Below are 57,671 nucleotides of genomic sequence, written 5' to 3' on the forward strand. Positions count from 1 at the left end.
GGGGATAATTGTGAAATTAAAGAACATTAACATTGAAGAACGAATGAAACATTATAATGTCCCAGGTTTAAGTATCACATTGCTTGAGGGCTGTAAAATTAGTGGAACAGAAAATTATGGCTTATTAGAAGTGGAAAGCTATAGAAAAGTAAATGAAGATTCTAGTTTTAGTGCGTGTTCGATTAGTAAGTTCTTAACAGGGATGCTTGCTATGAAGTTAGTAGAGGAAGGACTTTTTAATTTAGATATTGATGTAAATGAAAGTCTTGTATCGTGGAAAGTGCCAGTAAATGATTTTACTAAAAATAAAAAAGTTACATTGAGAAACTTACTAAGTCATCAATCTGGAATTAAAGACCCTGAAGGTAGTTTTTTTGAACTGAATTCCAATATAGGGATTCCTTCGATGGTTGAAATATTTGAGGGGAAAACTCCTTACTGTAAAGTTCCTATTGACGTGAAGTGCGAACCAGAGAGTGAATTCCACTACTCAGATGCAGGTTTTTGTATCATCCAGCAACTGATAGAAGATGTTATGGAAAAACCGTTTCATCAAGTTATGAATGAGCAAATATTTGAACCATTAGGAATGGCAAATAGCCAATTCCATACAACAATGTTAGAAGTGGATAGACAAAATTTTTCTTGTGGTCATAACAAAAACGGTGAATTAGTAGAGGGGAAATATCCTATATATCCTTATCCTGCAGCATCTGGTCTATGGACAACTTCTTTGGATTTAGCTGCATTAGTTCTAGAGCTAATGAATGCTGTAAAAGGTGAAAGCAAGGTTGGCATTTCGGAAAGTTTAGCAAAGGGGATGATAACCCCACAAAGAGGTAAAAGTTGGACTGGATTAGGAGTGTTTCTTGAGGGCTCTGAAAAAGAATTAGAAATTACCTCTCTCGGTTGGGGTGTGGGATTTCAATGTATGATGGTGGCGTTTCCGTATTTAGGGAAAGGTGCGGTCATAATGACGAATGCAGAATTGGGTGTTCATCAATTGGAAGGTATTATAGGAGAAATATATAAATCTCTTTTGTCTTAAAAAGCGGTAATGGGGGAGAAATATGCAGATAGCCTTAGCAAATCCAACTAATATATCTGAAGTTGTGTCGTTCTTCAACGAAAATTTAGACCGCAATAACAGCGCGGTTTATTCTGAAGAGTTTTTATGTCCTCTTGGAATTAATGCAGCCATAAGAAGAAAGCAAATGATAGTGGCAATAGTAGAAGGTCAAGTAGTAGGGGCATTTCGGTTTTACCGAAAAAAAACACAAAAAAATATATCTTTATACCAATTTGCGATTAGTGAAATTTATCGCGGTCAGGGGTTATTAAAAAAGATGTTAAAAACGATAAATGATTTACCTATCATTTCACTATGTCCGACTGATTCCTATTTAAATGATTATTATTATAAATCAGGATGGTATTTACAAGAACAAAATGAGGAATTTAATATGTGGATTTTTAATGTCTGATGATGGTTTTTCTTTTATCTGATAAGTAGTTTAGTCATTATCATCTTCAACTAACGAGTGCTTTAGTTAAGATCATAGGGTTGCTTAGTCAACTCTTTTTTCTTATTGAACTCATGAAGCAGGTTTTTGAAGATGGCCTACCTAAATTTTGCAATAATATACTATATGAAATGTAATTGTCGGATGTATCATTTATGAGACTACATTGAATGGAGTGGACCCCTGAAGACAATGCGGAAACTTTTATTTCAAAGTTAAGGAGTTTAAGTAAAAATTTTTCGATATTACAATCAAAAAATCTAGCGGTATCCATAGCAAAAATAGGTAATGAATTACCTAATCCAGTTCAAATGTTCCGGCCAATGAATACATACGGACAAGGGCTATGTTTACTAGTGATTGTATAGAAAACTTAAAAAAATAGAGATGAACAGATTGAGTTAGCTAAAGATGTTATTATTAATGCAGATTCCTTATCTTTCGCTTCAGAATGTCTTCGATGGTTCAGAAGGGACACAGAGGAACATCCAAATCCTAAAGGGTTCTCTGACGAGGAATACACAAAATTGGCTGTGATTTTAGCGGAGAGAATATCAATGGAATTAAGTAATATAGACAATATTGAAACAGATAAAATAGAAAATTTATCTTTCTTATTGTTTATTTGGAGCGAATATGGAAACTCTAACGAAGCATCAACTACAATCACAAGAAAGATAGAAAACGATCAATACTTTGTTTTCAGTTTACTTGATACTTTTACACCAACAGCATTTGGAGAATTTGGGGTGAAGAAATCAGGGTTTCGTAGAAACAATTATGACGCAATAAAAAATCTAGTAGACCCTTTAGTAATCGTAGACGCTATTGAAAAAGTTTTCTATCCTGAGTATTTGGAAGTACCAAGAGATGAAGAATTAGCCCGGCAGTTTCTGTGGATCCACAATAATTTACTAAATGAAGAAGCAAATGAACATGAACAGGAAAAAGAATTGTAATATTAAGAGAAAATTATTTAACTAACCGCCAAATGGTTATTTTTTTATATCTTATAACTTGCGCATTTATATTCAAAAAGGTTTACATGACTATACAGGCTTTCAGAGTGTATGGAAAGGTATTATTTCAAGTAGTTATCCAAAAGTTCGTTTGTAGTATAAAAAATACTCACGTTTTTATTTATTTTTGTAGTGTGAAATTTACAAAGGAAAAATTTTTAATAACTATATAAAAGCAATATACGTTATAAATATATTGCTTTTATATTTACAAATTGTTTACAAAAATAAAGTTGCATATCATACATAAGTATAATATTATATAAGCAAATAATTATATATTAATTAAGGAGGGGAAATAAAAATGGTGTTATCAACGATTGAACTGGAAAAAGCTGCAACTATATTAAAACTGTTAGGCGATAAAACAAGACTAACAATGCTTAAGATGCTGGACACTCATGATTATTGTGTATGTGAATTTGTTGAAATATTTAAGGTTAGTCAGCCTGCAATTAGTCAACATGTACGGAAGTTAAAAGATGCTGGATTGATTCGGGAAACTAGAAGGGGTCAATGGATTATTTATTCATTAAACAAAGAAAGTGAAGTTTTTCCTTTTGTCCAAAGTTTGATTCATCATCTTCCAAACCAAGATTTTAAACTACAAGAATTAGAAACACAGGGATTACGTATCTCGTGTGATTAATGGAGGTTAGCACTTTGTCGCCAATTATTTTAGCATCAATCATTTTCATAGTAACGCTTGTTTTCGTTATTTGGCAGCCTAAAGGTTTGAACATAGGTTGGTCTGCTTGTGGAGGAGCAATTATTGCGTTATTGGTAGGTGTTGTAGATTTTAATGATGTGTTAGAAGTAGTAGACATTACTTGGAACGCAACATTATCCTTTATTGCGATAATCCTCATTTCTCTAATTTTAGACGAGATTGGATTATTTGAATGGGCTGCCTTACATATGGCGAGGGCTGCTAGAAGCAATGGTATTAAAATGTTCATTTATATAAGTGTGTTAGGAGCCATCGTTGCTGCCTTTTTTGCTAATGATGGGGCTGCTTTAATTTTGACACCAATTGTCTTAGCGATGGTTCGTAATTTGAATTTCAAAGAAAAAATGATTTTTCCATTCATTATGGCGAGTGGATTTATAGCGGATACAACATCGCTACCATTCGTGGTTAGTAACCTAGTTAACATTGTGTCAGCGGATTTCTTTAATATCGGATTCGTTGAATATGCTTCAAGAATGATTATTCCTAATATATTTTCACTGATAGCAACTATTAGCGTTTTACTATTTTACTTTAGAAAAAGTATTCCAAGGACATATGATTTATCTAAACTACGAGAACCAAAAGAAGCAATTAAAGATATAAAAATGTTCCACCTTTCATGGTATGTCCTAGCTATATTGGTTGTTGGTTACTTTAGTAGTGAATTCATCAACATTCCTGTTTCCATAATAGCTGGAATTGTAGCGATATTCTTCATAATAATGGCAAGAAGAAGTAGTGCTGTGGATACAAGAACAGTTATTAAAGGAGCTCCGTGGAATATTGTATTTTTCTCTATTGGTATGTATGTTGTCGTTTATGGGCTAGGGAATGCAGGCCTTACGAATGTATTAGCTGGCGTAATCGAAGTAGCTGCAAATCAAGGATTGTTCATGGCTACGATGTCAATGGGATTCATTGCTGCCTTTCTATCCTCCCTTATGAATAACATGCCAACCGTTATGATAGATGCTCTAGCAATTGCAGAAACAAATACTTCCGGAACTATCCGTGAAGCACTTATTTATGCCAATATCATTGGATCTGATTTAGGTCCGAAAATTACACCGATTGGATCACTAGCAACATTAGTTTGGCTTCATGTTTTATCTCAAAAAGGCGTAAAAATCTCATGGGGCACTTATTTTAAAACTGGAATCGTCTTAACAATTCCAATCCTATTCCTTACACTTCTAGGTTTATATATTTCATTATTATTTTTCTAAAGGAGAATAAAATTATGGATAAAACATCAATCTACTTTTTATGTACAGGTAATTCATGCAGATCCCAAATGGCAGAAGGATTTGCAAAAAAATATTTAGGAAATAATTATGAGATTTTTAGTGCAGGAATTGAAGCGAGAGGAATTCATCCATTAGCTATAAAAGTCATGAATGAAAAAGGAATAGATATATCTGGCCAAACATCAGATGTAGTGAATGTAAAATTATTAAATAAAGCTGATGTTGTTATTACGTTATGTAAAGATACGATGGAAAGATGTCCTATTTCTTTACCAAGATCATCTCATTTTCATTGGCCATTTGATGATCCGGCAAAGACTCAAGGAACTGAAGATCATATTCTTAGAAATTTTAAACGAGTAAGAGACGAAATTGAATCAACAATTCAAGAATTTATTTCTGGAAATTCAGGTGTAGTTTTTAATTTCAAAGACAGTGAATATGACTATCTTATACCCAAAGAAGACTTCGGAGAGCAAATCAAGTATCTTCGTGAGTCTAAGGGCTTAAATGTAACGGGATTAGCTATTCGCTCTGTTTTATCAGAAGATTACATTATTAAAACGGAGAAGAATCTTACAAATCCTTCAAGATTTTTCATGCATCACTTAGCGAATGCTTTTCAAATGGATTTCGATGATTTGATCAACCATCTTTATACCGATAATAGCAGTAAAGTAATATAGATTTTGTATATTTTTAAAAGCATAAAACAAAGGAGACTACTTAGAAATGACTAAAAAAACAATATACTTTTTATGTACAGGAAATTCATGCAGAAGCCAAATGGCAGAAGGTTGGGGAAAAAAATACTTAGGAAATGAGTGGGAAGTTCTAAGTGCAGGAATTGAAGCACATGGCTTGAATCCTAATGCTGTTAAAGCGATGAATGAGGCTGGAATCGACATTTCTGACCAAACTTCAGATATCATTGATATGGAAACATTAAATAATGCGGAGTTTGTAGTTACACTTTGTGGGGATGCGGCGGATAAATGTCCAATGACACCACCTCATGTGAAACGGGATCATTGGGGCTTTGACGACCCTGCTAAAGCTCAAGGAACTGATGAAGAAAAATGGGCTACCTTCCAACGAGTTCGTGATGAAATTGGAGAAAGAATCAAGCAATTTTCTGAAACCGGCGAATAATTTAACATTACCAAGAGAAATTTCTCTTGGTTCTCTTTTCACCAGAATATAAGTATATGCTTATTTGATATTATAACGGGGGTTTTAGTATGAAAAAAGTAGAAATTTTCGATCCTGCAATGTGTTGTTCAACAGGTGTCTGTGGACCAAGTGTTGACCCAGAACTAACAAGAGTGGCTTCAGCTCTGTATTCTCTTGAGAAAAAAGGACTTAATATTACACGATATCAATTAACATATAATCCGGATAAGTTTGTGGAAAATGGTGCGGTAAATAATGTTTTACATGAAAAAGGAATAGATGCTTTGCCAGTAGTTTTAATTGATGGTGAGATTGTAAAACTCGGATGTTATCCCACAAATGATGAACTAGCAGAATGGTTTAATGTAGATTTAGAAGAACTGAAAGAAAAGCCAAAAGTTCGACTTTCTATTGATTTAAATTCACTTTAAAACGGAAAGAAGAGATAAACATGTTTCAAGCTTTTCAGCCAAAGTATGTAATAAACACCCCATTTTTGTTTTTGACAGGCAAAGGTGGGGTAGGAAAAACGTCCACAGCATGTGCCACAGCTGTTTCATTAGCGGATAAAGGGAAAAAGGTTTTGCTAATCAGTACAGATCCTGCATCCAACTTACAGGACGTATTTGGTATCGAATTAACTAATATGCCAAAAGTAGTTCCAAATGTTGAGAATTTATATGCATGTAACTTAGACCCTGAGGCTTCTGCAAAAGAATATCGTGAAAAAGTTGTGGGACCGTATCGAGGTAAACTACCTGAATCTGTAGTAGTCACAATGGAAGAACAATTATCAGGTGCGTGTACTGTAGAAATAGCCGCATTTGATGAATTTACAAGCTTGCTTACCAACACTGAAGTGGTAAGTCAGTATGATCATATAATTTTTGATACAGCACCAACTGGCCATACTTTACGACTTTTACAACTTCCAACAGCATGGAATGGGTTTCTAGAGGAAAGTACACATGGTGCGTCATGTTTAGGTCCATTATCAGGCTTAGCTGATAAGAAAGATCTTTATTCCAAAGCAGTAGAGGTGCTAGCTGACCCTACTAAAACTACATTGATTTTGGTTACAAGACCAGACGTCTCTTCTCTTTTAGAAGCTGATCGTGCCTCTATAGAACTAAAAGATATCGGGGTTAAAAATCAAATTGTTATTGTAAATGGACTACTAAGCGACTACTTAAAAGAGGATGAAATTTCGTCCGCATTTTACTATCGACAAAAAGGTTCTTTAAAACAGATGCCTAAAAATTTAAAGCAGTCTATTATTTATTCACTACCATTTGTCTCATATTCTCTTACAGGAGTAGAAAACCTTCGTAATCTGTTCAAAATGTACACATCACCAACAGGTATATCTAACAATCAGACTGATATAAATAACCATCTTAAATTGAAGGATATTGTAGAGGAATTTTCCTCCACAGGCACTAAGCTGATCTTCACTATGGGGAAAGGTGGGGTAGGAAAAACAACAGTCGCATCTGCCATTGCGGTTGGTTTAGTTGAAAAAGGACATCGGGTACATTTAACAACGACAGATCCGGCGGCACATCTTAATTATCAATTTCAAAGTAATTTTATGAATCAAAATTTAAGCATAAGTAGTATTGATCCAAAACAAGAAGTAGAAAAATATAAGGCTGATGTTTTATCTAAAGCAAGTAAAGATTTGGATGAAGATGGCATTGCATATCTACAGGAAGACCTTAACTCTCCTTGTACAGAGGAGATTGCGGTATTTCGAGCTTTTGCTGATGTGGTAGCAAAAACGCATGATGAAATCGTAGTCATCGATACAGCACCGACAGGGCATACTTTATTGTTATTAGATGCAGCACAGTCTTATAGCAAAGAAATACAGAAATCTACTGGCGAAGTACCAAAAAGCGTAGAAAACCTACTTCCACTACTTCGAGATCCAAAAGTAACAGAAGTTGTTATCGTAACACTTGCTGAAGCAACTCCAGTTTTAGAAGCTTCTCGCCTACAAGAAGATCTTAGACGAGCAGAAATTAGCCCAAAATGGTGGGTTATAAATCAAAGTTTATATGCGACCAATACGACTGATCCTGTTTTAAGAGGGAAAGCAGTGGGTGAAGTGGAATGGATTCATGAAGTAAAAGACAATAAGGCAATAAACTGTGCAATAATTCCATGGTCACATGAAGAAAAAGTGGGATATGACAAATTAAAAGATTTTATTAACTAATTTGGATGGTGAATGTAATGACAAATAAAAATTACCATGAATTGATTAAAGATCGCATTTATATCGGCGGTGCAGATGATGTAGTTGATGTTATTGAAAATGAAAAAGTAGATAAAGTATTTGATCTAAGAGCTGAATCGTCTAATGTAAGCTTTAATGATAAAAGAGTACACAGTCCAATAGTTGATGATGCAGATCAGCAAGACACTTCTATAAAGAACTCAATTGAAGAGGTAGTAAAAGCGTATAATGAAGGGGAAAATGTTTACTTCCACTGCCAAGGTGGAAGTAACCGTACAGGCACTGTCGCGATTGGAACATTACTTTCTTTAGGCGAAGCAGACACTATTGAAGAAGCGAAAGAAATCGCAAAAACAGTACGGCCGAAAATTAGAGTAAAACCAGGAATGAAAGAAGCTTTGAGAAGAATATTTCCAAATGCATAAAAAATTTTAGGAGGAAAATAAATGAATATTACAGACGGAGCGAAAAAATTATTAGAAAAAGTACTTAATGAAAAAGGTGCTGAGGCAATTCGTCTTTTTACTAATGCTGGTTGCTGCGGGCCACAATTTGCATTGTCTTTAGATGCACCGCTAGAATCAGATACAATCCAGACTATCAACGGTATTAAACTAGCGATCGATTCGCAAGTTAATAATACAGAAGGTCTAACTCTTGATATAGAAGAGAATGACGGCCGTGCAGGACTGGTTCTTATAGGTGGAAGTAGTTGCTGTTAAGAAATAATTATGTTTTTAAATAATGCGGAACTCCAAGTACTGAGTTGTTGGTATTGAATAATTAATAGACATAGAAATGACTATATAAGCTGCAAGATAGAAACCATTTAAATCAGCTAAATTAAAATGGTTTCTTTTCTTTATTCTCGGTTTTTTAATATAAGTGATTGTTTTAAGAGTCTTTTATTACCGAAATACAAATAATTTACTAGCGTTATTTTAATAAATTGTAATTAATTTACTTTCTCTTTTGTAAGAAGTTGACCAAAGAAGTGCTAATAATAAAAATAAAATAGCCCCACCCCAGTAAATGTAGGAAAAACCAAATTCTAATCCTATGAACAGGAAACTAATAAATGGACCAATGGATGCCCCAAGATCTTGTGCTATTGAATATGTAGTAAGAAATGAAACTACATTAGAGTTCTTTGAAATGTCTAAGGCAATTGCATCAACAATTGTCGTAAGAGAGGTAGCTGCAATCATGACAAGAAAAGTAAATAAAATCAATACAAGGATTGGAACTGCATTAGAAATCATTCCAAAAGTCAAACTTGCAAAAATTAGAGACATAATTAATACGGGCACTCTTCCTTTAATCCCATCAGACCAAGTCCCAAAACGCACTCCTAAAAATGGCCCCCATATCCATTGGACTGATAAAATAATGCCAGTTAGAAAAGTTGCACTGATTACAGTTCCGAACAAGGTAACATTTTCCCCATGGTTATGTTCAATTACAGAACTTAATGTTGACATAAATATCCCTTGAAATAATAAAGTGATACAGAAACCAGTAAAAACAATCCTTCCTCTGCCCTGTTTTAGACTGTTTAAAATTAAATTATCTTTAAATACAACCTTATCCTTATTATCCTGCTCATGATCTTTTAAAGATGTTGTTTTAACATACAATAAAATTATAGGTAGAGCTAACAGAGTAAGGCACCCAAAAATAATCGAAACAGTACTTAAACCCAAAATTGGTACAAGCAGCCCTCCTGCTAGCATGCCTACTAAACTCCCTAATCGATATAGTCCATTGTATAGACCAATAGATTTCCCTCTATTACTTTCTTCAGTATTAAAGGCCACAATCGATAAGCCTCCAATTCTGAAAAAGGACCAGGCAATCCCCCATACCCCACGGAGAATAATCCAAGCGATAAATCCATTTAATAATCCATAGCCCAATGTCGTAATACTACCCAATATGATTGCAATTACTAAACCTGTTTTTAGAGATATCTTATTATATATCCACCCAACAATCGGATTGAAAGGTAAACGGATAAAGCGGTTAATAGAAAGAAGTACTCCAACTTGCCATATCGAGTCAAGACCTACTTCTTTCCAATATAATGGCAAGACAATGTATAACATTGAATCCCCAAACAGACTAATTGCAGTAATTAAGGCAACTATGACGATCTCAGAAGATTTGCTAACCCCTTTGCTTGATTCGGACAATACTTATCACTCCTAACTCAGCATCTAATTATTTTTTTATTACTTACTCGTAAGGGTATTATAATTTATTGCAAATTACAACTAAATTTTCATTTAAAATAAATGATTGCATTTTACAAATAAATGAAGTATAAATATGATAAGAGAAAAATGATTCCAGATGTGTTTTTTTAATCAAGCTTTCATTCAAAGTCGTTGTAAGAAAACAATATTAGTTGCAATCAAAATGCATCTTCATACAATATAAAATTATTTACACTAATAACTAGTGCTCACATAATTTTTCTTTATTTTCTCTTACGCTATACTTGTATTTTACAAATAAATAGGAGCGTGTTTATGTGGAAGATATTTTAGATTCAATAGTCATTGGAGGAGGGCAAGCAGGTCTTGCTTCTGGTTATCACTTACAGAAAAAAGGGTTACGATATCTAATTTTAGAAGCAGACACTCAGGTAGGTGGTTCGTGGCCACGATATTACGACAGCCTTAAACTGTTCTCACCGGCAGGATATTCCTCAATGCCAGGTATGAAATTCCCAGGAGAACAAAATCGTTATCCGAGGAGAGATGAGGTCGTTCGCTATTTAAAGGAGTACAAGAAGAAATTTAATTTGAAAGTTGAAACTAACCAGCGTGTTGAATCTGTAGACAAAGATAGAGAAGGATTTACGATTCGTACGATGGCAGGGGATACATTTTATTCACGAACTATCATTAATGCAACTGGCTCGTTTAACAATCCATTCATACCAAATATAGCTGGGCAGGATGCGTTTAAAGGTCTAACTCTTCATTCCTCCGAATACAGAAATTCAGAGCCATTTATAAATCAAAGAGTGGTCGTTGTGGGGCGTGGTAATTCTGCTATTCAAATTGCAGTTGAGCTAGCAGAGGTGAGTCAAGTGTCCTTAGCTGTATTACGACCTGTACAGTTTGTTAAACAACGTGTATGGGGCAAGGATTTGCATTTTTGGATAAAACTAATCGGTTTTGATACCTTTCCATTTTGGAGGTTTAGAAAAACTGCACCAAGTTCAAGCGCTGTGAACGATACAGGCCAATACAAAAAGCAATTAGCTAAAGGAAAACCAGATCAACAACAAATGTTTACTTCTTTTTATGAAGATGGCGTTATATGGCCAAACGGAATAAAAGAACCGGTTGATACAGTAATATACGCGACAGGTTTCAGACCACAGTTTCCATATCTTCAAGCCATTGGAGCACTGGATGTGGAAGGAAAGCCTTCACATGTAGCGGGAATAAGCGAAGTTCCCGGTCTCTATTATGTGGGGATGGAAGGGCAACGTTCCTTTGCTTCTGCGACCTTAAGAGGGGTGGGGCAAGACGCGCAGTATGTTGTGAAAAAGTTATTGCATTATCTTGAACATTTAATTTAAATTGCAAATTGTTCAATTCGGGAGTTATTAAACTATAAAAAGAATCCATTTAAGTTAGCCCATAATGGATTCTTTTCTTTTCATTCAGTAGTGATTTTTAAACTTTTGGTGTGCGAAAATAACTTAACAATCTTCTTCTAATCCGACTAAATTGCTTCTTCGCTCTAATAATACATTATCTCTCCATATACCATTCAATTTCCCTATTTTTTCTCGTATCCCTACTTCTCTAAAACCATTTTTCTTATGCAAATAAACGCTGCAATTGTTTTCCCTAAAAATGGAAACCTGTAAAGTCCAGTAACCTTGCTCTTCAGATACTGTAATCAAATTTTTCAAGAGGAAATTACCAACACCCATGCCTTGTGCATTAGGATGAACGTAGACACTAACTTCGCCTACTCCTGCATAAGCCAAACGATCTGAAATCGTTGTAATTTTGCACCAACCTAAAACTTTATTTTCGTTTTGTGCAATTAGAGTACATTCAGGATGAGCTTTTAAGACCCATTGTTCATAAATGGCAGGTGCTTTGGTTTCAAATGTTGCAAAACCCGTGGAAATCCCAGCTTCATAAATATATTTAATTTCCGCCCAATCTTCCTTTTTAGCATTTCTAATCATAATAGCCATGTCTGATTCCCCCAATATAAAAAATAAAAAGTATTTAATAAAATTTTAAAGTTTTTTGTTGCACATTGCAAGTAAATGTTGTATATATTATATAAGAGGTGAAAACATGGAAAACAAACGTGAACTATTTCAATTGCTTACTCGTAGATTTGGACTTCTTAATAAAAATTGTTGTTCAATTGGAGCCGTGGATATATCAACCGTTCAAAGTCACATTCTTTATGAAATAGATAAACAAACATCACCATCCATGCAACAAATTGCAGAAACGATCGCAATGGATATAACAACTTTTAGTCGACAAATCCAGACACTCATTAAAATGGAATTAGTAAAGAAAACACCTTCTTCAACAGACAAAAGGGTATTTATTTTATCCCTTACAGTACAAGGAAAGTTTGTGGCTACAACCATTGACGAATCGATGAATGCTTATTTAGAGGAAGTATTCTCCCATATGAACGAATTTGAAAGAGAAACAGTAATTCGTTCTATTAAATTACTAAATCAAGCTATGTCCAAATCAAGCGTTTGCTGTACACCTCTACTTTAAGCAAGAGTAAGTCTTGCTTAAAAAAAATATACATTACTTGCAAAATGCAATTAAAATACATTTTAATATTTGGTAAGACTACTAAAAATTTATGGAGGTAAGAGAATGAATAACATTGAACTGAAACAAGTAAACACTGGGGGATGCTGCGCACCCGCTGCAAAAACAAATGTAGATGTAACAACATCTTCAAACAAGGAATTACCAATAGCTATTATAGGTGCCGGTCCTGTAGGTTTAGCTGCTGCTGCCCATCTAGCTAATATAGGAGAACGGTTTATTCTACTGGAGTCAGGTGATAGTGTTGGTAGTAATATTCTAAACTGGGGACATGTAAGGTTATTTTCACCATGGCAATACAACATCGATAAGATAGCTAAAAAAACTCTAGAAAAACACGATTGGAATACACCTGATTTAGATCAACTTCCATTTGGAAGTGAATTAGTTAACGAGTATTTGAAGCCATTAGCAAATCTACCTGAAATACACCCTTTTTTATCACTGAATACAAGAGTTGTTTCGATTAGTAAAAAAGGGTTAGATAAAATGAAGACTGCTAATCGTGAAAATTCGTCCTTTGTTATATACATTGAACAGAATGGGATGTCAAAAAGAATAGAAGCAAGGGCCATAATAGATGCTACTGGAACTTGGTCACAACCAAATCCAATAAATGCAGATAGTATTTGGACAAAAGAAGAAAGAGAATTAAACCAACACATTTATTATGGAATTCCTGATATTAAGGGAAAGCATAAAGAAAGATACAAAAACAAACGAGTTGCTGTTGTAGGTGGCGGTCATTCAGCCATTAACACAATTTTAGAACTATCACAGTTAGATGATGAAGTAGAAATTACTTGGATCATGAGAAAGAAAAACGTAGAAGATGCGTACGGTGGAGAAGATAAAGACGCTTTGGAAGCAAGAGGTGAATTAGGTAGCCGTATACATCAATTAGTTGATGCTAGTCATGTAAAAGTCTATACTCCTTTCCTTATTCACCAATTAACTAAGACAAATGATGGAATCGGAATTACTGGGGAATCAGAAGGTAGTGAAGTAACAATTTCTCCGGTTGATGAAATCATTGCAAACACAGGCAGCCGTCCAGACTTTTCATTTATAAGAGAAATCAGACTTAGTATAGATACTGCTACAGAGAGCGTTGAAGAACTTGCTCCTTTAATTGATCCTAACCTTCACAGTTGCGGAACAGTACGACCTCATGGTGAAGAGATATTAAGACAGCCAGAAAAAGACTTCTATATAGTTGGAATGAAAAGTTATGGTCGAGCTCCAACATTCTTAATGGCTACCGGTTATGAGCAAGTGAGATCTATTGTGGCTCATCTTTCGGGTGACTTTGAATCAGCTAAAAAGGTTGAACTTGATCTACCGGAAACTGGTGTATGTAGTATTAATTTAACATCACAATATTCTACTCAATCATGTTGCGGAATGGAAGCGTCTAAATGTTAGGGGTGGAGGTATTTGACTGTAAATAATGGGTCTAATTTGTCTAAAGAATATTTTATTTCCTATCTAAAACTGGTTATGGAAGCTAGATCTTATTCTTTAGAACAAGCAAAAACCTATATGTTCAACAACTTTTTTAAAAATAGTAAAGAAGTGTACGGAAAAGAAAGTTACTGTAATTTTTTATTAGCTATTTAAAAATTAAAGGAAGGAAGAGTTTTACAGTTAGTTCAAAGTTAAAAAGATAGCTATTATATCATTAGAGGAGAAACAACACCTTTCATATTTTAGATGGGAGGTGTTGTTTTCATTTAAATCTTGTAAATAAAATAAAAGCGTTTACATTTTTGTATTTGTACACTAAAATACTTGTATACAAGTATGTAGGAAGTGAAAATATGAGCAAGAACATGCATTTTAGTTTTCCTGTAAAATGGATTGCGAGCGCTTCCATTGGAGTAAAGCTAGCATATGAACTCCGTTTTCGGATTATTTCAGGGGAGATTCCTATAGGTACTGTATTATCAGAAAATAAACTCGCTGCAGAATTTGAAGTAAGCAGGTCGCCTATACGGGAAGCATTGAAAATATTGTCGTTTGAAAATATGATCCGTTCGGAAAGAATGGGAGCAGTAGTAGTTGGTTTAAATGAAAAAGATATTAAAGAAATATATGATGTACGTTTAATGATTGAAACATTTGTATATGAAAGAATAGTGAAATTAGATACGAGTGACCTAGTTAGAGAACTTAGCAAAATACTTGAGATGATGAAAGTAGCCATTAAATTTAAGGATGCGGATGAGTTTTCTTTTCAAGATGTTCTTTTCCATGAAACGATTATTCGTTTCATAGACCATTCCTATATAGCACTTATATGGGGCAACACTAAACCGGTAATGGAAACGTTAATACTTCTTTCGATGCGAATGCGTATGTCAGAGAAGTATGAAGATTTTTCAAGAGTCATAGAAAATCATGAAATATATATTGAAGCGATAAAAACGAAAGATAGAGCGATTATGATTCAGGCATTACATCAAAATTTTAATGATGTTCAAGGGAAAGTGGAAGATCTTTGGATGTCACAACAAATGCTCACGATAGAAAGGGAGCAAGAATAATGACAAACTATATGTTAGGTGTCGACATAGGGACAACTAGTACAAAAGCAGTGTTGTTTTCTGAAAAAGGGAAAATCATTCAACAAGAGAATATCGGCTACCCGCTCCATACCCCGGATAGTTCTACTGCTGAGCAAAATCCAGAACAAATATTACAAGCGGTTTTAAAGTCAATTGCCAGCATTATGAAAAAATCTCAAATTGCAAAGGAAGATTTACTATTTATCTCCTTTAGTAGTGCAATGCATAGTTTAATCGCAATGGATGAGCATGACCAACCGCTTACTCAGTGCATTACATGGGCAGATAATCGAAGTGAGGCATGGTCAAGCAAGATAAAAAAAGAAATGAATGGACTAGAAGTATATAGACGTACTGGCACTCCTATTCATCCAATGTCTCCTCTTAGTAAGATTACTTGGATTGTTCATGACTTACCGGAAATAGCAGCAAAAACAAAAAAATATATAGGTATAAAGGAATACGTTTTTAAAAGATTATTTGACCGCTATGTGGTGGATCACTCTTTAGCATCAGCTATGGGAATGATGAATCTCAAAGAATTGGATTGGGATGAAGGAGCTTTAGAAATAGCTGGGATTATGCGTGAGCAGTTATCGGATTTAGTACCTACGACAGAAGTTTTCCAAAACTGTGAACCTACCCTGGCCAGAAAACTTGGTATTGATGCAGAAACGAAGTTTATCATTGGTGCAAGTGATGGTGTCCTTTCTAATATTGGTGTAAATGCAATAGGAAAAGGGGAAGTGGCAGTAACAATCGGTACTAGCGGAGCTATTCGAACCGTTATTGATCGTCCGCAAACGGATCAAAAAGGAAGAATTTTTTGCTATGCTTTGACAGAGAATCTTTGGGTAATTGGAGGTCCTGTCAATAACGGGGGGATGGTACTTCGTTGGATTCGTGATGAATTTGCTTCTTCGGAAGTGGAGACAGCGAAACGACTTGGAATTGACTCGTATGAAGTACTAACAAAGATTGCAGAGCGAGTTAGCCCGGGGTCAGATGGTCTTTTGTTCCATCCATATTTGGCAGGAGAACGTGCACCGTTATGGAATCCTGACGTACGTGGTTCGTTCTTTGGATTGACTATGTCACATAAGAAAGAACATATGATTCGTGCAGCACTTGAAGGTGTCATTTACAATCTGTATACCGTGTTCTTAGCGTTACTAGAAGTTATGGAAGAGCCGGTAACACGTATCCAAGCTACAGGTGGTTTCGCTAGATCCGATGTATGGCGTCAAATGATGGCAGATATCTTTGATATGGAAGTAGTCGTGCCCGAAAGTTATGAAAGTTCCTGTTTAGGTTCCTGTATTTTAGGATTATATGCAATTGGTAAAATAGAATCGTTCGATGTGGTTTCAGAAATGATAGGTAGTACTCATAAACACACTCCAAAAGAATCAGATGTTCAAGAGTATCAAGAACTATTACCAATATTCATTAATTTATCGAGAGTATTAGAAAAAGAATATACAAGTATTGCAACATATCAACGTAATTTGATAAAAAATAACATATAAATAATTGGGGGAAACGTCATGCCATTAGCAATCGTAGCAATAGGAATAGTCGCATTATTGATTTTAATTATGGGTTTAAAATTAAACACATTCGTTTCATTAATCATTGTTGCTTTTGGAGTTGCATTAGGCTTAGGAATGCCACTAGATAATATTGTTGCTTCTATAGAAGGTGGGCTAGGTGGGACACTTGGTCATTTAGCGTTAATTTTTGGTTTAGGTGCAATGTTAGGTAGTTTGATAGCAGATTCAGGTGGAGCGCAACGTATTGCGATGACCTTAATCGATAAGTTCGGCGAGAAAAATATTCAATGGGCTGTTGTAGTCGCATCATTTATAATTGGTGTCGCATTATTCTTTGAAGTTGGATTAGTTCTGTTGATACCAATTATTTTCTCAATTTCTAGACAGTTACGTGTTTCTGTTTTATATTTAGGAATTCCAATGGCAGCTGCATTATCTGTAACCCACGGATTCCTGCCACCACATCCAGGTCCAACGGTAATTGCTGGTGAATACGGTGCAAACATAGGAGAAGTACTGCTTTATGGTTTCATCATTGCTATTCCTACTGTTATTCTAGCTGGTCCTCTATTTACGAAAATTGCTAAAAAACTAGTACCAGATTCATTTAATCGTACTGGAGATATTGCTTCTTTAGGTGAGCAAAAAACATTCAAGTTGGAAGATACCCCTGGGTTCGGTATAAGTGTATTTACAGCGATGTTCCCAGTTATTCTAATGGCAATTGCAACGGTAGTTACGATGATCCAAAAAACAACTGGAGCAGATGATAATGCAATGTTTTCCATCATTCGTTTTGTTGGTAACGCTTCTACAGCAATGGTATTATCTTTACTACTTGCCGTGTACACAATGGGTATCGCAAGAAAAATTCCAATGAAAGCAGTAATGGAATCTTGTTCCAAAGCAATCGCTAGTATCGGTATGATGTTATTGATCATCGGGGGCGGAGGTGCTTTCAAACAAGTATTGATCGATGGTGGAGTAGGCGATTATGTAGCAGAAATCTTCACAGACACTACTATTTCTCCGATTATTTTAGCTTGGATGATCGCTGCAATATTACGAATAGCTTTAGGTTCTGCAACAGTTGCAGCATTGACAACTGCAGGATTGGTTATTCCTTTGTTAGGTACTACGGATGTTAACTTGGCATTAGTTGTTTTGGCAACAGGAGCAGGTAGCGTAATCGCTTCACACGTAAATGATGCTGGTTTCTGGATGTTCAAAGAATTCTTTGGTTTAACGTTAAAAGAAACTTTTGCAACTTGGACATTATTAGAAACAATCATCTCCGTAGCTGGATTAGTGTTCATATTATTATTAAGTTTATTTGTTTAACGAGAAGCGCAAGCTCCAATGTCTGCCCCGAAAGGCAAATGTTCTTACACCAAAGAAGACGCTCTTTTTCTTCATAGGTGTAAGGTTATTTGACCCCGAGGGGTAAGGCGCTGGATACTAAACATTATTTAGTGTAAAAAGATTTTTTCTTATTTGTATAAAAAAGGAGTCGTTACTAGATGAGTAATACGATTGGAGTAATAGGTCTTGGTGTGATGGGAAAAAGCATCGCGTTGAACATGGCCAGCAAAGGTGAAATGGTGTCTGTCTATAACTATACGAGAGATTTGACGGATCAACTTATGCAGGAAACAAATGAACAAAAGATTTACCCGTTCTATGATGTTCAAAGTTTTGTCCAATCACTGGAGTCCCCAAGAAAGCTATTCATGATGGTGACGGCAGGCGATATAGTAGATACAGTAATCAATACCCTTGTCCCATACTTAGAAGAAGGGGATATTGTAATGGATGGCGGCAATTCACATTTTGAAGATACCGCTCGTCGTTTTAATGATTTAAAAGCAAAAGGTATTGGATATTTAGGAATTGGTGTTTCTGGTGGAGAGGAAGGTGCATTAAAAGGTCCTTCTATCATGCCAGGTGGAGAAAAAGAAATGTATGAACAAGTCGCGCCTATTTTGACGAAAATAGCTGCACAGGTGGATGGAACTCCTTGTTGTGCTTATATGGGACCTGACGGGGCCGGCCATTTTGTGAAAATGGTGCATAATGGGATTGAATACGCTGATATGCAGCTCATTGCCGAAGCGTATACATTTTTAAGAGAACGTCTTCACATTCCTATAAATGAAATTGCTGATATTTTTGAAAATTGGAATCAAGGTGAACTGAAAAGTTATCTGATTGAAATCACGGCTGATATTTTGAGAAAAGTGGACGACAAAACTGGATTTCCACTAGTTGATGTTATTTTAGATAAAACAGGTCAAAAAGGCACTGGCAAATGGACGAGTGTTCAAGGAATCGATAATGGAATCCCTGTTTCAATCATCGCTGAATCTCTTTTTGCTCGATATATTTCTCATTTGAAAGCGGAAAGAGTTCATGCTTCATCCATCTTAGCCGGTCCTGATACAAGCAATTCGGAATTAGATCGTGAAGAATGGATAGAGTATGTCAGACAAGCATTGTATATGGGGAAAATTTGTGCATATGCCCAAGGATTTACGCAGTATAAAATGACTTCTGATTTAAACAACTGGAATTTACCACTTAAGGATATAGCATTGATTTTCCGTGGTGGTTGCATCATTCGTGCAGAATTCTTAAATACAATTAGTGAAGTATATGAAGAAAATCCTTCCACAGCAAATCTATTGCTAGCACCTTATTTTGTAGATAAAACGAAGGCGTACCAAAATGGTATGCGAAAAGTGATCGCTGAAAGTACATTGTCTGGTCTTGCATTTCCATCATTAAGTGCAGCACTTGCATACTATGATGGATATCGCACTGGAAATTCAAGTGCCAATTTACTTCAAGCACAACGCGATTACTTTGGCGCTCATACGTATGAGCGAACAGATGCAGAAGGCAGTTTCCATACAATTTGGAAATAACTTTGATATGAATGTTAGCAGTTGGAATTTTTTATCCAACTGCTTTTTTCTTTATATTTTTTTCTATAAAGGCAAATTTATAATAGAAGAGAAGGTGCTTGTTCAACTAACGGGAGCATTAATAAAAACGGATAGCAAGATACATGAGCTTGGAGATACATTTCCAAGCTCCTTTTTTTGTGCATTTTTATTTTACATAAATAACAGAGAATAATCTTGGCACTTATTAATGCAATTCTTAGCTCTAACTTATCTGCAGCTTCCCAATTTCTATAAACACTTGATAAGATAAGCACCTACTTTTTCTAGTTCAAATCGCTTTTTAAAATATTTTAGGGAATACAGTTACTAATCGAAGTAACAATAACTGGCGTGCAAATTAGCCATATGTACTATGCTTTATTACAAGAAGTGCAATTATTCAGATAAAGGTGGTGTTTGAGTGAAGAACTTTGAAATTACTCACATCATAGAACAACCAAAAAAGCTAAAAGTGAACAATGGGCCAAACGGAGAATCTCTGATTTCCATGGATTATCAAGATCTAAAAAGCTTGTTGGCTAGAGAGAAAGCAATAAATGAGTAAAGAAATTAATAAAAGGGGTATTCAAAGGTTACATACCTTTGAAACTCATTTAGAGAGGAGCAGTTCATATGATAAACGTTGCAATTATCGATAATCAAAAGATGGTTAGTTCTAGCATTAAGGAAGGTTTGCAATCGGACGATATAAAAATAGTATCGGAAGGTACTTGCACAGAGGAAATGCTTGAAATATACGATAAGCAAATAGCGGATGTTATCATATCTGAGGTTGATAAGAATACTAATGCTACGATCCAATCAGTCAAACGACTTCTAAAGAAGAGACCGTTATTTGTGACACAAATGTTTGGACTGTATTGCAAAAAGTGAAAGTATAAACATTTGTGTCACTTTAGTCCAAACAATAATGTCACTCGTCAATAAATGATGAGAGACATAAAAATACTGATACACAAAAACCTGATTTATCAGGTTTTTTTATGTAGTTATTAGTATAATTGTGTCACTATATATTGACACAATTATACTGAAATTATCGTGAAATGACATAATAATACTAAAAAACTGTTTTTTGAGGACAATAACCCTTTACGTAAGAGCAAAATCAACTGAGTTAAATAAAATTAACTCAAAAAAATAATTATGTGAGCAAATGTCTAAGCTTTGTGGAAAGTAAGTGATCTATTTTTTAAGCTTTGGTAGGGTTGTTATAAGAAGGATTAACGCAAAAACGATTGAAAATCGACCAAAAAAGAAGAAATTAGTGAAGAAAAGGTAATATTCAATCGAGTAGCAACGTCTTTTAAGACGTTGCTACTTTTACATTTAAAAGTACTTCTGATAATACTCTTTCCTTAGCCTCCCGCTTAATTGAGCGTATATCCTGGTGGTTTCACTTTTCTCATGCCCCATAAGACTTTGTATGACTTCAATAGGAGCTCCATTATTCAACAAATGAGTTGCGTAGCTGAGTCTAAGTTGGTGTGGATGGATCGCTTTATTGATTTCAGCCCGTTTGGAGATCCGCTTGATGATGTACCTGTACCGCATTTGGGCGACACTCATTTTATGTGGCTGTCTTGCAGTCACAAAGATGGCAGGATGATGGTCATTCCGGCTTTCTAAATAGCGTTTAAGCCATATGTCGCAACGTGTATTAAAATAAACTTCCCTTTCCTTATCACCTTTTCCTCTAACGATCGCGGATTGATTGGACCAATTGATATGGTTCTTTTCTAACGCAACAATCTCTCCAATCCGACAACCGGTAGAAAACATAAATTCGAAAATCGCTTTTTCCATTGGGGAATGACAGGATTCACGAAGGTGTTCAAACTCCCGTTCGGTTAGATACTTGGGTATACGCTTTCCCACTGTGGGTTCTTTAATTTTGGAAGTTGGATTCTTACTCAGGTATCCTTCTTCATGAGACCAACGAAAAAATGATTTCATAAAGCGGATACGATGTGCAAGACTGACTGGTTTTAAATGCTTGCCGGATATTGCAAGATATTCCTTCAGTTGATTTATATCGAGCAATTCCATCTCTACATCCTTAAAATAATCAATTAGTAGCAAAGACTGTAACTGATAGGCCTTTAACGTTTGTAGCGAAAAGCCCTCTATTCGTTTATCGGCTTCAAACGAAGACCATGCTTTAGACAGTAACAATTCCATTCCCCCTAAAATAGTACTCTTAAAGGGATTATTGCCAACTTAATAGAATTATAGACATAAGAAGTGTTTTTTTACTAACGGGGCTGGTTAGTTTAATAAGTAGTTGTTTCCGGTATGGCATTATTAGCTCCAAGAGGAAATATAATGATAGATTATATTTATATTATCTAAGTGAAGTGGAGGTTGAAAGATATACATCGTATGATTATGAGTTTAATACTTTTTACTTTTTTTCTTACGTCATGTCAATCAAATAATAATGATGAGATTGTCGAAAAACAAGGTTTTAATCATGTTGAAAATGTAGAACGCCTTAATAAATTTGTGGAGAATGTAAAAACTGGAAAAGATGATGAAATTGATTTTATAGCTTTTGGAGAAGAAGGAGAAAGAATTGTTACGACATTGGAATATAAAGATAACAATATTGATTTTACTCGTAAACTGGATAGAAAACTTCTGTGGAGTAAATTTATTGAAGAGTTTAGTTGCCCAAGTATTTCAATCGAAACAAAGGATATAGTTAGTAAATATATTCTAGTTCAATGTACCGATGAAGTAGGAGAATATGTGTTAGCAGAGCATAACAATGAATGGGAACAGTAATTTCCATATTATTTAATAACCTATAAAACATTGTTATAAGATGATTAACGCTTCTTTTTGTTGAACTTATTGAACTAACGAAACAGTTTAGTTAAATAACAGAAACCTTTTTCATACACAGTCGTAGTATATATGAGGGGGGGATAGTTTGAAATACTTATTACTTGGAATTATTCTATCTCTAGTAGGTGTCTTAGTATCTATTGTCATATGGAATATTGAAATGGTTACTACGATTACAGGTGGAATTGGTTTATTTTTTATTGTGATATCCTTCGTTTTTTCGGGTGTTTTAGTAAGTGGAGATAGAATGAGGGCTAACCTAGCAACTGAATCAGTCGAGGATAGAAATCAAAGGAATAATGTTAGTTTTCGTTCAGCTTTGATTGCAATTCCAAGTTTTGCGGTAGCAATTTTGTTTTACTTTTTATTGAACTAACGGGTGCTTTAGTTAAACAAGGCCATCATATTTCGGTGGTCTATTTCTACGTCCAAAACATCCAGTAGACTTTGGTAAACCATTGTGAAATATTACACTTAAACTAACGCAGCAGGTTAGTTGAACAAAAACACACATTTTCCTTACAAAAAAGCTAAGAGAATAATACCCTTAGCTTTATGTCTATTCAACTACTATTCAACTACTATTTAATTATTTCTTTTGCCTACCTCAAGATAGATAGCTCCATCTGCTTGACTGAAAGAGGCTTTTACAGCTCTTCCGTTAGCAGTAAATTGTTCTGGAATGTCATTGTTATTAAAGTATCCTAGAATTCTATCTCCATCGCCACCAAAGTAAAATTTAAAAAGTTCTTTTGCTACAATAGGAATGCGATAAGTTTCTGGAATAGAATTATCTACCCAACCACGAAACTTAATTCCAACTTCATAAGAACCGCTACCTCCCTGGCTAATCACTTGAATCGCACCTGGTACACCACGAACATTGTATGAGCGACCACCATCTGAGAATCCAAGCTCATTTTGAAGAACCGTGTAATTGTTTGCTTGATTAGAACTCCAAGTTGATTTCGATACAGGTGCAACCCATCCATCAGGATATTTTTCGCTATCCTTTGAAGAGGAAGAGAGAGAGTTATCCTCTAATAATTTGAGCTTGGCTTTAGATGGAGTTTCATATTTTACAACAGTTGATTTCTTTGCGAATAAACCTCCGCCAAGTCCATAATAGCCACCATCTTGACCCTTATAGCTATAGACTCTAAATTCCTCACCTTTTCTCAGAGATCTAGTGCTTTGTTTGAATATGCCATCATTGTTATTTTGATAGATTTGAGTTGTATTCAACACTGTCACCTTACCAATTTGTCCTTTAACAAACTCGGTTTTCCCCCACATTACTTTAGTTGATGCTTCCGTTATTGTAACAGTTGATAAAAATAATACCGGGATTATTAATGCAGATAACAAACCTTTCTTCATATGTATTCATTACCTCCAATATGTTACTTAATCAATATATCGGTATATTAAATTTAATATTTACTCATAACACTAATCCCTACAAACATTGTTTCTTATTGAACTAACGGGTGCTTTACTTCAAGAAGGGGTAAAGTTTTTTTCTTATTGAACTAAAGCGGTAGGTTAGTTGAAGAAAGAAAATGTTAAAAAGATTTAATTAACAATGTAATATTTGTAATATCTAAAGAGAATTATGGAAATTGCTCATCCAATATAAACGTCATACCTTTCTTTAATAGCTATTTTTTAAGAAAGTAGTAGGATATCCATTAAATAATATTTGTAATACAAAATTGGTGCTTTTATAGAGCGCTGAGAGGTATAAAAAGAGATGAATTGTGGGTTGGTTTCCATTTAAAATTAATATGTTTTTAATACTCTCGAAACAAGGGTTTATGTAAAATTTATAGAATTAAATAGAGGATATTTTAATTGAAAGAAGGGATAACTTTTGAAGGAAACTATTTATGACTATGAAGATTTATTGAAAATGTTAGATTCTTTATTGAGAGAGCCAACTCAGTTTTGGGATACATTTTATTCAGACCGTGAAAGGGGTGTTCCCTTTTTTGCTAATTTTCCTGATGAAAATTTAGTAAGTTATTTTGAAAAAAGCCTGTTTATTCCAGGGAAAGTCCTTGAACTTGGTTGTGGTCCGGGTAGGAACGCAATTTATTTTGCTGAAAAAGGTTGCACTGTTGATGCAGTAGATTTATCTCAAGAGTCACTTAAATGGGCAGAAGAACGAGCAAATGAAAAAAGTGTAAGTGTAAACTTCATCAATGAAAATATCTTTGAGTTAGACATTGCAGAAGGGACATATGACATTGTTTATGATTCAGGTTGCTTGCACCATATTGCTCCTCATAGAAGAATGAGTTACATAGATTTAGTGAAAAAGGCTTTAAAACCAAATGGTTTCTTTGCAATTACTTGTTTTGTTCAAGGTGGGGAGTTTGGCGGGGCTGATATTTCGGATTGGGAAGTTTATAGGTTGCGGAGCCTAAAAGGTGGATTAGGTTATACTGACGAAAAGTTAAGATCCATCTTTAAGGATTTCAAGGAAATTGAAATAAGAAAAATGAAGGAAATAAAACAGCCGAATGAGGTTTTTGGTGTACCTGACTTGTTGACTGCTCTATTTCAAAAATATTAATTTTTCTTATTCAACTAACGGGTGCTTTAGTTAAACATGACCATCACTTTGATGGTCTATTTTTACGTCCAAAACATCAAGTAGATTTCGGCGATCCATTTGAATAATAATCTTAATAAGGGGGGGATTTAGTGTTTAAGAGAAAAATATTGGCATTTATTTGCACAGCTATAATATCTGCACCTATTATTGGGTTGTTTTTTATGCTTATAGAAGGGAGTACAATATGGGAGTTACCTGCGTTAATTGCCTTTACTAGTATATATGCAATTCCTGTTATTCTTTTATTTGGGATTCCTATATCAATTCTCTCGGATAAGATGAACAATCGTTTTGATGGCAATAAACGAGTATTCTTTTCATTAATTGTTCATTTATTTGTTGGCACCAGCTTTGTAGTCTTATTGATTTTGATTCTTGATTCAAGGTTTATTTTTACAAATTTCAATGCGTTTGACTCATATTTCTTAGTTGCATCAACACTTATCTCATTAATTGGCTGGGGTATGGACGAGATTTTAAGAATATATTTCAGGAAAAAACAAGAGACTTAATTATGATAAGAGTAATTCGGAGGTTCTTCAACTAACGGGTGCTTTAGTTGAATAAGGACCACTAAAAGAGATTAACTAAGAAGCCATTTTGCTTAATTTTTTTCAAAATTGCTTCATGTTGTTTGTCGTAAAATATGGTTATACAAATTGTTTTTTGATAAAACTTTATTACAATGCTACTACAAGTATATAAATGGCGGATTAAATAGTATTCTATTCCATCCCTATTCCATCCGCCTTATTAGATTATTTAAAAAAATCGGTGTATTTACACCAACGTTTGAAGATTGTTTTTTCGTAATAATAAACTGATGCTAAATACGATAATAGCTGAGAAAAGAAAAATATATGGTATATGTAATGTTTCTGCCCAAATCCCCCCAATAAATAACCCAATTGGGAGCGCCAATTTCATAAACATTGAAGAAGTACCTGCGACACGGCCGAGTAAATGATTTGGTGTAGATTCTTGACGAACCGCTAAATAAATAATATTAGTGATTACCGTTGTACATGAACGTAAAGCTAATAGAATCCCAAGTTGCCACCAGGTAGATGCAAAGAAAAATAATACTAGAACGAATGCATCTATGGCATGAAGCCCGATATAAATAGCACCTCTAGTCCAACGTTTTCTTAATGGTTTAATAAGTCGAGCCCCCACTAGCCCTCCTAGTGCCCCGATCGAATACATAAGACCAAGTTGCTCCTTCGTTTCACCTAAAATATCTACGACATAAAACACTAGTACCCCGATTATTAAACTAGTTGCTAAGTTCACAAATAAAATAGAAATCGTCGGTGTAAGAAGTAGCTTATTACCAAATAATTCGTGAAGACCCTCTTTCATATCCTCAAGAATGGACTGATTTTTCTGTCGTTCAGGAGTCGATGTCTGATCGATAAATAAACTAAAAATCCAAATAAAGACTAGCGATATTGTGTATACAATCATTAAATGATCATATGCAATTACAAGGAGTAGCGCACCTGCCAAGGAGGGACCAATAATCGAGACAAACGTATTTACAAATGAAAACTTCGCTTGAATATCAGTCATCAAAGCTTTATCGAAAAGCTGAGGTACAATAGCATGACTAGCATTCCCAACAGTATAACTAACGGTAGAAATAAGGAAACCTAACAGATACAAATGCCATAGTTCCACAGCATTAAAGTAAATGACGAATGTTAAAAGGATGGATAGAATCATCTTTAATAATCCCCCATATTTGATCATGATATTACGATTCACTCGATCAACAATAGCCCCAGCAAGCATGCCTAAATTCGGTAAAAAATCAACAATACGTATTGTACTCATCGCTAAAGCAGATTGGGATATATCGTAAATTAGCAAAGGCAAAATGAATGTGTAAATGGTACTGCCAAATGTGGATAAAATCGTAATAGAATAAAGAATAATAAAGTTTTTATTGCTATATAAATTCATATAATCCCTCCTATACTAATGGTAAAATATAAAAAGGAGAACAAAAAGTGAAAAATAAAAATAATTAATTCACCTTTTAGGAGGATATTAATGATTCGGTATTTATTGTTCTTTATATAAGAGTACAAACCATTTGTTAGTTACGAAACCACGATTGAGGAGCTAGCAAACCATTTGGCAATGCTCAACACGATATGCGAAAACCATAGTCAAAAAGTGTTATGAATCAGAGTGGATTGATTGGGAGACTTATCAAGGACGCGGTAAAAAGCCACTACTCAAAATTAAATTACCGAAACTTCAGGCCATTTATATAGCATTTGATGAACTGTGGCAAGGAGCACATTATGACAGAGCTTACAAGATACTACATGAATATAAGCTATTAGCGGATCCAGAGGTGAATACATGGCTGTCAGAACGATTCGGCTTTACACAATCCGACGATGAACTGGATGTTTTTCGTTATCCCTACCCAAAAGTGGAACTTAATTTAGATCCAATTAAAGTCTTATCAAGACATGACAGTCATTTCGCGCGACAGATATGTGAAACATTATTTTAATTTTGTCCTGAGACACAGCAGGTACGACCAAATTTAGTATTTGCCTATCATACTGAAGATTACCGTATATGGAGATTTACACTTCGTAAAGATATCGAGTTCCATAATAGGTCAAAGTTGACGAGTCGCGATGTAGTTGCATCTTTAAAGAGAACGGTGAGCACCGAATATGATTTGTTCACGATTGAAAAAATTGTTGAGCTGAATACGTATTGCATCGAACTTACACTCAAAAAACCGAATGCTTTATTTCCGCGTTTCTTGTGCAATATTAAAATGGCGATTGTATCTCATGCATGGATTAATAGTGGAGGAATAGGAGTTCCGGTTGGATGTGGACCATTTCAGTTAACTGTCTTTAATGACGAATATATGCGTTTAACTATCTTTCCAAATTATTTTAAAGAACGCCCATGGATTGATGTTGTAGAAATTATCCATACACCAGAAATAGTTAAGTTTGGTATATCGGCGATTCCATTTGACGATACTATTTCCCAAATAAAGAAAACTTTTTATGAAGAAGGAGCGGACTTTATTTTATTAAATGCGACGTCACAGAGCGTTCTTCAGGATGAGCTTCTTAGAAGAACAGTTTATTCACTTATTACTCCGAAAGAATACTGTTTAGAGGAATTTGGTGAAACGGTGGCACATAGCTTTTTATTAAATGCAGAGGAAATTTTTGTACCGATTACTAAACCAGTTCTAGGAAGAAATTTTCCGAAATTAAAAATCGGTGTACAGCAAATTCGTGCGAATGTAAACCATTTACGTGAAGCAAACAGACTTATGGTTTTGAAGCGTTTATTGCGGGAGCCTTTGTGACTGCTTTGCCAGGATTGCTACTGCTAGTTATTATTCCACCAATTGTTTTTGCACTAAAAAGAATGAAAGTACTAAAGTATCCAAGTTATGTTAGTAGATACTAATTTGTTTGGAATATTAATAGAACTGAGATGAGTTATCTAAATTTCCTTTAAGAAGAAATTACGCTACTACAGGAAAAAAGAGTATTAACCCAAGGAGGATTAATGCTCTTTTTTAATGCTCTTTTATTCCGGAATATAAGGTAACTCCAAGTCATTTGGCAAATTAATGACATGTGTTTCTGTATAAGATTTAATACCATCTAAACCGTATTCGCGACCTACACCAGATTGTTTCACTCCACCAAATGGGAAGCGAACGTCTAATCCTTGAATAGCGGCAGTGTTGATCATCGTTGTACCAGCTTCGATACGACGTGCAACTTTAATGGCATGTTCTTCTTCGCCCCATACGGAACTTGTTAAACCGTAGATGCTTTCGTTGTGTAATTTGATCACTTCTTCTTCATCGTCGAATGGAAGAATTGGGACAGTTGGACCAAATTGTTCTTCTACTACGACACGGTCATGAACATCTGCATTTAACACAAGTGTTGGTTGTAAGAAGTAGCCGTTATCCATTAATTCAGGGTTTAGAATGGTCCCTAATGGAACGATTTTTGCCCCTTTGTTTTTTGCATCTTCCACTAAGCTTTTCACATAGGTTACTTGATTTTTGTTATTAACTGGACCAACTGTAACTTCTGGATTGAATGGATCGCCTACTTTGATCCATTTGTTTGCTGCTTCTGTATATTTTTCAACAAATGCATCATAAATGGAACGGTGTACGTAGATACGTTTGGCAATCATACAAATTTGTCCAGCTGTTAGGAAGTTGGAAATAACCATTCTGCGTAATGCACGTTCATCGTTCACATCAAAATCCTCTAATACGATTGCTGCATCGTTACCACCAAGCTCGAGTGTCATATTTTTAATCGTTTCAGATGCTGCTTTCATGATATATTTTGCAGTGTTTGTCCCACCAGTAAAGGCGATTTTCGCCACTTTCGGGTTGGATGTTAGCTCAACGCCTACTTCTGCATCTCCGTTCAATAAGTTCAACACACCTGCAGGGAACTCGTCCGCAATGATCTCCGCTACTCGACTAACTGCTAAAGGTGCAAATGGACTTGGTTTAAGCACCATTGTATTTCCTGTTAACAAAGCAGGCGCAATTTTAATAGTAGATAATGAAATCGGATAGTTCCAAGGTGTAATTGCGGATACGACACCGATCGGGTCATGTGAAATAATAGTTCGGCCTGTTTCATGTTTTTGGTCTTCAGGTGCTGTTACTTTTTTCACGTTTTCCACAGCAAATTCCATCCACATCAGTGAAACAGCAATTTCCCCATGAGCATCATACAATGCTTTCCCATGTTCGCGTGAAAGTAACTCGGCAATTTCAGGTGTTGCGTCTTTAATCTTCTGAATGGCACGTTGCATTCTTTCGATACGATCGTCCACATCACTCCAGGCCCATGTTTTAAAAGCTTCATGAGCTGCATCGATTGCTTGGATTGTTTCCTCTCTCGTATTGTTTGGCGCGTAACCAACGATTTGTTCTGGATGCGTTGGATTTTCACGCGTAATTTTTTTCTCTGTATATATTTTTTCGCCATTGATAATAGCGCTGACATTGATTGGTTCTTTATGCATGTAAAATCCCTCCGGATTAAATAATATTCCCTTACAGCAAGTATATTATTCCTTGTTTAATTAGAATTCAAGATAAATGCTCACTCAATATTTTGCTAGAATTCTTTCTGCCAATCGAACAGATTCATAGGAAAATAGAAAGGTTAGGGATATAATCTAAGGTAACAGACAGGTGAAAGGTGATATCGATGAAATGTGGAGCTAAATGCTTTGTCGTAGAGGCAGAAATCAATGATAAATTGCAAACCATACCAGTAACAGCTAGAACAGCTATTCAAGCAAGAAAAGTTGTCCGCTTAGAATTTGGGGAGCAATTGAAGATTATTTCCGTGCGCACTAGTTAAAAGAAAAGTATCCTCAAATAATGACAACTGAACAAGTACGATTTTGTCGTAGTTAATGACGACATGATAGCGTTTACATTTTGTTGAATATAAAATGTAAACGCTTTAATATTTTAATTAACAAGAAAAGTTTTTAAAACATCCAAAAAGGGGAGGTTCAAAAATGAGTACAGAACAACAAGAGCGTTCAGGGTTCAAAGTAAAAGTACAGCGTTTTGGTAGTTTTTTAAGTGGCATGATTATGCCGAATATTGGTGCGTTTATCGCATGGGGACTAATTACTGCTTTATTTATTGAAACTGGCTGGTTGCCGAATGCAGATTTTGCTGAGTTAGTTGGTCCAATGATCAATTATCTACTACCTATATTAATCGGTTTTACTGGTGGTAGACTTGTTCACGGGCTTCGAGGAGGGGTAGTCGGAGCTACTGTAACGATGGGGGTAATCGTTGGAGCAGATATTCCGATGTTCCTTGGAGCGATGATTGTAGGTCCTTTAGGTGGATGGGCGATCAAACAATTTGATAAGCTAATTGAAGGAAAAGTTAAAGCAGGATTTGAAATGCTTGTCAACAACTTTTCTGCTGGTATTATCGGTGGTTTGCTAACACTCGTTGCTTATAAGCTAATCGGTCCAGCTGTTAACGCATTAACTGATTTCCTTGCAGCTGGTGTGCAATTCATTTTCGATGCTGGTCTATTACCACTTGCGAGTATTTTCATAGAACCTGCGAAAGTTTTATTCTTAAATAATGCAATTAACCACGGAATTCTAGGGCCACTTGGAATTGAGCAGGCTTCTGAAGCAGGTAAGTCGATTCTGTTCTTATTAGAGGCAAACCCTGGACCTGGTCTTGGAATACTACTTGCATTTATGTTCTTTGGAAAAGGGACAGCAAAACAAACCGCACCTGGGGCAGCAATCATTCACTTCTTAGGTGGGATTCATGAAATTTATTTCCCTTATATTTTGATGAAGCCACAGTTACTTTTAGCGGCGATCGCTGGTGGAGCATCAGGTATCTTCACATTACAAATCTTCAATGCTGGTCTTGTTGCGGCACCATCTCCAGGAAGTATTTTCTCTATCCTGGCATTAACGCCAAAAGGAAACCATGTTGGCGTATTATTAGGAGTAATTGTTGCTACTGCAGTTTCTTTCTTAATTGCTGCGCTTATCCTAAGAACATCTAAAGATGTAGAGGAAGGCGATTTACAAAAAGCAACGGAAAAAACTTCTACCCTAAAAGGAAAAGAGAGCAGAGCAGCAGAGCTTATTCAGCCTACTACATCTAAAGCAATTTCTCTTGCCGATACAAAGCATATTATTTTTGCTTGTGATGCAGGTATGGGTTCGAGTGCTATGGGAGCATCCATCTTAAAAAATAAAATTAAAAAAGAAGGGCTAGACGTGTCTGTCACGAATACGGCAGTTAGCAATCTTCCAGCAGATGCAGAAGTAGTCATCACGCATAAAGATTTGACAAGTCGTGCGAAAGATCAAGCGCCAAATGCACATCATATTTCTGTTGAGAACTTCTTAAATAGCCCAAAATATGATGAACTAATCGAACAACTAAAAAAATAAGCACAACATCCGAAACTCGGCCTATTTTATAGGCTGGGTTTTGCCAATAATTTGGATTGTAAGAAATGGGGTGAGGACTACGTTTATTTCGAGCAGAGAAAAAATGATTATGGAAGCATTGATCGGGGAACAAGAAGAAATAACGATTAAAGCATTATCGAAAAAGATTGATGTTAGCTCACGAACAATCCAACGTGATTTAAACAATATTCAAAGCGTTTTAGATTCCTATGAGCTTGAATTGGTTAGGAAATCGGGTGTTGGCGTTCAAATTATTGGGGAACAACGAAGAAAGCAAGAATTAGCTCTGCAGCTTAAAAAGTTCACGCAGCGGGAATATACGTTGGAGGAAAGGTTAACCTTAATCTTATGTATGTTGTATGAAGCAACGGAACCAGTCAAGCTCTATTCTCTCTCGAAAGATTTGGGCGTTTCTATTTCAACGGTTAGTGCTGATCTGATGAAGCTAGAGGAGCAGTTACGTCCAGCTCAGCTTTCTATTTTGAAAAAAAGAGGGTACGGTGTAGAGCTATCAGGAACAGAAAACGCAAAACGTCGAGCAATTAGTTACGCTTTATCCAAAACCTTAAAGGAAGAAGGATTATTTTCTTTAATAAAAGAACAGATTCATCAAAACTCAAGTAGGTATGAGGACCCCATTTCGGAAAGACTCCTACAGCTGGTCGATCGTGAAAAATTAGGGAAGATTGAAGAAGTGGTGAAAGAACTATACCCAGACTTTGCGTTGTCTATGACAGATAGTGCATATGTAGGGTTGATTGTTCATCTTGCCTTAGCTATTGAACGGATATTGCAGGGCGAAAATATTACCATTGATAGTGCTTATTTAAAACAAATAGCACTGGAACCTGAATACCCAATCGCTAAAAATATTATTAATAGACTGATGGATTGTTTTCAAGTGGACATTCCAGAAGCAGAAGTCGGGTATATAATGATGCATCTTCAAGGCTCTAAATTGCGTCAACAAGACGGAGGGCTAGATGCTGCTACTAATATTGAACTGTATAGGCAAGCAAAGAAGTTAATAGAGGAGATGGAAGAGCAAACGGGCTTCCACTTATCTAGTAATAAATCCCTTTTGGAAGGATTAGTCACCCATTTAAAACCTGCTATCCATCGTATAGAGCAAAATATGGGGATTGTAAACCCTTTACTAGAAGAAATTCAATCAAATTATAGTGATTTGTTTGCTCAAGTGGAGATAGCGGTGAAAAAAGTTTTTCCGAACCTACCAGTTCCAAAAGATGAAATTGGCTATTTGGTCATGCATTTTGGGGCCGTTTTAATCGAAGTATTAAGAAAAGGTGATTTAAAGGCTTACGTCATATGTTCAAGTGGAATAGGAACTTCTAAGCTCTTGGCGTCTAGACTATTGCGAGAAATCCCGGAGATTTCCGTGGTATCCAATATTTCCGTATTTGAGTTAAATGAGCTGGCACCGACAATCACCGATCGAGATTTGATCATCTCTACCATTTACTTGCAGGATTTTTATAGGGAATATATTATGGTAAATCCATTTTTAACGTCAGAAGAGATTAACCAAGTCCAACTGTATGCAAGAAGGAAAATGCTTATACAAAAAACTCCCCCGATTGTAAAGGAAAGTCCGGTAACGGTAGATGCTTTGACGGAGAAAATAGAAAAACTTCATGAGTACTCAGATGTCATTCTGTCTATTTTAACCAATTTCCAGCTTTCAGAATTAAGGCAGCAGGAGACAGTGGAGCACTATTTACAAGAAGCTTGTGCATTGCTTGAGGATAGGGAAGTCATTCTAGCAAAAGAGATGGTTGCAAACGCTTTGTTAGAAAGGGAAAAGAGTGGGGGCGTTGGTATTCCCGGTACTAAACTCGCTCTATACCATACGCGCAGCGAATATGTTCATAAACCATCGTTCACCGTTCACAAAATGGAATCCGCAATTTGGATAAAAGGAATGGATGGTAATGATGTAAAGGTGGACACAATACTAATGTTGCTTTCTCCTGAGACCTTTGGAAAAGCGGGCTTAGAAGTATTAAGTTTCATCAGTACGTTAATCATTCAAGATGAACAAAGTACACTATTATTTGAAACAGGTAATCAATCTCAGGTCCATTCATTTTTAGCAACAGAATTCGAACAATTCATCAGAGAAAATATAAAATAATGGAGGCGTTTTACAATGGCATTATCAATTTTAACAGAAGAAAATATTTTACTGAATCAACAATTAGCAACAAAGGAAGAAGCCATTCGTTTAGCAGGTCAAATTTTAGTAGATAGAGGATATGTAGAAGAGAACTATATCGAAAAAATGTTAGAAAGAGAAGAACTGACATCTACATTCATGGGGAACTTTGTGGCTATTCCACATGGCACTGATGATGCCAAGAAAGAAATCAAGGAAACGGGTATCACGATTATTCAAGTGCCGGATGGCGTAGATTTTGGAGATGGTAACATCGTGAAGCTGATATTCGGTATTGCCGGTAAAGGGGACGATCATTTAGAGGTTTTATCTAATATCGCTATTACTGTTTCCGAAGTAGAAAATGTAGAGAAGATTGTGAACGCTACTACAGCGAAGGACATCCTTTCATTTTTTGAAGGAGTGAACTAATATGAAGGCCGTTCATTTTGGAGCAGGAAATATAGGAAGAGGCTTTATCGGTTTGTTGCTTCATCAGTCGGGTTATAAAACTTGTTTTGTCGACGTCAATGAAGAGATCGTTGATATGTTAAATGACAAACAGCAGTATACAATAAAGCTTGCAGATCCTTCGGGAGAAGAGCTGCTCGTTGAAAATGTGCATGCAATCAATAGTATAAAGAATCCAGAACTTGTCGTGGAAGAGATAGCAAATGCGGATATTGTGACTGCAGCGGTAGGAGCAAATATTCTTCCACTGATAGCTGGCTTAATCGCTAAAGGCTTAAAAAAGCGTTTAACACAAGCGAACAAAGAATTAACGATCATTGCGTGTGAGAATATGATTGGTGGCAGTTCATTTTTAAAAGAAAAGGTCTATGCAGAGCTGACGGATGAAGAAAAAGGTCTATTTGACACATACTTTAGCTTTCCAAATGCAGCAGTAGATCGAATTGTCCCAAATCAAACAAATGCCGATAAGCTAGCGGTAACAGTAGAGCCCTTCTTTGAGTGGGTAGTAGATGAGTCCGAGATAAAAGGTACAACTCCGCAGGTTCAAGGAGTAACATTCGTACAGGACCTGGAACCATTTATCGAACGTAAATTGTTCACGGTCAATACAGGTCATGCTGTTGTCGCTTACTTTGGCTACTTAGCTGGTATACGCAATATGTATGAAGCATTGGAAAATACGGAAATCAGAGAAACGATCGAGCTCGTTTTACAGGAGACAGGCAGATATTTAACTGCAGCTTATTCTTTTGATGAGCAAGCACATGCTGCATATGTACAAAAAATTATTGGCCGTTTTGCTAATCCATACATTTCGGATGACACGACGAGAGTTGGGCGTTCACCAATGCGTAAGCTGCAAAACACGGACCGACTTGTACGTCCGGCGATCCAATATGTAGAAATGTTCGGTGACATTCCCGAATATTTGACGAAAGGGATAGCTGCAGCACTTCACTATGATTTTAAAGAAGATGCGGAGGCCAATGAAATTCAAGAAATGATTAAACAAAAAGGTATCCAATTTACAATAGAAAAAACAACGAGCATAAATCCAGGTACAGAGCTTTTTGACATGATTCTCCAACAGTATGAGAACTTGTCTATAGAAAGATAAAACCGTTTAAGGAGCGTATTATTATGATAAATCAAACATACACAGTTACAGCAGAAACAGGCATTCACGCGAGACCAGCATCAGGGCTGGTTCAAGTCGCAACTAAATATGCTTCTGATATTTCCATGGAGTATAAAGAGAAAAAAGTAAATCTTAAATCGATCCTTGGTGTCATGTCTCTTGGCGTAGGGCAAGGAGCAACCATTACGATTTATGTGGAAGGAACAGATGAACAGGAGGCTTTTGAAGGAATCGAAAGCTATCTTAAATCAGAAGGAATCATTGCGTCATGACAGAAAATATAAAAGGAATTGCTGCATCAGGTGGTATTGCCATTGGTAAAGCATTTTTAATGACGGAACCAGATTTAACAGTTACGAAAGCTTCTGTTGCCAATACAGAAGAAGAGGTCACTAGATTTAATGAGGCAGTTAATGCTGCAAAGCTAGAGCTACAAAAGATCCGTGACCGAGCAGAAGTGGACTTAGGTGCCGAAAACGCTGCTATTTTTGATGCTCATTTACTTGTACTAAGTGATCCAGAACTAATCGGTACTGTAGAAGGAAAAATAAAAGATGAATCTGTTAATGCAGAAGCAGCGTTACAAGAAACTGCCGATATGTACGTCGCTATGTTCGAACAGCTCGATAACGAATATATGCGCGAACGTGCAGCGGACATAAAAGATGTAACGAAGCGAGTAATTGCACGATTATTAGGGATGGAAGTTCCTAATATCGGGTTAATCAATGAAGAAGTTATTGTCATCTCGAAAGATTTAGCCCCATCAGACACAGCTCAGCTAAATAGAGCGTTCGCAAAAGGATTTACAACGGATATGGGTGGACGTACGTCTCACTCTGCGATTATGGCTCGCTCTTTAGAAATTCCTGCGGTTGTTGGTACCAAAAATGCGACAGCTACTATTAAACAAGGAGATATAGTGATAGTGGACGGAGATAATGGGGAAGTCATTATTAATCCTGCTCCTGATGTAATCGAGGGCTATGTAGCAAAAATAAAGGAACAAGAAGCCGAGAAGAAAGAGCTTCTCTTGCTTAAAAATAAGCCAACGGTTACCCAAGATGGCATACATGTGGAAGTCGCTGCGAACATTGGAACGCCAAAAGACGTAGAGAGTGTGTTGGAAAACGGTGGAGAAGGAGTCGGACTATATCGTACTGAGTTCTTGTACATGGAACGAGATGCTTTGCCGACAGAAGAAGAACAATTCCAAGCATATAAACAAGTGCTAGAAGAAATGGGCGATAAGCCTGTCGTTGTTCGTACATTGGATATAGGAGGAGACAAACACCTTCCTTATTTAAATCTTCCGGAAGAAATGAATCCATTCCTTGGTTTCCGCGCAATTCGCCTTTGCCTAGAAGAACAGACGATTTTCAGAACGCAGCTACGTGCTTTATTGCGCGCAAGTGAATTTGGCAATCTTAAAATTATGTTCCCGATGATTGCGACTTTAGAGGAATTCAGAGAAGCAAAACAGATGCTACAAGAAGAAAGAGAACGCCTTATACAAGAAGGTACAGCTGTATCAGAAGATATTGAAATAGGTATAATGGTAGAAATTCCATCAACTGCCGTGTTAGCGGATCAATTTGCAAAAGAAGTAGATTTCTTCAGTGTTGGTACAAATGACTTAATCCAGTACACGATGGCAGCAGACAGAATGAACGAATCTGTTGCCCATCTATATCAGCCATATCAACCGGCTATTTTACGATTAGTCAAAATGGTGATTGATGCTGCTCATGCCGAGAAGAAATGGGCTGGAATGTGCGGAGAAATGGCAGGAGATCCAATTGCTATTCCATTACTCATCGGCTTAGGATTAGACGAGTTTTCAATGAGTGCCCCGACCATGCTAAAAGCAAGAAAACAAATCAATCAGCTAACGCAAACCGAAATGCAACAACTTGCGGAGAAAGCATTGTCTATGCAAACTTCTGAGCAAGTGAAGCAACATGTAAAAGTAGTTTTAGGAATTTAATAGAGGAACATTTTTAAAGAGCGCTATCCTGTAAGTAGGATTGCGTTCTTTTTACATTGGATGAAATTAGGTATAGACAGGATTAATAATGAAAACCTCTACACTCCATTTTCGACCTTCTACTCACCAAAATTTTCTGTATTACAGCAATAATTTTTCATATTTTTTAGTCTAACGTAACAAACATTTTACTGTATTTTTTGTATTATTTAAAATTTTTGGTGTTCTTTTTGATGAAAAAGAAGCGCAGTAAGTTTGATTGAAAAGATTAATGAAGGCCTTGTATAAGAAACAAAAAAGTGAATACCGTATATTTCAACGCTGTTTCTTTCGCAGAGAACATAAGTGAACCCCTATTCAATCTAGAAAAGCTGTACGCATAGAGTACTAAGCTTTGTTTTCAGACACTGAGAAAGTAAAAGAACACCCCATCTGAGATTTTCTCTGATGGGGTTTCCTATTATATATTTCTATCTACTAACTTCTTCTCGCAACAGTACTTCCAATTCATCAGCAGCTACTGGTTTAGAGAAAAGGTACCCTTGACCGATCATGCAACCATTATCTTTCAATATCTTCATTTGTCTATCGGTTTCTATTCCTTCAGCCACTACGTTTAGTTCAAGGTTGTGACTTAGATCGATGATCGTTTTTACCATAAAGTTATGTCCTTCTTTTTCCAATTCATCTACGAAGGATTTATCAATTTTGATCGTATCAATCGGTAATTTTTGTAGAACAGTCAACGAGGAATACCCTGTTCCAAAATCATCCACGGAAGTTTTAATACCCAATTGTCTTAGACCCTCCAGAATTTCATTGCTTTCTTTGAAGTTTTGCATGATGCTCTCTGTAATTTCAAGTTCTAAAAATTTGGGATCTAATTGTGATTCTTTTATCGCTTTTTGAACGGTCTCTAAAAATTGCCCATGTTGAAAATGTAAAACAGATACATTAACAGAGACACACAAGGATGGTAGTCCTTGTTCTTGCCATTTCTTATTTTGTTGGCAAGCTTGAAGTAACACCCATTCTCCAATGGAAACAATTTGACCCGTTTCCTCCGCTACTGGGATGAATTCTACTGGCGAAATCGAGCCTAGATCGGGATGCTCCCAACGCAGCAATGCTTCCATCCCAATAATTCTTTCGGTATGTAAATCCACTTTAGGTTGATAAAAAAGGGATAACTGCTCGTTTTGAATCGCTTTTTTTAACTCCGTTTCTATTTGCATTTTCCGGACCATCGCTCTATTTAGTTCTGTATTGTAAAAACTGAAAGCATTCTTTCCATTTTCCTTGGAAAGATACATAGCTGCATCGGCATTTTTCATTAGTTCTTCACTAGTCACGCCATGCTCCGGAAAGATACTAATTCCGATACTCGGTGTTATATTAATTTCATAGTCTTTCATTATTAAAGGCTGTTGAAAAGCTTCTAATATTTTATCTGCTAAAGCAGCGCACATCTTTTTTGATGTATTAGGAAGAACAATTGTAAATTCGTTTCCACCTATTCGAGAGATGAGAGCATCTGTGCTTACCATTTCTTTTAACCTCTCGGCTGTTTTGACTAAAATATCATCTCCCACATGATGACCAAGTGTGTCATTCACTACTTTGAATCGGTCTAAATCAATTAATAATAGAGCTACTTGATCTTCTTGATGGTTCTGTAAAATAGCTTCTGTTTCTTGAATAAAACTTCTGCGGTTTCTTAATCCCGTAAGTGGATCATGGAAAGCTAAATGTTTAAATTGACTCATTAGATTCTTATTTTTATAAAGTATTTGAAATTGACGGGCCAGAACAATCAAAAAGGCTAGAAGTAAACCAATACTGAGTGCATTAAATTTCCATTGATAGCTTTGAATGACCAAGAAAAGTAGCACAAAAATACTAGTGTATGGAATAATGATGTCTTTGTTTCCGAGCGGATTAGGGACTTCCATCTTCAATTTACTCTTGCTGTTCTTAGCATAGAAAGCTGTCATTCCGATAAAGAAAAGGGCAAGTATTCTTAAAAGATCAACGGAGTGTCCGGGATGGTAAGCTTCCTTCAAAGACAAATATGTAAATATTAAATTAGTCATTACCTGACAGAAAAAAGCCGTTACACAAAATAGCATATACTCTTTTTCTTTTTTACTTTGAATCAGGTAGAACATAACGGTGATGATGAACAAAATGGTCAAATCGACAATAGGGTAGATGATGGTCGTGATTGTCATCAACCAGGAATTTCCGGAAAGTGCCAGCACTGGATGAATCAGATAGTGAATACTGATTGTTGTGGCAGTAACCATGAAAATAACAATATTAAAGACATAATTGTTCAAAAAAGAAGAGCTTCTGCTTTTGATTTTAATAATTAGAGCTGCCAAATAGAAGATATAGGAAAAAGACCAAATCTGATATTTAATATCCTCAGATAAAACAGAGCCTTGAAAAAATTGAAAATAGAGCGACAAAAAGTTGGAACTTATATAAAGGCCTATACCAATACTTAAAAGTAGCCAGAAAGATTTCTGTTTCTTTTTGGCATTTTGAAAAGCTTGGAATAGCCAGATTAGGCTAAGGATTCCAACTACTAAGTGAAGTATATGAACTCCCATAGATACGTTAAGTGAACGTCTGACAGCTTACGGAATTGAGTATGAAATGGAGCTTGCCCCTTATCGTGCACCATCAGAACAACTCGTATCTAATTATGATATTTATATAGGTGGCATTGCCTTAGGACAAGATCAGATTATATCATTACTTCATACTTATCAGTCGGTTCAATTTCCGATTACAATGTTTCTGGACGGAAAAACAAAAAAAAAGGTAGATGAATTACTAGAACAAATACTGAATTACCGAGATGTTCCGCAAGTGTTCAAATTGTTTAAAGAGGTAGAAAAACTAATACAACAGGCTGCAACGACTAAGTTTTTGTCTCACCGCGCTCACCATTTATATATTAGAGATGATAGCCCTTTTGCTGGTATTGAAATGGAACCAAACGGAAAAATTGACTATAAAAAGATTTATCTAATTAAATAAAACTCAATTCAACATCTATTATTTAGATTAACTAAGTTTGTCCAAATTCAATATCAACGGAATTAAAATTAAATGTGAAAAAATTGTTCGATATGACAAACACATCCTTCTTCAACTAACGGGTGCTTTAGTTTAATAAGCAAGGATGTTACTCATAAGGGAGGTTGAATTTATGTTAAAAGTAATGAAAGTTGTCCTGTTTATATACGGAATTGGTTTATTGATTTATGTATGGATAGTTGATAACTATAATTTATTTCCTTATTTGCTGTCATTTTCATTAGCAATGATGCTAGTTATTGGAGTTTATGAAATAAAAGAAAAACAAAACACAAAAGCAATAAAGTCTTTCATTGCTACGATTATTCTCCTTTTTCTTACAGTATTTATATTTAAGTTACAGGGGCATTAGCGGAGCAGAACAATCAGGAGATAACTTCTATTATTATTCAAACAGGGCCTTTTAGTTGAATATGAAAAGCTTTAGCTTGTTCCACAATAGGGCGATATTGTGGAATAAAAGTCTTTTATGCAATGTTACCAAACGACGCTTTGGTTTTGTTTTTAAGTCAACACATCGCATGGACAACTATGTTAAAATGGGAATTATTTCATAGTAGATGAGGTGATTAATTTGAAAAAGTAACCATTGCTTTACTAACTTTCATTATCGTAGCAGTAAGAAGTTTAATTAGTTTTAATTCGTTTAATGAAAACGAAAAGACAAATATTGTTCAAGTTAGTATGACTTAAAAGGATTTATCATAGGACTATGATTGGGTGATTACGTTCGATAAAGGCTTAAATCAGATTTTCCTCAATGAGAATACGTTCTATGTTTTAAATGTAACAGCTTTCGATATAAAAGATCAAAATGATACTTATTATGATGCAGAAATGATACATGCCATTTTTTTAGCTACATTGCACGATGAATTTTCTATAGTACTAACAACCGAGCAATTCATCCATAATCTTACTAAATAAATGTATGTCACCTCTAGAATTGAAAGATAGGAAGTCGATTTTATTGTATATCCGAAATATTTATAGAAACGAAATCGTGAAATTTTCAGCGTTTAAGTTTCATTTTTACATATGCTCTTTTTTGTTTGTTCTAATGGCTTTTGTGGGCTATTATATTGCCATTTCTTTTCCTGAGTTTATCCAAGCCTACTTAGATAATAAGAGAAGTGGATTAAATGGCAAAGGAATTAGTATTAAATCTGAAAGTTTTCCTTTGATGTTATCATTATTTAAAAATAATTTGACAAGCTGTTATATATATATATTGGTGGGATTCATACCTTTTATTTTTGCACCTTATTTATATGTATGTATGAATGGGTTAATCATAGGTGAGCAATTAATAAAGGGCATTTCGTTATCAAAAATTATTCTAGTAGGCCTACTCCCACACGGAATAACGGAATTACCTGCGTTATTTTTATCTGCATCAATAGGCATATATTTCTGTATGCACCTTATAAGAAAAATCATTAAAAGAAATGCGAATATCCAGATGAAACAAGTGATTAAAAATGGGTTAACGACTTTTGTATTTGTAGTGATACCATTATTGATTGTATCCGCTTTTATAGAAGCATTTATAACAAAATTTTTAATCTTGGATTTTTTATAGAGACGTTCCTTCTTTTTAGTAGCCAGCGAAAGTATAGAAAACACAATTCTATGTTGGGGACGTCCCGATTTTAACGAGCGTATAATTGATTTAATACATAATGACATTATGTCATCTAGAGTTAATTTTTATTCAATAAAAAAACGTTACCAAATGAAAGTTAGGTAAAACACCAAAAAGGTACGAATGTTGTTAAATCCACGTGCGTGCCTTTTTGGGAGGATTATTGTTTAAACAGCTTTTTATGCAAAGATATATAAATTTAGCTACAATAAGACTTTTCAAGGTTTTACAGAAAACGTTATAGAGGTGTTATATGAATAAAAAAATGCATATAGAAACAATATATTAACGCTGTAAACCTGCATTTTTTATCTTTCTTATACTTCAATTACATTGGCTTTAGTTGAAAAACGATCTTCCATAATCGGGCGCGATTGGAGAATAAGCATCCCTTTTCTTATTCAACTAACGGGTGCTTTAGTTAAACACGGCCATCATATTTCGGTGGTCTATTTTTACGTCCAAAACATCCAGTAGACTTTGGTAAACCATTGTGAAATATTACACTTAAACTAACGGGGCAGGTAAGTTGAAGAAGGAATTCAAATGCTTATATAGAAGTTAATAAAGATGTAACTTAAAGGGGTGGATTAAAATTACTATAATATGCTTGGTTAGACACGGAGAAACTGATTGGAATGCAATAGGAATGCTTCAAGGAAGAACTGATATCCCATTAAATGAGACGGGTATTCTACAAGCTGAGGAATGTAGTGAGTTCCTAAAAACATCACAATGGGATGTAATCATAACGAGCCCGCTAAAAAGGGCAAAACAAACAGCGGAAATTATAAACAAAAATGTCATTGTACCTGTTGTTGAGATGGAAGAGTTTTTGGAAAGAGATTATGGGGATGCTGAAGGAATGACATACGAGGAAAGAATATCTAAGTTTCCAGATAATATTTACCCGAATCAAGAAGAAAGAACATCCCTTAATAAGAGGGTAATAGAAGGTATCGAGAAGATAAATCAAGGGTATGGAGACAATAAAATATTGCTTGTCGCTCATGGTGCAGTAATCAATGCAATTTTAGCTGTTTTATCTAATGGTAAGATTGGTTCGGGGAAAACCAATTTAATAAATGCTTGTATCAGCAATATTTACTTACATCAAGATAAATGGCGAATAAAAGACTTCAATCAAATTTCTCATCTTTCTAAGTACATTTAAAGCAGGGATGCTTTTTTTTTTATTCAACTAACGTGGTGCTTTAGTAAAGATCATAGGGGTTGCTTAGGCAACTCTTTTTCCATATTGAACTAAAGCGGCAGTTTAGTTGAAGAAGGAACCAGAAGATTTAATGGAGAATATGTAGTTAGTAAATAATTGGAGGTCGAAATTTTTGGAACTTAGACAGATGGCAGTTGCTTTCCTTTTAAATGAGGAACAAGAAGTTTTGTTTCTTCAAAAAAAGCCAAAAGACACATTTCTAGCAGGTTTATTAGTACCAATAGGTGGACACATGGAAGGTTATGAAATCAATGAACCTTTAAAAGCATGTTTTAGAGAGATAGAAGAAGAAACGGGTTTAAAGAGTGATTACATAGATAATTTAACACTTCGATACATTTTACTTAGACTAAAAGATAATCAAGAAATACGAATACAATATGTTTTCTTTGGAAAAGTATCTAAATGTTCTACTCTAATTGAAAGTGATGAAGGTTCATTAGCATGGGTGGATTTTAAGGATATTGCTAACAAAAATGTTTCTGCCACTACCAGTGAAATAGTTAAACATTAAAGCAATACAGGAGAATCATCTGAAAAAGTATATGTGGGTTCAATGAAATCTTCAAAAGGAAATCCTGAAATTACTTGGGGACTTTTAGAGGATTGGGAACTACCGATTTTTAATTAACGGGTGCTTTGGCAAAACATGGCCATCATTTCGATGGACTATTTATTTATCCTAACATCAAGTAGGTATTAGAAATCCATTGTGAAATGTTAGACTTAAATAGGTAAAATCAGAAATAATATCAGTGAATAATAAAAGATACCTCTAACATACTAATAAATAAAGAGGATGAATTATGAACAAGATATTAAAAATACTAGCCATATTTACATTGATAATACTCATAGTTCCAATGGGGATCAAGGCAAGCACAGCTGAAAAAGTTGTTGGAAATTTACCGGAAGCTGAACTTACTTTGTATGCCACTGAAAAAGAAGGAGATTTAACGAATTTCAAACTAACAGTGAAAAGGCAAACTTACTTTTTTCCAAGATGGTTGAATTCACCGAATGTAACGTATTATCCAAAAGTTTATTACAGTGATATTAATGATGATGGTAGAAAAGAAATAGTTATTGTTTTAACAACAGATACAGGAACTGGAGTAATCATACAAGAACCTCATGTGTTTCACGTAGATGATAACGGAGATTTATCAGAGAAACTTGTAGATAATCCAATGGCCATTATTAACAAGAATGTAAAAACTAAATTGAGTAGTTCAAAGGCAATTGTTAGTATTGGTAAAGAGAACAACAAAATAAATATCAAGCAATTAGACATTGTTCCATCACATATATTTAAAAATGTCGCTATTGGAAGTACTTTAAGGTTTGAAGTTATTGACAACAAATTAGTAGCTAAAGTTGGGCTGACAATAGCACCTGCTGGAGGATCTATTGGTGAAATTCATATTACTTATATGTTTAAAGATAATATGTATCAAGCTAAACAGATTAATCTTATTCCCAATGAGGAATAAGATTAGAATGGCGAAAAAAAAGAAGCCCAACCTGCCTCTTACTAAACAAATGTATGCTTTACTTCAACAAGGAGTAAAGCTTTTTTTATTGAACTAAAGCGGCAGTTTAGTTGAATAAGGACTATTATTTTTGGGGGATGGTGATGGTATGAAAAATGATATATTGAAAGTATTCTTTATATTATGGGGGCTTATTTTACTTATTGAACTATTCTGGTTTGGTTTCTTGACTAATAGACCTCATTCAACTTCAGAAGTTATATTTGCTGTCACTGTGATTGCTGTAACCAGTGTATTTGGTTCGGTTGGAATGTATTTATTTAAAGGTTAGAGGAAATAAAATCTTAGTCAACTATAAGGTGCTTTAGTTAAACGTGACCATCATATCGATGGTCTATTTTTACGTCCAAAACATCAAGTAGATGTCGGCAATTCTATGTGAAATCTTACACTTAAACTAACGCGGCAGGTTAGTTGAATAAGAAAGAGGTTATTTAGCTCTCCTGTCGAATTAGAATATACAACTAAAGTAGAAACATTTTTTTAAAAAGGATGTGAAATAAATATTTGTTATAAAAGAAAATTTTAAAACCTTTATTTCTTATTATCCTGTTACCACTTTGATACTTCTTTTATGTAGCTTGATTTCTATTGTAAATATTTTATTTTTCGAGGGTGGTTACAATAAGGACACTATTATTAATCTCGGTGGTCTTGATAAAGAATTGATAGACAATGGGGAGTTATGGAGATTCATCACATACGCGTTTGGACACATGAGTCTTTTTCATTATATTTTAAATACGCCCCTTCTCCTAATATTGTCACGGCCTCTTGAAAAGTACTATGGTAGCAAGATGTTCTTACTACTCTATACCGTACTGTCGTTATGCTCAGGCTTATCTATTTATTATTTTTATCAAGGCGATTATCCATTAGCAGGTTCATCTGGAGCTGGTTATGGTTTAATAGGGATTTTTACTTTTTTTGTGCTAAGGTATCCTCATAAGATTTCTTCATACGATAAAAGATTTATTTTAATCTTTTTAGTTCTTAGTCTTATTTTCACCTTAAGTGTACCTAACATAAGTATATCTGGACATGTTGGAGGAATTATTAGTGGTTTTGTGATAGCCTTCATCATATCAATTATAGAAAGTGATAAAAAGGACGTATTTTTTTACCACAAGTAATATTAACTGATTCTAGGGGATTTACAAATTTAGCTTGTCCTTCCTTATTCAACTAACCGGGTGCTTTAGTTGTAGAAGGAACAATAGAAATGTAACTTTTTTATAAAAACGATATAACTAATATCAAATTAAGAGCCAAATTTTTATAAGAGTAGGAGGTAATGAGAGAGATGGATAAGTTACTACTTCAGTATGCTGAAAAGTTTGAGGATAATTTTCCTATCTTCTTTGTCAATCATCTAGGAGAGGCAGAGATTAAAGAGCTAATTAAGAAAGCTATTGAGGATAATAAACCTTATGAGGCGGAATATAAGGAGCAGGTAGACTACTAAAATCTCTCTTTTTCATTTTAGTAGTCAAAAAACTAAATTTGTTACTCTTTTACTTTATAATTGTATGTGAATTATTCATCTTTTTTATTTCACTTACTTAACTAACGGGGCAGTTTAGTTGAAGAAGGAAATAATGAATGTAACGAAGAATGGTACAAGACAAGAGGTGTATTTTTGTTAAAAAAACGGTGGTGAGATTTTGGGTAAGAAAGTAATAATAATTTTAGTCATACTGCTTATTGTGCTTATTTGTGTGGTCTTCTTTAGAGCACATCTAAAAATTGAAAATACTAAAACTGAATTTGAAAAGAGAGTTACTAGTTATCTAGTAAATGAAAAGGGATATGAAAAGAAAGATATAAAATCTGTTAATGGAATATATGGAGTAAAAAGCCCTCCTTATTATACAATAGTAGTTTTTGAAGATGAACCTTATGCTCAATATTTCTATTTTGCACATGATGGAGTTAAACAAGTTGATTATAGTCTCTCAAATGAGGCGTGGGAGAAAGGTATTATTGATGAAACCAAATTAAAAAATTGGGATCCTTATAGGTATTGATAAATATATAATAGAACAATTCCATCCGCTCTTAAGCTAACGGGTGCTTTAGTTAAACAAGACCATCATGTCGATGGTCTATTTTTTTATCCAAAATTTCAAGTAGATCTCAGAAATACATTGTGAAATGCTAGACTTAAACTAACGCGGCAGTTTAGTTGAAGTTGAGAATGGCAGTTTTTATGTTGCATTTGACGCAAAAGATGCGGGATGTTTTCACGAAGAATAGAACTTTGGTAAATATGATAATTTGAACAAAGGGCGAAGAAATTAATTCTAACTGGCAAACTTACATAAATCTTATTATTTCTAAAACCTTACTGATAAAGAGAATGTCTTGTTTGATAATTTTTTTGACTGATGCATCGGTACAACGTTCGTAATCCATGGACAAACGTTTAAGCTCTCTTTCAAAAATAGGGATTTCGCATATTTTTAACAATCGTGACATCTCCTTGGAGCAAGGAACCAGCCAGAGATAATTCCTTCTGCCTAACCTTAACTGATAAAACTATAATCTCCTAATTTTAATCACCAACATAAGAATCTTTTACCATTGCTTCAACAGAATACTGAACAGTTCGACCATAATGTGTAATAAAAGAAAAGGTGCTTATTCAACTAACGAGTGCTTTAGTTAAACATGACCATCATTTCGATGGTCTATTTTTATGTCCAAACATCAAGTAGGTTTCGGCGATCCATTGTGAAATGTTACACTTAAACTAACGGGGCAGTTTAGTTGAATAAGGGAATTTATAGATTTGTTATCATAAGAAAAAGTGTTGAAGTATAAGGAGGTAAGGTATTAATGTCTTACGATGCTAATTGTCAATTTTGTAATCCACACAAAGATGTTGAACAGAACATTATATTTGAAAATGAAACATGCTTTTTTTTACAACACAACAATCAACAAGAAGTATTAGAAGGGTGTGGTTTAATCGTTCCAAAAAAACATCACGCTAATGCATTTGAATTAACAAAAGATGAATGGAACGATACATATGAACTTTTACAAGATGCTAAGAGATATCTCGATGACAAGTATTCACCAGATGGTTACACACTTGGTTGGAACGTGGGAGAAGTTTCAAATCAATCTATTTTTCATAGCCATTTACACGTCATTCCAAGGTATAATGATGAACCTTTAGCTGGTAAAGGAGTTCGTTATTGGTTAAAACAACCTGAAAATATAAGAGAAAAGTTTAAGCTTAAGTAATTCTTATTCAACTAACGGGTGCTTTAGTTGAATATTCGCTTTCCGAAATAATCAATCTTCAATATATTTTACTGCGGATTGTATAATAAAAACCATAACATTACGAAAAACATTGGGTTACCAACTATAATGTAAATTAAAGCTTCTTGATACATCCGAATTTCGTTGTTGTTACTGAGTTTAGGAGTTACCAACTATAATGTTACTCGACAGTAAGTGTCCATTAACATTAAAGTTGGGTAACTGATGTTAAGAAAAAGTTTACAGACAATAAAGATGTAGATGTTTAATAAAATCATATATAAGATGTTTCTTGAATACGATTTCTTTATTTTTTCCCTTCTATGATATTTTGGTCCTAATGTAACCTGGTAAAAGAACTGATTAAAATCATCTCACTTCTAAGTTTTTTATAGAGATGAGATGATTTTTTTAAGTATTATGTTAGTATTATTCTAAAAAATGTGAAGAAATTTATAGTTCTTAATATAAAGCAAGCTTGTTCAAAAATACTTCGTAAACCCATATTTTACGATAAACAAAAAGAATCCATTTTGAAAAAAAGATTAATCAAAATAGATTCTTATTTATTTTAAATAGCCATCCTTTTTTATAATAAAGTTTGTTCATAAGCCTTTATCAGATATTTTCTGTAATAAGGTCTGAATACTTACCCCAACAAATAAAAATAGGTCCGAAGGAAAAGATTTCATTCTTATCCCATATTTTTATATTTATTAGAGAAGAATTGAGATACATTGTTTATCCATTTTCTTTTTCTCTTGCTTGTTTTAACTGCTCCCTTAAATTGAAAGGTAGTTCTTCATACATATTCTCAATTAAATTGGAGACTTTTGTCTTACTCTCAGATTCTGCTTGTTTTATTGCAATTTTCACATCTTCTTTTGCTTGTTCTATAATTTCGAACTCCCTTTTTTCATTCCATAAATCTTGTTTTTCTAAAAACAATCTAAATCTTATTATAGGATCTTTTTTGGCCCATTCTTTGTCTAGTTTTTCGTTTCTGTAGATCGTTGGATCATCACCTGATGTTGAATGAGGACCATACCGATAGGTTACAGCTTCAATTAACGTTGGCCCATTTAAATTAATTGCCTGTTCCCTTGCTTCTTTTGTAACTAGATAAGTAGCTAGAATATCCATTCCATCTACCCTTACACCTTTAATTCCAGCTGCAACAGACTTATGTGCAATCGACTTTGCTGCAGTTTGTTTTTCAAATGGTGTTGAGATTGCAAATTGGTTATTTTGAACAACAAAGATGGTTTGAGCATTGAAAACACCTGCAAAATTTATCCCTTCATAAAAGTCTCCTTGCGATGTTCCACCGTCCCCAGTGTACGTAATAGCAACATTTTTTTTCTTTCTCTTTTTTAAACCAAGGCCAACACCTGCTGCTTGAACAATTTGTGCACCTATTATTATTTGAGGAGGCGTAACGTTAACTCCTTCAGGCATTCTACCACCTTTGTGATGTCCCATAGACCATAGAAATAAATGGAATAACGGAACCCCCTGAAACAACATTTGTGGAAGATCTCGATAACCTGGTAGTATCCAATCTTCCTTTTCTAGTGCATACTGTGTTCCAATCATACTAGCTTCCTGTCCAGCAACTGGAGCATAAAAACCTAATCTTCCTTGCCTAGATAGTGAAATACATCTTTGATCAATTGTTCTAGTATAAATCATTCGCTCCATTAGAAGTTGTAACTCTTTATCACTGAGTTCAGGCAACAAGTCGTTATGCACAACTTCTCCGTTTTCATTTAACAGCTGAAATGTTTCAAATTCATTAATTTCCTGTAGTAGATTACTCACTTTTATCACGTCCTTAAAATTAATAGGTATTATTTAGATACTATTAAATAATAATTGGATAACCTCCCTACGATTATTTTATAATGCAAATTACTTCGTTCGTTAATTTTTATGTTATATCATTTTCAATAAAGTGTCAATTAAACTAATTTATAGAGATTTATCCTTTTAAGAGATATCATTTAATATAAATTATGTTATTTAATAGCGAGACTTGAATGACATAATTAATTCGTTATATTCTATGTAGAGGTGAAATAGGTGACAGTTGAAAAGCAGTTATTATACTTATTATCTAAAAAGGTTGAAATGGAAGGGAAAGAACTCATAAATATTTTTGAGGAAATGAATTATACTCCACAATCAATAAGAAATATCTTATCTAAATTTAAAGGAATGTCTTATATAACTTCATTAGAGCGAGGAATTTATAAAATTGCACCAAGTGGTCTAGACGCATATAGTTTATATTCTAAAAAAGATAACTTTTACACTAAACATTGGAACGGAAAATGGTACTTAGTGTTCTTGGAGATCCCGGAACCACTAAGAAGGAAAAGAGATGCTTTTAGAAAAGGTTTACTAGAATTAGGCTTTGGTATGCTTTATAAGAGTGTTTATGTTTACCCGTGGAATATAATAAATAAGGTTCAAAATCTGATTGATTCACTTGAAATTGAGGATTATATAACCATTATTTCAAGTAATGAGTTCTTGTTAAATGGGATAGATCCTGAAGGTAGAGCAGGTCCAAACAATGCTAGAACATTATGGAATTTAGAAGAAATCAATACTAACTACAAAAATATACAAATATGGCTTGAGAATGAGTATAAAACAAAATTTCATAGTTTAATTAAAGATAGGGACAGAAATCCATTACAGGTTTTTACTAACTTTCTAACACTTAAGGAGATAAGGGATGATCTAATAATGGCAGATCCTATGTTACCAGCTGAATTCTTACCTGGTAGTTGGCTAGGGACAACTGTACTTTTCTCAATAGATAAGTTAATCCAGACTTTAGTTGCTTTAATCCCTGAAAACTCTTATTATTCCTCATTTGTAGCCGATTTAAGAAGCTAAGTTATGACTACTTTAATTAAGAAAACTCAAATAATCCTTAAGTTTTCTTATAGGGATAGCGTCAGGATTTTGACAATTAACAACAGTAATGTTCCAAAACGTTGATATATAAATCTTTATAAGACTTATATCAATAAGGTAGGCCGGGTAAGCCTATTGGTACATAATCAAATCACTATTAAATTGGCACTTCACAATGTGTCATAATACTCATAGCAAAATGCTAATCGTTGTAAAAATGCATTTTCCTGACGGTACCCCTAATACACCTTTGTTCAGAAATAATCTTCCTTTCACTAGATTGATTAAAATCATCTCACTTCTAAGAATTTATAGAGGTGAGATGATTTTATTCATTTTATGATAACAATTCTCTAAAGCTTGTGAAGAGATGTACTTAAACTAACGCAACAATTAGTTGAATAGGTATAAAGCAAAAACCACCAACAAATAGGTGGTTAAGTACTATATTATAAGAATTATTTTATAAACATTACAAATCAAACAAATCTGTACTCAGATATTTTAAACCTGAATCATTGATAGTTAAAACAATTTTTGCACCCTTTTCTTTGGTTTGCAGTAATTTTAATGCTGCTGCTATATTGGCACCTGAAGAAAAACCTGCAAAAATGCCTTCTTTTTTAGCAAGTTCACGAGCAGTTTGAGTGGCTTCTTCATCTGTAATAAGAATGGTGTCAGTAATCAGCTTTTTATCCAATAGAGGTAAGTTCATTTGATAGCCACCACCTTGAATTTTGTGGTTCGGATTAGAGCTTGCTTTACATGAATAAAAGGATGCGGAATCAGGCTCAACTAAGTAGCATCGGATATGCTCGTTGTGTTTTTTTAATGCTTTTGCACAACCTGCAAATGTACCGCCAGAACCTGCAAAATCTAGGAAGACATCTATATCCCCATTTGCTTGCTCCCACATTTCTTCACCAGTACGAAATTCATGTGCATGCACATTACCGATATGATTAAATTGATCTGCACGAAAAGCATTACGCTCTTTTGTAATTTGTTGTGCAACTTCTTCAACTTTTTGTAAATCTTCTCCTGAAACCTGACCAATTGGTGAGCCAGGAGCTTGATCTACTAATACTACTTCAGCACCAAGTGCCCTCATCATACGTGCACGCTCTAAAGAATTACCTTTTGACATTACAGCAACAAATTTATACCCTTTGACACCACAGACTATTGCTAATCCTGTCCCTGTGTTCCCGCTTGTTAACTCTACAACAGTCTGCCCTGGTGTAAGTATTCCTTCCTTCTCGGCTTCATTGATAATCTCTAATCCAATGCGATCCTTTTTACTAAAGCCAGGATTTAAATATTCTAACTTAGCATAGATCGTACCTTCTAAATTTTCTGTAATACGAGATAACTCAACCATTGGTGTATTACCAATTACTTGTACTACACTTGTAAAAATATCTTTCCTTACCATAGACAAACTCCCCTTTTTCATATAAATTTGGACTATATTACGTCTATATGAACGCTACACAATAATAATATACGATATAACGTCTTTAAATTCAATATAACGACTAATTAAGGAGAGATAATATTGAATCATTTAAACAAAACGATTGGTAGCAACATTAAACGACTTCGTCAGGAACGTGGATTAAGTCTAGAAAAATTAGGTGAATTGACAGGTGTTAGTAAAACCATGCTAGGGCAAATTGAACGTGGGGAATCAAATCCAACTGTCACAACGATTTGGAAAATTGCCAATGGAGTTCATTTATCATTTTCTTCATTGATTACAGAAAAAGAATCTACCGTATCGATTATTCATAAAGGAAAAATAGAACCAATAGTAGGGGACAATGGAAAGTATCGAGTATATCCACTTGTTCCATTTCAACCTGATAGACAATTTGAACTGTTCTCAATAGAATTAGACATTGGGTTTACTCATTACTCAGAGGCACATAATACAGGGGTAGAAGAGTATGTGATTATTAATGAAGGTAAACTGGATTTACAATTGAACAATGAAATTTATACCGTAGGAAAAGACGACTCGATTCGTTTCAAAGCCGATCAGCCACATTCTTATTCAAATAATGGGAATAGTCTATTGAAATATACAGTATTGATTCATTATTCTAGATAAATTACACGTTTGTTTGAATTTCATTATAAGTTAGAACGATATACTTTACATCTAAAGCAAATTATAAAATGCAAGACTAAATTTCATCTTCGACTAACGGGTGCTTTAGTTGAAGAACAAGGGAGTTCTTAACAGAGTATATAAAGCAGGATTCAATAAAGTAATTATAGATGAAATATTGAGTCATTCATAAAAGCACCCTTGAGGTGCTTTTTTTTGTCCAAAACAGAAAATTTTAATTGTAGTAAAATAAAACAAATGTTCGTAAAATAAAATAAAAGGAGGGAGCAAGTGTGCGCATGAAAATTTTTAAGGTACTGGAACATAGATTGATTACAGAAATGATTTACATGAAAGACAGTGGTGAGATGAGCAAGAGTCGAGTTAAAGTTTCAAGTGTTTCAAAGGATTCTTTCAAGGCGTGAACCTTTCAGCTTGGTTAAGCGGAGCATGGTTTGAATTAGATATGATTGTTGGCACATTCAAAACGATTTCTTATTTGCTCCCATTTGCTCATGCCAGAGATGCAACAAGGGTAACATTAGCCGGTGAATATGGAGATCTTATCGTTCCATTACTTTGGGTAATCGGTTATACAATCATTATTTACTTTATTTCGATTTCCGGCTTTAAAAAGAAAATGAAGGGCTAATATTTTCAATAAGCTCTCTTCTAATGAAAGAAATTCCATTCTACCTTCTTCATTGGATGATTAAAGAGATGAAGAAGGTTAGGAATAAATTAAGAATAATAATACGAGTGAATTTAGAAAAAAATTGTACGAACAAGACCGTCTTAATAGGTTAACAGAAATTAAACATACTTGTTTTAGGCGAACGAATACCTTTATTGTCTCTAGTTCGTTAAACGGTTATTGTTTTCTTTTCGAAGTCGATGTTTTTCAATTGTAGACCGAACGCTTCACCTCTTCTTATACCTAAGTAGGATACAGTTAGAAACTGGCTGGCATAATCATTGGATTTTAGCCCCTATAGTTTTGCGTCTTTATCTTTCGATAAATTTGCCGTTTCGTTTATATATTTTCATGGTAGACATTTATATTATTGGTATTTTACAATAAATCATTTCATATTACAACTAATATTAACAGACTATTCTGTTTTTTTATGAGTTGTAATTATGTATTATTTTTATAATAATACAATTACTAAATTTACAATGCTTTTAAAATGTTTATAGTAAATATGAGTGGGTAATGTTAATAATAATTTCTTTCATTTTCAAATCATAGGAAAAAATATTGTACGAATATTTTTTATATTCCATTAAAAACTGAAAAAGATATAAAAATATTATTACTCTAAATTGAAGTGAGATTGGTAAGTATACTGTGATGAATTATTTTTACAATAATTAATAAGAAAAACATTTTTGGAATGTCGAAGAAGCTCGAAATTTATGTTAATATAAAACTTAATACCTAATATACGTAGTGAGAAAATAAGTATACATTATCTATGATAATTTAGATATTGGACATAAGTGGTAGTTAATTATGTATAAAGTTTATTAAATTCATATATTTAACATGAAACGAGTTGAGGATGGATGTATAAAAAAATATTTGATTTATTTATAGACCCCGTGGCAATAATAAAAACAGATGGTGAAATCACTGCTACAAACAAGTCATGGAAGAAATTTAGTATGGAGAATGAAGGGGACTTAGAGCTAGCAAATATTGGAGAAAATTTTTTGACTATATTATTAAATGCTAATAGCATTGATTTATATAATGGAATATTAGAGGTTTTGAACGGTAGAACATCTCTTTTTGATAAAACTTATGCATATTATTCTTCATCCAAGAAATATTGGTTCTCTGTGATAGTTAGACCGTTAATAGAACGAGATATTATTGTTGGTGCCATGATTGTCCAAAGGAACATTAGCAAGGACGAATATGAACGGTTTGAAGTATATGACATTTTGGAGAGCATGACAAGCGCATTTATAGCTATAGATGAAAATTGGAAATTTACTTATATTAATAAAGAAGGTGAAAAATTACTATTCACCTCTAGAGAGGAATTGCTAGGAGAAAATGTTTGGGAAAGGTATCCTGATGCTCTTAACACTTCTTTCGAAAAAAACTATACTAGAACGATGTATAAACGTGAAAAGACAAGTTTCGAGGAATACTATAAACCATTGGAGACTTGGTTTGAAATAAATGCTTATCCAAGAGATAATGGAGGAATTTCAATATACTTCACTAATATTAATGAGCAAAAAGCAAAAGAAGATAAATTATGGGATACCGCTCATCATGATTACTTAACAGGAATACCTAATCGACTTTTCCTGTATAAGGAATTAGAAAGAAAGATCGCAGATGCATCCCCTTTTGTTATATACTTTTTAGACTTAAATAATTTTAAAATTGTAAATGACGCATATGGGCATGACATTGGTGATTATTTTTTATTAGAGATTTCTAAACGCTTAAAACACGAACTTCCAAATAAATTTTTTCTTTCACGATTTGGTGGGGATGAATTTGTCCTTTATACTGAATATGTTGATGCCAAACAAATCCAAAGTGACGCATATCAAATTTTATCTGTCATTGAAAAGCCTATTAATATAGTTAATTTTCCACCTTTAAATACATCTGCTAGTTTAGGGGTTAGTGTATTTCCAAATGACGGAAGTTGTGTAGATTCTTTAATAACGGCAGCAGACACCGCAATGTATGAAGCAAAGAATATTAAGGGTGATCAATGGAAACGATACGAAAGCGAAATGTTGGAGTCTTTAAATAGAAGGCTTATTATTGAAAAAAGTTTGAAAGAGGCAATTTCAACACAAGCATTTTATACGGTTTTCCAGCCGCAAGTAGACATAATCAAAAATGAAATTGTAGGAATTGAAGTGTTATCTAGGTGGAACCATCCTGAACTTGGCTTTATTTCACCAGATGAATTCATTACTATTGCAGAAGAAACTGATCAAATCAGGATGCTAACAGAATATATAATTGATACCTGTTTATTAATATACAACAAATGGAAAAAAATAACAGGGTTTTCTGGTTTTATTTCATTTAATGTCTCGTCAAGTTTATTGGAAGAGCCTTCATTTATTTCGTTTTTATTATACCAGTTGGAAAAACACTCAATACCAAGAGAAATATTAGAAATTGAGATAACAGAAAATACACAGATTTTTTCTTCTTCTAGCATTCAAAATCATATGAATGATTTACGACGAGCTGGAATTGGAATAGCCATTGATGATTTTGGTGTAGGATACTCAAATCTTTCTTATATAACTAATTTGCCAATAACAAAATTAAAGATAGATAAATTTTTTATAAATTGTATAGGAAGAAGTACAAAAGGTGAAGCTACACTTAGGGCTATTATTGTGCTAGCTAATAATTTGGAAATAAACGTAATTGCAGAAGGGGTAGAAACTATTGAACAAAGAGACTATTTGAAAGAGAATCAATGCTCTTTTGTTCAAGGTTATCTTTATGATAAGCCCCTAAGCGACGGCCAATTTATGGCTCGTTTACAACAGTTCGGTATAAAATATTCCGTTTAACTATAAAATAAAACTATCTTAAGAAAGACAAGTACTTAATTTCTTTATTATTATTTTATATTCATCGGAAGTATTTTAGTGACATTTTGAAGAATAGCTTTCCTAATGGTGATTTTAAGAA

58 protein-coding genes, 3 pseudogenes and 1 riboswitch are annotated in these 57,671 nt (G+C 34.5%); of the genes and pseudogenes, 51 read left to right on the top strand and 10 right to left on the bottom strand.

Annotation, left to right across the window (positions count from 1 at the left end):
• Window positions 1–10 precede the first annotated feature (10 nt).
• The 11 genes and pseudogenes from PGC35_RS07015 (at window position 11) to PGC35_RS07065 (ending at window position 8,659) form a co-directional block, all read left to right on the top strand.
• The gene (locus tag PGC35_RS07015) at window positions 11–1,048 is read left to right on the top strand and encodes a serine hydrolase domain-containing protein (protein ID WP_375218655.1); all 1,038 of its coding nucleotides are present in this window, start codon (window positions 11–13) and stop codon (window positions 1,046–1,048) included.
• 22 nt (window positions 1,049–1,070) lie between these two features.
• Window positions 1,071–1,484, top strand: coding sequence for a GNAT family N-acetyltransferase (locus tag PGC35_RS07020; RefSeq protein ID WP_375218656.1), 414 nt, complete (start codon window positions 1,071–1,073; stop codon window positions 1,482–1,484).
• A 596-nt stretch (window positions 1,485–2,080) separates the two neighbouring features.
• On the top strand, window positions 2,081–2,482 hold the full coding sequence (locus tag PGC35_RS07025) for a hypothetical protein (RefSeq protein WP_375218657.1): 402 nt from the start codon (window positions 2,081–2,083) through the stop codon (window positions 2,480–2,482).
• 364 nt (window positions 2,483–2,846) lie between these two features.
• On the top strand, window positions 2,847–3,191 hold the full coding sequence (locus PGC35_RS07030; protein ID WP_375218658.1) for an ArsR/SmtB family transcription factor: 345 nt from the start codon (window positions 2,847–2,849) through the stop codon (window positions 3,189–3,191).
• Window positions 3,192–3,205: 14 nt separating this feature from the next.
• The gene (locus PGC35_RS07035) at window positions 3,206–4,501 is read left to right on the top strand and encodes an arsenic transporter (RefSeq protein WP_375218659.1); all 1,296 of its coding nucleotides are present in this window, start codon (window positions 3,206–3,208) and stop codon (window positions 4,499–4,501) included.
• Window positions 4,502–4,515: 14 nt separating this feature from the next.
• Window positions 4,516–4,920, top strand: a pseudogene (gene arsC / locus PGC35_RS07040) (arsenate reductase (thioredoxin)); the annotation flags it as partial.
• 334 nt (window positions 4,921–5,254) lie between these two features.
• Window positions 5,255–5,674, top strand: coding sequence for an arsenate reductase (thioredoxin) (arsC, locus tag PGC35_RS07045; RefSeq protein WP_375218660.1), 420 nt, complete (start codon window positions 5,255–5,257; stop codon window positions 5,672–5,674).
• 89 nt (window positions 5,675–5,763) lie between these two features.
• Window positions 5,764–6,126: an arsenite efflux transporter metallochaperone ArsD gene (arsD, locus tag PGC35_RS07050; RefSeq protein ID WP_375218661.1), complete on the top strand. Its 363-nt coding sequence runs from the start codon at window positions 5,764–5,766 to the stop codon at window positions 6,124–6,126.
• A gap of 20 nt (window positions 6,127–6,146) precedes the next feature.
• A complete protein-coding gene (gene arsA, locus PGC35_RS07055) occupies window positions 6,147–7,916 on the top strand; it encodes an arsenical pump-driving ATPase (protein WP_375218662.1) in 1,770 nt (589 codons plus the stop codon).
• 17 nt (window positions 7,917–7,933) lie between these two features.
• Window positions 7,934–8,362, top strand: coding sequence for a protein-tyrosine phosphatase family protein (locus PGC35_RS07060; RefSeq protein WP_375218663.1), 429 nt, complete (start codon window positions 7,934–7,936; stop codon window positions 8,360–8,362).
• A gap of 21 nt (window positions 8,363–8,383) precedes the next feature.
• Window positions 8,384–8,659: an iron-sulfur cluster assembly accessory protein gene (locus tag PGC35_RS07065; protein WP_375218664.1), complete on the top strand. Its 276-nt coding sequence runs from the start codon at window positions 8,384–8,386 to the stop codon at window positions 8,657–8,659.
• 219 nt (window positions 8,660–8,878) lie between these two features.
• On the opposite strand, the gene PGC35_RS07070 is transcribed toward PGC35_RS07065, so the two are convergent.
• Window positions 8,879–10,129 (bottom strand): MFS transporter, encoded by a 1,251-nt coding sequence (locus tag PGC35_RS07070; RefSeq protein WP_375218665.1) that lies wholly within the window; start codon window positions 10,127–10,129, stop codon window positions 8,879–8,881.
• A gap of 341 nt (window positions 10,130–10,470) precedes the next feature.
• Here PGC35_RS07070 and PGC35_RS07075 point away from each other — a divergent pair, with 341 nt between their 5' ends.
• The gene (locus PGC35_RS07075; protein ID WP_375218666.1) at window positions 10,471–11,532 is read left to right on the top strand and encodes a flavin-containing monooxygenase; all 1,062 of its coding nucleotides are present in this window, start codon (window positions 10,471–10,473) and stop codon (window positions 11,530–11,532) included.
• A 123-nt stretch (window positions 11,533–11,655) separates the two neighbouring features.
• On the opposite strand, the gene PGC35_RS07080 is transcribed toward PGC35_RS07075, so the two are convergent.
• Window positions 11,656–12,165, bottom strand: coding sequence for a GNAT family N-acetyltransferase (locus tag PGC35_RS07080; protein WP_375218667.1), 510 nt, complete (start codon window positions 12,163–12,165; stop codon window positions 11,656–11,658).
• Between the two features lie 106 nt (window positions 12,166–12,271).
• Between PGC35_RS07080 and PGC35_RS07085 the strand changes: the two genes are divergently transcribed.
• The 9 genes from PGC35_RS07085 to PGC35_RS07125 all read left to right on the top strand — a co-directional run bounded on the left by PGC35_RS07085 (window position 12,272) and on the right by PGC35_RS07125 (window position 20,737).
• Window positions 12,272–12,718, top strand: a complete 447-nt coding sequence (locus tag PGC35_RS07085; protein ID WP_375218668.1) for a MarR family winged helix-turn-helix transcriptional regulator — start codon at window positions 12,272–12,274, stop codon at window positions 12,716–12,718.
• 105 nt (window positions 12,719–12,823) lie between these two features.
• Window positions 12,824–14,203 (top strand): NAD(P)-binding domain-containing protein, encoded by a 1,380-nt coding sequence (locus PGC35_RS07090; RefSeq protein WP_375218669.1) that lies wholly within the window; start codon window positions 12,824–12,826, stop codon window positions 14,201–14,203.
• Between the two features lie 12 nt (window positions 14,204–14,215).
• Complete coding sequence (locus tag PGC35_RS07095) at window positions 14,216–14,398, top strand: hypothetical protein (protein WP_375218670.1); 183 nt, start codon at window positions 14,216–14,218, stop codon at window positions 14,396–14,398.
• 200 nt (window positions 14,399–14,598) lie between these two features.
• Entirely contained in the window at window positions 14,599–15,324 is a 726-nt protein-coding gene (locus PGC35_RS07100) for a GntR family transcriptional regulator (RefSeq protein ID WP_375218671.1), read from the top strand.
• Window positions 15,324–16,874, top strand: a complete 1,551-nt coding sequence (gene gntK, locus PGC35_RS07105) for a gluconokinase (protein ID WP_375218672.1) — start codon at window positions 15,324–15,326, stop codon at window positions 16,872–16,874. Before PGC35_RS07100 ends, gntK begins: the two co-directional genes overlap by 1 nt.
• Window positions 16,875–16,892: 18 nt before the next feature.
• Complete coding sequence (locus PGC35_RS07110) at window positions 16,893–18,239, top strand: GntP family permease (RefSeq protein WP_375218673.1); 1,347 nt, start codon at window positions 16,893–16,895, stop codon at window positions 18,237–18,239.
• A gap of 179 nt (window positions 18,240–18,418) precedes the next feature.
• Window positions 18,419–19,822 (top strand): decarboxylating NADP(+)-dependent phosphogluconate dehydrogenase, encoded by a 1,404-nt coding sequence (gnd, locus tag PGC35_RS07115; protein ID WP_375218674.1) that lies wholly within the window; start codon window positions 18,419–18,421, stop codon window positions 19,820–19,822.
• 442 nt (window positions 19,823–20,264) lie between these two features.
• A complete protein-coding gene (locus tag PGC35_RS07120; RefSeq protein WP_375218675.1) occupies window positions 20,265–20,408 on the top strand; it encodes a hypothetical protein in 144 nt (47 codons plus the stop codon).
• Between the two features lie 68 nt (window positions 20,409–20,476).
• Window positions 20,477–20,737, top strand: coding sequence for a helix-turn-helix domain-containing protein (locus tag PGC35_RS07125; protein ID WP_375218676.1), 261 nt, complete (start codon window positions 20,477–20,479; stop codon window positions 20,735–20,737).
• Window positions 20,738–21,193: 456 nt separating this feature from the next.
• Here PGC35_RS07125 and PGC35_RS07130 read toward each other — a convergent pair whose 3' ends face one another.
• Entirely contained in the window at window positions 21,194–22,039 is an 846-nt protein-coding gene (locus PGC35_RS07130) for a tyrosine-type recombinase/integrase (RefSeq protein ID WP_375218751.1), read from the bottom strand.
• A 189-nt stretch (window positions 22,040–22,228) separates the two neighbouring features.
• On the opposite strand from PGC35_RS07130, the gene PGC35_RS07135 reads away from it, so the two are divergent.
• Window positions 22,229–22,651 (top strand): DUF4362 domain-containing protein, encoded by a 423-nt coding sequence (locus PGC35_RS07135; RefSeq protein WP_375218677.1) that lies wholly within the window; start codon window positions 22,229–22,231, stop codon window positions 22,649–22,651.
• A 148-nt stretch (window positions 22,652–22,799) separates the two neighbouring features.
• On the top strand, window positions 22,800–23,090 hold the full coding sequence (locus PGC35_RS07140; protein WP_375218678.1) for a DUF5316 domain-containing protein: 291 nt from the start codon (window positions 22,800–22,802) through the stop codon (window positions 23,088–23,090).
• 209 nt (window positions 23,091–23,299) lie between these two features.
• On the opposite strand, the gene PGC35_RS07145 is transcribed toward PGC35_RS07140, so the two are convergent.
• Window positions 23,300–24,094, bottom strand: a complete 795-nt coding sequence (locus PGC35_RS07145; RefSeq protein WP_375218679.1) for a hypothetical protein — start codon at window positions 24,092–24,094, stop codon at window positions 23,300–23,302.
• A 493-nt stretch (window positions 24,095–24,587) separates the two neighbouring features.
• On the opposite strand from PGC35_RS07145, the gene PGC35_RS07150 reads away from it, so the two are divergent.
• Together PGC35_RS07150 and PGC35_RS07155 are read left to right on the top strand one after the other, a co-directional pair.
• Window positions 24,588–25,292: a class I SAM-dependent methyltransferase gene (locus PGC35_RS07150; RefSeq protein ID WP_375218680.1), complete on the top strand. Its 705-nt coding sequence runs from the start codon at window positions 24,588–24,590 to the stop codon at window positions 25,290–25,292.
• Between the two features lie 131 nt (window positions 25,293–25,423).
• The gene (locus PGC35_RS07155) at window positions 25,424–25,846 is read left to right on the top strand and encodes a hypothetical protein (RefSeq protein WP_375218681.1); all 423 of its coding nucleotides are present in this window, start codon (window positions 25,424–25,426) and stop codon (window positions 25,844–25,846) included.
• A 268-nt stretch (window positions 25,847–26,114) separates the two neighbouring features.
• Here the strand turns inward: PGC35_RS07155 and PGC35_RS07160 are convergent, their stop codons facing one another.
• A complete protein-coding gene (locus PGC35_RS07160; RefSeq protein ID WP_375218682.1) occupies window positions 26,115–27,299 on the bottom strand; it encodes an MFS transporter in 1,185 nt (394 codons plus the stop codon).
• Window positions 27,300–27,471: 172 nt separating this feature from the next.
• Between PGC35_RS07160 and PGC35_RS07165 the strand changes: the two genes are divergently transcribed.
• Window positions 27,472–27,864, top strand: coding sequence for an SgrR family transcriptional regulator (locus PGC35_RS07165; protein ID WP_375218752.1), 393 nt, complete (start codon window positions 27,472–27,474; stop codon window positions 27,862–27,864).
• A 36-nt stretch (window positions 27,865–27,900) separates the two neighbouring features.
• Window positions 27,901–28,692: pseudogene (locus PGC35_RS07170) on the top strand (ABC transporter substrate-binding protein); the annotation flags it as partial.
• A gap of 227 nt (window positions 28,693–28,919) precedes the next feature.
• On the opposite strand, the gene PGC35_RS07175 reads toward PGC35_RS07170, so the two are convergent.
• Window positions 28,920–30,398: an aldehyde dehydrogenase family protein gene (locus PGC35_RS07175; protein ID WP_375218683.1), complete on the bottom strand. Its 1,479-nt coding sequence runs from the start codon at window positions 30,396–30,398 to the stop codon at window positions 28,920–28,922.
• 188 nt (window positions 30,399–30,586) lie between these two features.
• Between PGC35_RS07175 and PGC35_RS07180 the strand changes: the two genes are divergently transcribed.
• The 7 genes from PGC35_RS07180 to ptsP all read left to right on the top strand — a co-directional run bounded on the left by PGC35_RS07180 (window position 30,587) and on the right by ptsP (window position 38,126).
• The gene (locus PGC35_RS07180) at window positions 30,587–30,742 is read left to right on the top strand and encodes a hypothetical protein (RefSeq protein ID WP_375218684.1); all 156 of its coding nucleotides are present in this window, start codon (window positions 30,587–30,589) and stop codon (window positions 30,740–30,742) included.
• A 163-nt stretch (window positions 30,743–30,905) separates the two neighbouring features.
• On the top strand, window positions 30,906–32,330 hold the full coding sequence (locus PGC35_RS07185; protein ID WP_375218685.1) for a PTS mannitol transporter subunit IIBC: 1,425 nt from the start codon (window positions 30,906–30,908) through the stop codon (window positions 32,328–32,330).
• 103 nt (window positions 32,331–32,433) lie between these two features.
• Window positions 32,434–34,506, top strand: a complete 2,073-nt coding sequence (locus tag PGC35_RS07190) for a BglG family transcription antiterminator (protein ID WP_375218686.1) — start codon at window positions 32,434–32,436, stop codon at window positions 34,504–34,506.
• Window positions 34,507–34,521: 15 nt separating this feature from the next.
• The gene (locus PGC35_RS07195; protein ID WP_336499499.1) at window positions 34,522–34,959 is read left to right on the top strand and encodes a PTS mannitol transporter subunit IIA; all 438 of its coding nucleotides are present in this window, start codon (window positions 34,522–34,524) and stop codon (window positions 34,957–34,959) included.
• A 1-nt stretch (window position 34,960) separates the two neighbouring features.
• Window positions 34,961–36,118, top strand: a complete 1,158-nt coding sequence (locus PGC35_RS07200) for a mannitol-1-phosphate 5-dehydrogenase (RefSeq protein ID WP_375218687.1) — start codon at window positions 34,961–34,963, stop codon at window positions 36,116–36,118.
• A 23-nt stretch (window positions 36,119–36,141) separates the two neighbouring features.
• A complete protein-coding gene (locus tag PGC35_RS07205) occupies window positions 36,142–36,411 on the top strand; it encodes a phosphocarrier protein HPr (RefSeq protein ID WP_336499497.1) in 270 nt (89 codons plus the stop codon).
• Entirely contained in the window at window positions 36,408–38,126 is a 1,719-nt protein-coding gene (ptsP, locus tag PGC35_RS07210; protein WP_375218688.1) for a phosphoenolpyruvate--protein phosphotransferase, read from the top strand. The genes PGC35_RS07205 and ptsP overlap by 4 nt, the downstream gene beginning before the upstream one ends.
• A gap of 470 nt (window positions 38,127–38,596) precedes the next feature.
• Here the strand turns inward: ptsP and PGC35_RS07215 are convergent, their stop codons facing one another.
• Window positions 38,597–40,465: a putative bifunctional diguanylate cyclase/phosphodiesterase gene (locus PGC35_RS07215; protein WP_375218689.1), complete on the bottom strand. Its 1,869-nt coding sequence runs from the start codon at window positions 40,463–40,465 to the stop codon at window positions 38,597–38,599.
• Window positions 40,466–40,787: 322 nt separating this feature from the next.
• Between PGC35_RS07215 and PGC35_RS07220 the strand changes: the two genes are divergently transcribed.
• The 12 genes from PGC35_RS07220 (at window position 40,788) to PGC35_RS07275 (ending at window position 48,918) form a co-directional block, all read left to right on the top strand.
• Complete coding sequence (locus tag PGC35_RS07220; protein ID WP_375218690.1) at window positions 40,788–41,174, top strand: hypothetical protein; 387 nt, start codon at window positions 40,788–40,790, stop codon at window positions 41,172–41,174.
• Window positions 41,175–41,346: 172 nt separating this feature from the next.
• On the top strand, window positions 41,347–41,586 hold the full coding sequence (locus tag PGC35_RS07225; protein WP_375218691.1) for a DUF3953 domain-containing protein: 240 nt from the start codon (window positions 41,347–41,349) through the stop codon (window positions 41,584–41,586).
• Window positions 41,587–41,954: 368 nt separating this feature from the next.
• Entirely contained in the window at window positions 41,955–42,161 is a 207-nt protein-coding gene (locus tag PGC35_RS07230) for a hypothetical protein (RefSeq protein ID WP_375218692.1), read from the top strand.
• A 4-nt stretch (window positions 42,162–42,165) separates the two neighbouring features.
• Complete coding sequence (locus PGC35_RS07235) at window positions 42,166–42,816, top strand: stage II sporulation protein M (protein WP_375218693.1); 651 nt, start codon at window positions 42,166–42,168, stop codon at window positions 42,814–42,816.
• A 658-nt stretch (window positions 42,817–43,474) separates the two neighbouring features.
• Window positions 43,475–44,053: a histidine phosphatase family protein gene (locus PGC35_RS07240; RefSeq protein WP_375218753.1), complete on the top strand. Its 579-nt coding sequence runs from the start codon at window positions 43,475–43,477 to the stop codon at window positions 44,051–44,053.
• Between the two features lie 172 nt (window positions 44,054–44,225).
• A complete protein-coding gene (locus PGC35_RS07245) occupies window positions 44,226–44,627 on the top strand; it encodes an NUDIX domain-containing protein (RefSeq protein WP_375218694.1) in 402 nt (133 codons plus the stop codon).
• A 292-nt stretch (window positions 44,628–44,919) separates the two neighbouring features.
• A complete protein-coding gene (locus PGC35_RS07250; protein ID WP_375218695.1) occupies window positions 44,920–45,606 on the top strand; it encodes a hypothetical protein in 687 nt (228 codons plus the stop codon).
• A gap of 130 nt (window positions 45,607–45,736) precedes the next feature.
• Window positions 45,737–45,937: a hypothetical protein gene (locus tag PGC35_RS07255; protein WP_375218696.1), complete on the top strand. Its 201-nt coding sequence runs from the start codon at window positions 45,737–45,739 to the stop codon at window positions 45,935–45,937.
• A gap of 394 nt (window positions 45,938–46,331) precedes the next feature.
• Window positions 46,332–46,799 (top strand): rhomboid family intramembrane serine protease, encoded by a 468-nt coding sequence (locus tag PGC35_RS07260; RefSeq protein ID WP_375218697.1) that lies wholly within the window; start codon window positions 46,332–46,334, stop codon window positions 46,797–46,799.
• Window positions 46,800–46,969: 170 nt separating this feature from the next.
• Entirely contained in the window at window positions 46,970–47,131 is a 162-nt protein-coding gene (locus PGC35_RS07265) for a hypothetical protein (RefSeq protein ID WP_375218698.1), read from the top strand.
• 199 nt (window positions 47,132–47,330) lie between these two features.
• The gene (locus PGC35_RS07270; protein WP_375218699.1) at window positions 47,331–47,693 is read left to right on the top strand and encodes a DUF3139 domain-containing protein; all 363 of its coding nucleotides are present in this window, start codon (window positions 47,331–47,333) and stop codon (window positions 47,691–47,693) included.
• A gap of 811 nt (window positions 47,694–48,504) precedes the next feature.
• Complete coding sequence (locus PGC35_RS07275) at window positions 48,505–48,918, top strand: HIT family protein (protein ID WP_375218700.1); 414 nt, start codon at window positions 48,505–48,507, stop codon at window positions 48,916–48,918.
• A gap of 762 nt (window positions 48,919–49,680) precedes the next feature.
• On the opposite strand, the gene pdhA is transcribed toward PGC35_RS07275, so the two are convergent.
• The gene (pdhA, locus tag PGC35_RS07280; RefSeq protein ID WP_375218701.1) at window positions 49,681–50,760 is read right to left on the bottom strand and encodes a pyruvate dehydrogenase (acetyl-transferring) E1 component subunit alpha; all 1,080 of its coding nucleotides are present in this window, start codon (window positions 50,758–50,760) and stop codon (window positions 49,681–49,683) included.
• 261 nt (window positions 50,761–51,021) lie between these two features.
• Here pdhA and PGC35_RS07285 point away from each other — a divergent pair, with 261 nt between their 5' ends.
• A complete protein-coding gene (locus PGC35_RS07285; RefSeq protein ID WP_375218702.1) occupies window positions 51,022–51,846 on the top strand; it encodes a PaaX family transcriptional regulator C-terminal domain-containing protein in 825 nt (274 codons plus the stop codon).
• 493 nt (window positions 51,847–52,339) lie between these two features.
• On the opposite strand, the gene PGC35_RS07290 is transcribed toward PGC35_RS07285, so the two are convergent.
• Complete coding sequence (locus PGC35_RS07290; protein ID WP_375218703.1) at window positions 52,340–53,302, bottom strand: PLP-dependent cysteine synthase family protein; 963 nt, start codon at window positions 53,300–53,302, stop codon at window positions 52,340–52,342.
• A gap of 123 nt (window positions 53,303–53,425) precedes the next feature.
• Here PGC35_RS07290 and PGC35_RS07295 point away from each other — a divergent pair, with 123 nt between their 5' ends.
• The 3 genes from PGC35_RS07295 (at window position 53,426) to PGC35_RS07305 (ending at window position 54,632) form a co-directional block, all read left to right on the top strand.
• A complete protein-coding gene (locus tag PGC35_RS07295) occupies window positions 53,426–53,980 on the top strand; it encodes a helix-turn-helix domain-containing protein (protein WP_375218704.1) in 555 nt (184 codons plus the stop codon).
• A 293-nt stretch (window positions 53,981–54,273) separates the two neighbouring features.
• Window positions 54,274–54,405 carry a hypothetical protein gene (locus tag PGC35_RS07300; protein WP_375218705.1) on the top strand — a complete coding sequence of 44 codons (132 nt, stop codon included), beginning with the start codon at window positions 54,274–54,276 and terminating at the stop codon, window positions 54,403–54,405.
• Window positions 54,402–54,632, top strand: coding sequence for a hypothetical protein (locus PGC35_RS07305; protein WP_375218706.1), 231 nt, complete (start codon window positions 54,402–54,404; stop codon window positions 54,630–54,632). Before PGC35_RS07300 ends, PGC35_RS07305 begins: the two co-directional genes overlap by 4 nt.
• A 214-nt stretch (window positions 54,633–54,846) precedes the next feature.
• On the opposite strand, the pseudogene PGC35_RS22235 reads toward PGC35_RS07305, so the two are convergent.
• A pseudogene (locus PGC35_RS22235) lies at window positions 54,847–54,918 on the bottom strand (site-specific integrase); the annotation flags it as partial.
• Between the two features lie 13 nt (window positions 54,919–54,931).
• Window positions 54,932–55,016, bottom strand: a riboswitch (cyclic di-GMP riboswitch).
• 533 nt (window positions 55,017–55,549) lie between these two features.
• Here PGC35_RS22235 and PGC35_RS07310 point away from each other — a divergent pair.
• Window positions 55,550–57,550 (top strand): EAL domain-containing protein, encoded by a 2,001-nt coding sequence (locus tag PGC35_RS07310; RefSeq protein WP_375218707.1) that lies wholly within the window; start codon window positions 55,550–55,552, stop codon window positions 57,548–57,550.
• The last annotated feature ends 121 nt before the right edge of the window (window positions 57,551–57,671 follow it).

This window comes from Psychrobacillus sp. PGGUH221, assembly GCF_042055255.1.
Classification (GTDB): Bacteria; Bacillota; Bacilli; order Bacillales_A; family Planococcaceae; genus Psychrobacillus.

Excerpts from the sequence above, each read along its gene's own strand:
- PGC35_RS07020 (WP_375218656.1), top strand. The coding sequence starts at position 1,071 with ATGCAGATAGCCTTAGCAAATCCAACTAATATATCTGAAGTTGTGTCG.
- PGC35_RS07025 (WP_375218657.1), top strand. The coding sequence starts at position 2,081 with ATGGAATTAAGTAATATAGACAATATTGAAACAGATAAAATAGAAAAT.
- PGC35_RS07030 (WP_375218658.1), top strand. The coding sequence starts at position 2,847 with ATGGTGTTATCAACGATTGAACTGGAAAAAGCTGCAACTATATTAAAA.
- arsC (WP_375218660.1), top strand. The coding sequence starts at position 5,255 with ATGACTAAAAAAACAATATACTTTTTATGTACAGGAAATTCATGCAGA.
- arsD (WP_375218661.1), top strand. The coding sequence starts at position 5,764 with ATGAAAAAAGTAGAAATTTTCGATCCTGCAATGTGTTGTTCAACAGGT.
- arsA (WP_375218662.1), top strand. The coding sequence starts at position 6,147 with ATGTTTCAAGCTTTTCAGCCAAAGTATGTAATAAACACCCCATTTTTG.
- PGC35_RS07060 (WP_375218663.1), top strand. The coding sequence starts at position 7,934 with ATGACAAATAAAAATTACCATGAATTGATTAAAGATCGCATTTATATC.
- PGC35_RS07065 (WP_375218664.1), top strand. The coding sequence starts at position 8,384 with ATGAATATTACAGACGGAGCGAAAAAATTATTAGAAAAAGTACTTAAT.
- PGC35_RS07080 (WP_375218667.1), bottom strand. The coding sequence starts at position 12,165 with ATGGCTATTATGATTAGAAATGCTAAAAAGGAAGATTGGGCGGAAATT.
- PGC35_RS07085 (WP_375218668.1), top strand. The coding sequence starts at position 12,272 with ATGGAAAACAAACGTGAACTATTTCAATTGCTTACTCGTAGATTTGGA.
- PGC35_RS07090 (WP_375218669.1), top strand. The coding sequence starts at position 12,824 with ATGAATAACATTGAACTGAAACAAGTAAACACTGGGGGATGCTGCGCA.
- PGC35_RS07100 (WP_375218671.1), top strand. The coding sequence starts at position 14,599 with ATGAGCAAGAACATGCATTTTAGTTTTCCTGTAAAATGGATTGCGAGC.
- gntK (WP_375218672.1), top strand. The coding sequence starts at position 15,324 with ATGACAAACTATATGTTAGGTGTCGACATAGGGACAACTAGTACAAAA.
- PGC35_RS07110 (WP_375218673.1), top strand. The coding sequence starts at position 16,893 with ATGCCATTAGCAATCGTAGCAATAGGAATAGTCGCATTATTGATTTTA.
- gnd (WP_375218674.1), top strand. The coding sequence starts at position 18,419 with ATGAGTAATACGATTGGAGTAATAGGTCTTGGTGTGATGGGAAAAAGC.
- PGC35_RS07125 (WP_375218676.1), top strand. The coding sequence starts at position 20,477 with ATGATAAACGTTGCAATTATCGATAATCAAAAGATGGTTAGTTCTAGC.
- PGC35_RS07145 (WP_375218679.1), bottom strand. The coding sequence starts at position 24,094 with ATGAAGAAAGGTTTGTTATCTGCATTAATAATCCCGGTATTATTTTTA.
- PGC35_RS07160 (WP_375218682.1), bottom strand. The coding sequence starts at position 27,299 with ATGAATTTATATAGCAATAAAAACTTTATTATTCTTTATTCTATTACG.
- PGC35_RS07175 (WP_375218683.1), bottom strand. The coding sequence starts at position 30,398 with ATGCATAAAGAACCAATCAATGTCAGCGCTATTATCAATGGCGAAAAA.
- PGC35_RS07180 (WP_375218684.1), top strand. The coding sequence starts at position 30,587 with ATGAAATGTGGAGCTAAATGCTTTGTCGTAGAGGCAGAAATCAATGAT.
- PGC35_RS07185 (WP_375218685.1), top strand. The coding sequence starts at position 30,906 with ATGAGTACAGAACAACAAGAGCGTTCAGGGTTCAAAGTAAAAGTACAG.
- PGC35_RS07190 (WP_375218686.1), top strand. The coding sequence starts at position 32,434 with ATGATTATGGAAGCATTGATCGGGGAACAAGAAGAAATAACGATTAAA.
- PGC35_RS07195 (WP_336499499.1), top strand. The coding sequence starts at position 34,522 with ATGGCATTATCAATTTTAACAGAAGAAAATATTTTACTGAATCAACAA.
- PGC35_RS07200 (WP_375218687.1), top strand. The coding sequence starts at position 34,961 with ATGAAGGCCGTTCATTTTGGAGCAGGAAATATAGGAAGAGGCTTTATC.
- PGC35_RS07205 (WP_336499497.1), top strand. The coding sequence starts at position 36,142 with ATGATAAATCAAACATACACAGTTACAGCAGAAACAGGCATTCACGCG.
- ptsP (WP_375218688.1), top strand. The coding sequence starts at position 36,408 with ATGACAGAAAATATAAAAGGAATTGCTGCATCAGGTGGTATTGCCATT.
- PGC35_RS07220 (WP_375218690.1), top strand. The coding sequence starts at position 40,788 with ATGGAGCTTGCCCCTTATCGTGCACCATCAGAACAACTCGTATCTAAT.
- PGC35_RS07225 (WP_375218691.1), top strand. The coding sequence starts at position 41,347 with ATGTTAAAAGTAATGAAAGTTGTCCTGTTTATATACGGAATTGGTTTA.
- PGC35_RS07235 (WP_375218693.1), top strand. The coding sequence starts at position 42,166 with ATGTCACCTCTAGAATTGAAAGATAGGAAGTCGATTTTATTGTATATC.
- PGC35_RS07250 (WP_375218695.1), top strand. The coding sequence starts at position 44,920 with ATGAACAAGATATTAAAAATACTAGCCATATTTACATTGATAATACTC.
- PGC35_RS07265 (WP_375218698.1), top strand. The coding sequence starts at position 46,970 with ATGGATAAGTTACTACTTCAGTATGCTGAAAAGTTTGAGGATAATTTT.
- PGC35_RS07275 (WP_375218700.1), top strand. The coding sequence starts at position 48,505 with ATGTCTTACGATGCTAATTGTCAATTTTGTAATCCACACAAAGATGTT.
- PGC35_RS07290 (WP_375218703.1), bottom strand. The coding sequence starts at position 53,302 with ATGGTAAGGAAAGATATTTTTACAAGTGTAGTACAAGTAATTGGTAAT.
- PGC35_RS07310 (WP_375218707.1), top strand. The coding sequence starts at position 55,550 with ATGTATAAAAAAATATTTGATTTATTTATAGACCCCGTGGCAATAATA.